Here is a 57,671-nt window from a genome sequence, read left to right as displayed (position 1 = left end):
GAAATGTTTGGCATGGATGTGTGTTTAGTTTTTCTGTTTTATTAGTCTGTTCTGTTCCCCAATGTGCAAAATTAAAGAAAAAAGGTGGCTTCGACAAGCTCCCTCTGGCTCCTTAAAAATCAGGCACTATTTTTGTTAAATATAGTTTCAAAAATCTTCAACCTTATCAAAAACTCAAAATATGTATTACTTTAGATGGGTAATTAGCCTCTTTTTCCTTTTTTTTCTGACATTAAACTGTAATTACTCCTATGCCGCTGGCCTTAAAGGGCGCATTGTTGATCTTGACGGAAATGCTGTTCCTGGTGCCTCTGTGTTTGTGAAGGAGACTCATATGGGAGTAACCTCCAATAATGAAGGGGATTACGAACTCCGGTTGGGCGTTGGGTCATACACTGTAGTTTTTCAGGCAATGGGTTATGCCAGGCAGGAGTTTAAGATAAATATCCGTGAAGACCGATGGCTTGAACTTGATATTGACTTTTATCCCGTGCAGTTTCAGTTGCAGGAAGTTCGTATCTATTCCGGGGGCGAAGACCCGGCCTACGGGATGATGCGGCGAGCAATTGGTCTTGCACCTTATTATCTGCGACAGGCAAGTGAATATGAGGCTGAAGTTTATTTGCGAGGTTCATTGGAAATGAAACGCATTCCAAGATTGTTGAGAAACAGATTGAGTATAAACGATATTCAGGTTCAGCCGGATGATCTGTTTGTTGATGAATCTCTCAATTCAATCAAATTTTCTGCGCCTGATACGTTTCACCATACTGTTTTACATTCGCGAAGTACTTTTCCCATAGGAGAAGAATCTACCCCAATTGGATATATAAATACGAGTTTCTATAATCCCGAAAATGAGATGTATGTTTCTCCTTTATCGCCTCAGGCAATGCGTCATTATCGTTTCAGGTACGATGGCTATATCAACGATGGAGAACATATCGTAAACCGCATCCGGGTAATTCCCCGCAGAAAAAGCCAACAGTTGGTGGAAGGTTATCTTTATCTGGTTGAGGATTTGTGGAATATTCATTCTCTGGACTTAACCCTTGAAACGTTTTATGGCGAAGTTAGGATGCGGCAGGTTTACGCTCCTGTTCAACACGGGATATGGCTTCCCATCAGCCATCACTTTGATATGGATTTGGGTATGATGGGAGTGGAGGCAAAGGTGAACTATGTTGGTTCTGTAAAATATCTTGATGTACAATTAAATCAACATCTGGCAGTGCCTGAATTATTAGCTTCCCGGCAAACTGGAGATAATCAAGAAGTTTTGGAGGGTCTGAATAGCAGTATTGAAGAGTCAGAACCTGTTGAGCTTACCCGAAATCAGCAGCGGATAGAAGCCTTAATGGAAAAGGAAGATTTGTCAAACCGAGACATGATGCGCCTGGCATCACTGGTGGAGAGGGAGAGTCGGGAACAAAAACGTGATGAAGTTTTGGAATTGAGGAGGACTTATCATGTGAGAGTGGAAAGTGATAGTGCAAGAAGGGATACCGTCAGATGGGATCATATTCGTCCTGTTCCGCTCACGCAATCGGAAGCGCGCTCTTTTGCCGTGAGCGATAGTTTAAAGGCTTTGGCAGATACCACCAGAAGCGATTCCATCCCTGAAAGCAGCACATTCATGAAAGTGCGTAGAGCATTGTTGAGCGGCACTGTTGTGCCGCGGGAGGGTGATTTTAGGGTTCGTTATGGAGGGTTGATTGGGCTGAGAAATATTGATTTTAATGCTGTGGATGGCTGGAAGTATCAGCAACGGCTCAACATAAACTGGCAACAAGATTCGGTAAAAAGGATGCAGATAAGTGCCACTGGTGGATATGCATTTAATCGTGAAGCATTTTTTGGTGAAGCGGGCTTACATCAAACATACTCTCCACTTCGAAGAGGCTTGTTTTCCATGGCCTCGGGAGTTGGAGCTTATGATTATAAGCGCGACATCGGAGTGGCTCCGTTGTTGAATATGGCATCGTCGTTGTTTTTCAAGGAAAATTATTTACGCCTGTATGAAAACAGGTTTCTGATGATGCGAAATGAAATTGACCTGGCCAACGGATTAAGAATGACAACCGGTATTGCCTGGCAGGAATATAACCCGTTAGAGAATAATACCAATTACTCTTTTTTTAGACGAAACGACGACTACAACCCCAATGAAGTGGTGAACTCGTCTGCCGGAGAAATCCATTTTGAAAGCCAAAGGGCTTTCATATCACTTTTCGAGTTGGAGTACACTCCCAGATATTATTACAGAATTCAACGTGGTCGCAAAATTATGTCCCATTCCGATTATCCCACCTTTAAACTAAGAATGGAGCACGGATCGGGGCTTTTAGGCAGCCATTCCGATTACTTTTTGGTTGAAAGCAGCATTCGAAAAGAAGCGGAGTTTTCATTTATGCCGGTATTTTCCTGGGAGTTGTCAGGCGGGAAGTTTTTTAGGAATGAGCGAATGCATTTTTCAAGGTTTAAGCATTTTGAAGGCTCAACAATTCCTCTGATTTTCAGTGAACCGGGTAATGCTTTTCTGTTATTGGATGATTACTCCACATCTACTAACGAATGGTATTTAAGAGCAAATACCACTTACTCCTCGCCATGGTTAATGCTTAAAAACCTACCGGTTTTAAGTAACCGCATGTGGAATGAAAACCTGCATTTTAGTTATCTTCATACACCTGCGGTTTCTCATTATACACAGGTTGGTTACAGTATCAGCCGCATATTTATGGCAGGCACCATTGGGGCTTTTGCCGGATTTTCCGAAGGAAAATACCAGCACTGGGGTGTAAGAGTGGTGATAGCGGGGTGGTAGGATATTACTGTTTTCTGTTTCTAATTATATATACATCATTACTTCCTTAAATTTTCCTATTTTTGCACTTTAATTCACAACTGATTCATTTTATTTCAGTTGTCAGATGTAATTATTTTAAGAAACAGCATAACAATCAATCAATGGAGATAGCAAGCAAGTACGATCCTTCAAAAACCGAGGAGAAATGGTATGCATACTGGATGGAGAACGGATTCTTCAAATCCGTTCCCGATGAACGTGAACCTTATACAATAGTGATTCCACCGCCCAATGTGACAGGTGTTTTGCACATGGGACACATGCTCAATAATACCATTCAGGACATTCTGGTACGAAGGGCTCGAATGCTTGGAAAAAATGCTTGCTGGGTTCCGGGCACCGACCACGCATCCATTGCCACTGAGGCTAAGGTGGTTAATAAGTTGCGCGAAGGGGGAATTGATAAACATTCGCTTACGCGCGATGGCTTTTTGGAGCACGCCTGGGAGTGGACCGATAAGCACGGTTGCATCATCCTTGAGCAGCTGAAAAAACTGGGCGCCTCGTGCGATTGGGATCGCACTTGTTTTACCATGGATGAAGTTCGCAGCGAGGGCGTAATCAAATCCTTTGTGGATTTGTATAAAAAAGGACACATCTACCGTGGCATCCGCATGGTGAACTGGGATCCTAAAGCCAAAACCGCTGTTTCCGACGAGGAGGTGATTTATAAAGAGGTACAATCTAAGCTGTATTATATTCGTTACCAGGTTGACGGAGAACCCGATCAGTACGTGACCATTGCCACCACCCGGCCTGAAACCATATTGGGAGATACTGCCGTTTGTGTAAACCCCAACGATGACCGCTTTAAACATCTTGCAGGGAAAAGGGTTTTAGTTCCGTTAATTAACCGCTCCATACCGGTTATTCAGGACGAATATGTGGACATGGAGTTTGGAACCGGATGCCTAAAAATTACTCCGGCTCATGATATCAACGACTACGAAATTGGAATGCGTCATAATCTGGAGTCCATCGACATTTTAAATGACGATGGCACCCTGAGCGAAAAGGCTGAAATATTTATTGGCGAAGATCGTTTTGATGTTCGCAAAAAAATCGAAAAATCACTTGACGAATCCGGAAACCTGGCTAAGGTTGAGGATTATACCAATAAGGTTGGTTACTCGGAGCGAACCGATGAGGTAATTGAACCAAAACTGAGCACTCAGTGGTTTTTGCGCATGAGTGAGTTGGCCAAACCTGCTCTGGATGCGGTAATGACCGATGAGGTGAAATTCCATCCGGCTAAATTCAAAAATCTTTACCGCCATTGGATGGAGAATGTAAAGGATTGGTGTATTTCGCGTCAGTTGTGGTGGGGACACCGCATCCCGGTTTATTATCTGGCCGATGGCACTTTTGTTGTGGCCGAAACCGATGAGGTAGCATTAACTGAGGCTCGTAAAGTTTCCGGAAATGAGGCTCTATCCATGAACGACCTGAAGCAGGATGAAGATGTATTGGATACCTGGGCTTCATCATGGCTATGGCCAATCACTGTTTTCGATGGCTTTAATCCCGACAAGAACGAAATTGATTACTATTATCCTACCAACGATTTGGTAACAGGACACGATATTATTTTCTTCTGGGTTGCACGGATGATTATGGCCGGATATGAGTTCAAGGGAACGTATCCGTTTAAAAACGTCTATTTCACCGGTATGGTGCGAGATAAGGTTGGTCGCAAAATGTCCAAATCATTAGGCAATAGTCCTGAACCTTTGGATCTGATCAAGAATTTTGGTGCCGATGGTGTTCGTGTGGGTATGTTACTTTGCTCTCCTGCTGGTGGCGACTTGCGGTTCGATGAGAGCTTACCTGAGCAGGGGCGTAATTTTGCCAACAAAATGTGGAATGCATTTCGTTTGGTGAAAAGTTGGGAAATAGACCACTCAATTGAGCAACCCGAAAGTGCAGCTCTAGCCATCGAGTGGTTTGGGGATAGATTGCAGAAGGAGATGGCAGTCATTGCAGACCATTTTGACAAGTACCGGGTTTCTGATGCTTTGATGTCGGTTTATACCCTGTTTTGGGATGAGTTCTCAAGCTGGTTCCTGGAGATGGTAAAACCGGCTTACCAAAAGCCGGTGGATGGAAAAACCTACCAGGCAGCCATTGGCTTCCTGGATGATTTGATGCATCTGATTCATCCTTTTATGCCATTCATCACCGAAGAGGTTTGGCATCACTTAAAAGAACGCAAAGAAGGGGAGAGCTTGATGGTGAGTCCCATGCCGGCTCTGAAATCATTTGATGAATCTCTGCTTAAACAATTTGAATTGGTTAAAGAAGCCATTGTAAATGTACGCACAGTGCGTAAGGAACGAAATGTGGCCATGCGCGATACATTGGAATTAAAAGTTCTGAAAGGTGATGATGGATATGTTGAGCGCTTCAATCCTGTTGTCCAGAAATTGGTAAATCTCGAAGATGTTAGTTCCGTAGAAGAAAAAGTGGAGGGTGCTGTTTCATTCTTCGTTAAATCATCGGAATTCTTTGTGCCGATGGAGTCGGCCATCGACGTTGAGGAGGAACTGGAAAAGCTGGAAAAGGAACTACAATATACCGAAGGGTTCTTAAACGGGGTGATGAAAAAACTGAGTAACGAACGGTTTGTTGCAGGAGCTCCTGAGCAGGTAGTTGCTGTTGAAAGACAGAAACAAGCTGATGCTGAAGCAAAAATTGCAGCTCTTAAGGAGAGCATTGCCCGTTTGAAATAAATAGTACTTTAATACACATCTGACAAGGGTCGCCTCGCAGGGCGACCTTTGTCATTTACATATGGTCTGATTGTTGTGAATCAATACAATGAACAATCAATATAATTGTTAGTTTTATATTTGTAATCCCTTAACTTTTGGAATCATTTTGAATATTCAATTGAAAAGAATATATTTGAAAATCTATATATGAATAATATTTAATGTGTTTGCTGTTTAATTTATTTGTTGAATAATCAAAAGCTTGTTTTTTTCTATTAACGAGTAATAGTTCGCTAATCTTTTTACATTTACTTAATTATTAAACGTTTATGTGGTTGTGGCTGTGTGATTCAATCAGCTGATAATAAGAAGGTTAGCTGTTTCGTAATCTTGCATCTATTAATCTAACAATCTTACATCTAATAATCTATTTTCTTAAATTATAACAATTTATTTATATGAGAAAGTTATTGTTTCTATTTTCCCTTTTGCTTGCAGGTTCTTTGCATATAAGTGCCCAGGTTCTGCAACCTGTTAAGTGGGAGTTTTCTGCAAACCGAATTGATGATAGTCGTGTGGAAGTGATAGCAGAAGCCACCATCGAAGATAATTGGTATTTGTATTCCATCAGAATTCCGGAGGGAGGACCTATTCCAACCTCTTTAAATATTGAAGAGTCAGGTCAATACCGTTTGAGTGGCGAGTTGCGTCAGGAGCCTGAACCGGTGCCAACTTTTGATGAAGCTTTTCAAATGGAACTTGGTTACCTGGCAGGTAGTGCAAGAATTTTACAGACCATAGAACTGCAATCTGCTGATGATGTAATCATTAGCGGATATGTGGAGTTTATGGTTTGTGACGATCACCGTTGTTTACCACCCGACCAGATTGATTTTGAGTTAACAGTGCCCGGGATATCTTCTAAAGCGGAAGTCGCTGAGGTAGTCATTTCTGATGACACCTATGAGGAAACGATAGAAGATTCAGAAGATTCAGAAACTTCTGAGGTTGTTGAAGTGCTAGAGGCTAAAGGTGACGAGAAGGAGAAGGACGGCTCATGGGGAATATTTTGGCTTTCATTTCTCGGGGGACTTGCTGCATTGCTGACACCTTGTGTTTTTCCTATGATCCCTTTAACGGTTAGCTTCTTTTTAAGGAATGCAAACAATAGAGCAAAGGCATTGCGAGATGGCGTTTTTTATGGTCTAACCATCATTTTTGCGTACGTTGTATTGGGTTTGGCCATCTCTATTATTTTTGGTGCAAACGCACTGAATGCTATGGCTACAAGTCCTGCATTTAATGTCATCTTTTTTGCAATACTTCTCTTTTTTGCTGCATCATTTTTTGGCGCATTTGAACTCACCATGCCTGCAAAATGGTCCAACGCATTGGATCAGAAAGCTGATCAAACCGGCGGATTGATGGGTGTTATCCTGATGGGGCTTGTTTTTGTCTTGGTATCGTTCTCATGCACAGGCCCAATTGTTGGAACACTTCTGGTTGAAGCAGCATTGGGAGGCGGAGTGTATGCCCCTGCGGTTGGTATGTTTGGTTTTGGATTGGCATTGGCCATTCCATTCGCACTTTTTGCCATATTTCCAACTGCCATGAAGTCGCTTCCAAAGAGTGGCGGATGGATGAATTCTGTAAAAGTTGTTCTTGGATTCATAGTGGTCGCTTTTTCATTAAAATTCTTATCCGTTGCCGATGCAGTTGGTCAGTGGGGTATACTTGACCGCGAAGTGTTTTTGGCCATTTGGATTTCAATATTTGCTTTAATGGGGCTTTACCTCATTGGTAAGATTAAATTTGCCCACGACAGCGATTTGCCCTATCTGAGTGTTCCAAGGCTGATCTTGGCTATAGCCACGTTTTCTTTTGTAATTTATCTTATTCCAGGTTTATGGGGAGCTCCGTTAAGAGCGGTCAGCTCATTTTTGCCCTCGCCTGTAACACAAGATTTTGACCTGTCAAGGGCTCAGTTTGGTGCCGCACAATCAGGATCGGCAATTGAAATAACCGGAGAGAGCGTTGTAGAAGGGCCTCACGGATTAATGAAATATACCGATTATGAAGAGGGATTAGCAGCTGCACGAGAGGATGGGAAGCCTGTTTTTCTGGATTTTACAGGTTTGGGATGTGCCAACTGTAGGAAGATGGAAAGCCTCGTATGGTCAGATAATACTGTTCGGAATATGTTGGCAAATGATTACATCATCATTTCATTATATGTTGATAAACGAGAGCCGCTACCGGAAAACGAACAGTATGTTTCGGAGGTGACTGGTCGTAGAATTCGCACGGTTGGTAATAAATGGAGCGATTTTCAGATAGAAAGATATAATATTAACAGCCAACCTTATTATGTGTTATTGAATCATGATGAAGAGTCGTTAACAGAGCCAAGAGGATATAATTCAGATGTGCAGGAGTATATAATCTGGCTGAGAGAAGGATTGGAACAGTTCTCTAATTAGAATTCACAGGTTTAACTTTTTGAACCGGCTTGCTCGTCGTACGAGCAAGCCGGTTTTTTATTATGTTTTTTAGTTTTTTTCTGGTATCCTGTGTTCTGCGATCGGTTAAATAGTCTTATATTCGGATTCATTTATCTATAAAAACCGTTAGTTTATAAAAATGATCAACATTATAGTAGCATCTGTTATCGATATGTTTTAGTTTTGCTGTTATAATGATGTTAGAAATTTAGATATGAAAAGAATTTTACTATTTATCATAACACTTGTTGTAATAAAATCCGGTGCATATTCTCAAATTGACTTTGGCAATTTGGAGGAGTATCAGTTGTACCGACCCGACAGTACTTATAATGTATGGTCGGTTACAGTAGGTTATGGCCCGGTTATCTATTACACTGATGTAATAGATCACACAATATTCCCGCAAAGTAATTTGAAATTTGGACCTACAGTGCAGGTTGCAAGACAATTTGGTCGTTCATGGGCAATCGAAGGGCAGTTTCTGATGGCCGATATGTATGGTCAAAAATATCAACGATATTTTAAAGGGGACTTCAGAGAGGCTTCACTGAACGTAAAGGCCTATCTGAATCAGTTGATCATGGGTGGCCCCATGAGAGACAAGTGGAATATTTATGGAAAATTGGGATTGGGAATGAATTTCTTTCGCTCTGCACAGTTCAGTCAAATTGATGACCTTCCATTATTTGTTTCCGATGTATATACCATTCCATCTGGCTATCCTACCAGCTATGCCGATTGGGATTGGGATAACGACCTTTTGGTAAAAGGGTACGACAGGCAAACTTTTGAAAAAACAAGCAGACAACGGGAGCTTGTTCTTCCCATTGGGTTAGGGGTTCGATATCGCCTGAATAACAGTTTCGATTTAGGGGTGGAAACTTCCATGAGAAATTTGCTAGCCGATAATCTTGATGTTGACATGACCGGGGCAGACAATGATAGTTATATGTATACATCATTCTCTGTTACATATAAAATTGGAAGAAGAAACAGACGCCACTCTTCATGGACGTATAAAGATTTTAATCTCGATTATCAGCGTCAGAGAGCAAGAGATCCAATGATTGCACGCCTTGATTCGTTACGCCAACAGCTTGATCATTTAGCGGCATCCGATAGCGTGGTGAGTGATACCACTACCATTCATTCCGAAAAAGTTATCAGACGGGAAACGTTTACAGCATCAGTCTTTTTTGGATTTGATCGAAGCGATATTACCCAACGAAGCCACCGTACCATTGCCGGAGTAGCCCGATACATGAAAGACAATCCCGATGTTAAAATCCTGATTCGAGGATATACCGACGACAGAGGAAGTTATGAGTACAACCTGGGATTAAGTGAAAGACGTTGTCAAGCTGTCGTGGATGTGTTGGTTAAGGACTACGGAATTGATGAATCCAGATTTGTGGTAGAGCCAAAAGGGAAAGAGATTCTGCTATCCGACACCAGGCGACTGGCTCCAAGAGGGGTTCATCTTGTAAACAGAAGAGTAGATATTATTCAGATTTTTGAATAAAACAGCGACTAAATGAGAATTATTATAGCAACGATAGTATGCCTGCTCTCTTTAGGTAATTTATTTGGACAGTTTCGTCAAACGGATCAAAGGGTTATCGAAGAACATATGCGGTATTCCTTTGAGAAACCATTTAATACCTGGGCATTAACCATGGCCTATGGCCCCGTAATCATGTACACCGACATCATCGATTACTCCTTTTTACCAACCGACAGGGTTGATTTTGGATCTTCGATTATTCTCAGTAAACAGCTGGCTCCGGTTGTGGCCTTAGATTTGCAGTTTTATACCGGGAAGATGTATGGGCAGAATGAAGAGTTTTATTTTACGGGAAACGTTCATGATGTAAGTTTAAACGGAGTTTTGTTTATTAATCAGTTAGGACCAAATCCGGGACCTGTAAATGACAGGTGGAATTTCTACCTGAAGGCTGGTGCCGGACTTAACTTTTTCCGCAGCAGACTTCATTTCCGTGAAAATGATGAAATTGTAATGGAAGCTGATTTTGGTGTTGGTTCTTCAAGATTTATGGTTCATGGTTACGATCCCTACGAACCCGAAGAGAAAACAGATCGTCAGATGGAGGTAATCATCCCAGTTTCCGCTGGTTTTCAATATCGTTTAAACCGAAATTTTGATGTGGGGATGGAAACATCCATGCGTTTTACCAATTCTGATAATCTGGACAACATCTTAACCGGTTCAACCAACGATCGTTATTGGTTTACAGGTGTTACACTCAGCTATAAAATTGGAAGAAAAGATAAAAGGCATATGCGTTGGACTTACCGAGGTCATGGCTTTGATCTGTTTGGCCGACCAGTTCGTGATCCAGTTAGTGATGAACTGAGCCGACTGGAGGAGGATATTGCAAGATATGCAGAAAACCGACCTGTAAAACGGGATTCAATTACCATAATGGAGACGCTAACCCGGATTTATGAAACTGTAGAGGTGAGAAGTATATTCTTTGATGCAGGCGGCGAAATCCAGTTTGATGAAGAGGATCTGGTTCTTATGGCAGAAACGGTTGTTCTTTTAAAGCAGAACGAAGGAAGTTTTGTACAGCTTTACGGATATGTTGATCCTTCAGATCGGGGTGACCATAAAGAATTGTCGCTCAAAAAGTGCGAAACAATCAAAGAGTTCATGGTGACTCAATTAGGCGCTGATGCTGAAACCATTGAGATAATACCCCGAGGAAGCAGTGATAACCTGTCCGAGAGGGGGATTTCTTCTCCTGAAATTCGAAAAATGGCAAACAGAAGGGTTGATATTGTATTCAGAATGAGATAAAAGAAGTTTCTTATCGCCATAGTACCATCCCGCTATACGTTTCACGTATAGCGGGTTTTTTTTGTAAATATTTACATAGTTCTTTCAGGATTATCATTTCCTTTTATAATTTTACCATCCTGTTTAATTAATTCCGAACGAGTCCACTTTTTTGGCGTGGTTGTTGATGCAATATTAATAGTTGGAAATGTGAAATTAATAGCAGACTTGAGTGCTATATGCCGAAGTTGATCAATATAAATTATATAATACATTAGAATCAAATTACATACAGGATGAAAAGAGTTATTATAATCGCAGTAATAGGAGTTGCATTTGCAATCATTGCGAAAGCTTCACAGCCTGAAGGTCCGGAGCTTACATTTGAAGAGTCTGGATTGAATTATGGTACTGTTACCACCGACAACATTCCGGGAGGGAAAGTTACCATAGTGTTCACTAATACTGGAGATGAGCCATTGGTTTTATCTAATGTGCGTGCTTGTTGCGGAACCCGTGTTGAAAGATATCCTCGTCAACCCATTGCACCAGGGGTGAAGGATAGCATCAATGTTTCATTTAATCTGGCTCAGCGACCACAGAGAATAAACCGTGTTGTAACTGTAAATTCCAACTGCCGCAATAATTTCGCACATACATGGAGAATCACTGGTCAGGTGGTGGCAAATGAGGAGTAAGTTATTCTTCTTGCATACTCATTGTGGAAGAACTCTGAAATAATGGCAGGTCATTATTTGACCAGCCACGTAAGCCGTCTGATATTAAGTAAACTTTACCCTGATAGAAGGTTGATAATATTTTAACCATATCACTACTGCGCCTGTTGGTTGTGCAATACACCACAACGACAGGCGTTGTTGCTTCTTGCTTTAATCGTTCTGATGCATTACACAAATCCACATCAATATTTATAGCACCGTAAATATGCTGAATCTGGTACATGCTATCGGTTCTGCCATCCAAAATCTTTACTTTTTCATTCGTAAGCAGGTTTGCATGGTTTTTGTAAAAGTCTGCTGAGTTGATTTCTGTTACCTTAAGATTTTGAGATTTTATACCTGCGGATAAACACAAAATGTAAACCAGAACAATATAGGATTTCATCGCCATCATGCTTTTTGTTTTTTACAAAAAAACAAAATTCAAAATTAAGCTACAACAGTTTGAACTCTTACTTCATGATGTCTGTTTTTTTAAAAACCACATCCGTATGAATCGATACAAAGTATTTTTTGATGGTTATTGTGTTTTGTGTACCCGTTTTGCAGCAATATTGTTAAAGCGCATTGGTGCATCTGTCTGTCTGATTGCCATGCAATCAGACAGAGGAAAAGAAGAAATGGGAAAATTGGGTGTTAAAAGTGACCCTGATGAGATTATTCTGCTTGATGATGAAGAGGTCTATCGCGGAGCCAAAGCTGTTTTGTTTTTAATGCGTGAAGCAGGAGGCTTTTATAAATTGGGATCCGGTCTGATTCGGATAATGCCTGAATGGCTCGTCAACCGGGGGTATCGGGTAGTGGCTAGAAACAGGTACGGATGGTTTGGTAAAAGAGATACGTGTTACCTTCCCCTGCAAAAGGAGACCCCCGATTGACCCCTATTCAGATTGTCCAGAAAAGAAAGAGGATCTCATCAGTTATCGTTATTTAAGGTTCCGTCTTGTTCATGTCTGTATTTTTTTGAAAGGTGTGCCAATATTGCGGCAAAACTTTTAACTGCATTGTTAGTGGCATCGCTTATTTTTTCACCCTTAAGTTTTAATAGAAAAGTGTTGTAAAGTGCGCTCAGCATCAGTTCAATGTCATTGGATGGTTTAGGCTCAGTTTTATGTTCCAGCTCTTTTAAAAGTGGGATGATTCCTTCAAACTGAATTTTGTAGTTTAAATGTCTTGGATCGTTCAGCATTTCGCCATGAAGGGTGTTTAGCTCATTAACAGTGTTAATGAGAATTTGTAAATGACCGGCACTCTCTTTTTTCTCTATCTTCATCATTTCGGTAAGATTATCCCACCAATCTTCCACCTCCTTGAGCTGCTCCAATGGCAAATCATATTTCTTTATAATGCTCTCCCGGACATTGTTCATGTCGCATTTGTTGGCTCTGATGAGATCTTCAACCTGCCACATATATAGAATGTATTCAGCAATATTGTCCCGCTTTTTTTGTCTGGCTGTAAACATGGTTTTTAAAAATTTTAATTGTCTTTGTGTGGATTAACTGAAGATCAATCTTCCCCTTCGAAGAAGGAATCTAAGTCACGGCGCTCTTTTTTTGTTGGACGGCCTGTCCCTTTATTTCGGTTCATTTTGTTGGCCAACCGGGTTAGTTCCATCACTTCAAGCTCTTCATTGGAGGTTACCTCTTTGATATATTCGGGAGTAAGTTTGGCGCCCATCCGTTTTTCTGCCACATCAAGGACTTTATATTTCCTGATAATTGGAGGGTCTTTTATCTCCACTATGTCACCAGGTTTTAATGTTCTGGATGATTTAACCGTGACACCGTCCATCATGACCTTCCCTTTCTTGCATGCCTCGGTAGCAATGCTTCGGGTTTTAAATAGCCTTACAGCCCATAAATATTTGTCGATGCGTACCATGATGTATTGTTTTTTATCTCTTATTATAAAGATTCATGGTTCTGGTAATGCCCAATGTTCCAAAACTTTTGATTATCTCAATGGCTGAGTCAAAGAATTGGGGTAACTCTGCTGCTTCGTTTGGAGTCCACTTACCAAGCACATAATCAACCTGATGTCCCTTTCTGAAATTGTCTCCAATTCCAAACCTGAGCCTTGCATATTGATTATGACCAAAAGTGTCCTGAATGTTTCTTAAACCATTGTGACCGGCATCACTGCCTTTGGCTTTAAGTCTGAGTTTACCAAAAGGAAGAGCTAGATCGTCAACCACTACCAATAGATTTTCTGGTTGTATGTTCTCTTTTTTCATCCAGTAATTAACCGCTCTGCCACTTAAATTGACATAGGTGGATGGTTTTAGAAGGATGTAAATCCGTCCTTTGTGTTTGAACTGAGTCAACATCCCATAGCGTTTGTCGTCAAAACTAACGTTTTCGGCATGTGCAAGAGCATCTAAAATATCAAAACCTATGTTGTGGCGGGTATTTGCATAATCTGAACCGATGTTTCCCAGTCCAACTATTAAATATTTCATTTCAGAAGGTGTGGTTTCTTTTTCGGTTTTTTTACCAAATATATTGATTAACAACCTTTTTATCATGGTTGAGATGTTTTGTTTTTTATTAAAAGGGTTCATCTTTAAGCACAAAAACCTCCATATTCAGGAATATGGAGGTTTTTAAAGATCTTAATTTTTTTATCCTTTTTGCTGCTGTGCAGCGGCACGTGCAGCTCTGGTAAGTTTAACGGCCACAACAACAGAGTTTTTAGCGTTAAGCAGTTCCAGTTCAGGAAATGAAAGCGAACCAACCTGAATGCCTTTTCCAAGACCAAGTTTTGAAATGTTGATTTCCAACTCATCCGGCAGGTTTTTCATCAATCCTTTTACGCGAAGCTTACGCTGCTCTAAGGTTAATTTACCACCCGCCTTAACACCTTCTGCCAAACCTTTAAGTTTAACAGGAACTTCAATGGTAATTGGTTTGTCTTCAAATACCTGAAGGAAGTCGATGTGAATTAGCTCGTCGCTTACAGGATGGTACTGTAAATCTTTGATGATTGCTTCGTAAACGGTTCCTTCAATGTTTAATTTTACAATGTAAACTTTTGGGGTGAAGAGCAATTTTCTGAACTCATTGGCTTCAGCCTGAAAGTGAACAACTTCTTTCCCTCCGTATAATACTCCGGGAACCTGGCCGCTCTGACGCAGCTCTTTGGTTGCAGTTTTTCCAAGATTATCTCTCTTTACTGCTTTTACTTCAATAGTTTGCATGTTAAATAAATTAGTTTGTGCTACTCAAAATTAAGTTCGGATGATGTAAACCTTAATTTCCCATCACACGATTCCCCGTTTTTGGGGTTGCAAAGATATAAATTAAATTACAAATTGTGTGCTTATTGACTGATAATTATATACTCTGTCGATGGTCTCAGAGAAGAGTTGCGCAACACTGAGGGTTTTTATTTTGGCTGAACTCTTTTTTAAAGGAATCGAGTCGGTAACATAAACCTCGGTTAAAGCGGAATTTTCAATTCTATCATAAGCCGGACCCGACAAAACAGCGTGAGTGGCGTAAGCCCGAACGCTTCTGGCACCTTCTTCCATCATCATTCCGGCAGCCTTGGTCATCGTGCCGGCCGTATCTATCATATCATCCAAAATTATAACATTCTTATCCTTTACATCTCCAATGATGCGCATCTCATCTATTACATTGGCCTTTGATCGGTACTTGTGACAAATAACCATTGGTGTTTCCAGAAATTTTGCATAAGTATTGGCACGTTTGGTACCTCCCACATCGGGTGATGCTATCACCAGATTTTCAAGATTCAACTGGCGGATATGTGGGACAAAGATACTGGATGCGTAAAGATGATCAACCGGAATGTCAAAGAATCCCTGAATTTGATCGGCATGCAAGTCCATGGTTATTATGCGATCCACCCCTGCCGTGCTTAACATGTCGGCCACCAGTTTTGCCCCTATTGAAACACGCGGCTGATCTTTTCTGTCCTGACGTGCAAATCCAAAATATGGAATAACAGCAACTATTTTATAGGCCGAGGCTCTTTTCGCTGCATCAATCATCATTAATAACTCAAAAAAGTTATCGGACGGCGGAAAGGTTGACTGAATCAGGAATACGTGGGAACCACGAACAGTCTCTTCATAGGCTGTTGCGAATTCGCCATCGCTGAAGTTAACCAGCTTGATGTTACCTAATTCCCTTCCTGCGCAAAGGCTTATTTTTTCGGCCAAATAGCGGGTCTGAGTTCCTGAGAAAATCTTTATAGGTGCTTTGGGTGGCATTTAATTAGCTGTTTATCAGTTATCTATAAGAAGTTGCTTGTGTGTGCAAAGATAGGAAAAATCATCCAACCAGCACGTCCTTATTTTCAATTAATTATAAAATAGAACTTTGGAATGCTAGAGTTTAAGAGTGTTTGAGTGGGGTAATGTGTTGATTGCCAAAGATTAATTCTTAGTTTGTTTTTAAAATCTCAAATTAAATTATGAAATCCAGAACAAATTTATTGCTTATTTTACAACTTTAGATTTCAGCAATGCTATTTGTTCCAGGTTGAATTTATCTGCTCAATAAATTGCAAAATCTCATCTCTTCCAGTGCCTTTCTCTGCTGATGATATGAAATATTGTGGCAACTCTTCCCAGTCCTCGGTTAAACTTTGCATATATTTCTCAATTAACTGAAGAGAACCTTGTTTTTTAAGTTTGTCCACTTTGGTGAAAATAAGGCAAAACGGTATTTGAGCCTCGCCCATTTTCCTCATGAATTCCAAATCAATTGTCTGCGGTTCGATCCGCGAGTCAACCAGAATAAATAGGCACATGAGGTTTTCACGTGTTGCCAAATAGTCCATGATCATCCTACCAAACTTCGCCCTTTGGGTTTTGGCAACCTTGGCATAGCCATATCCAGGCAAATCAACCAGATACCAAGACTGGTTTATTATGAAATGATTGATTAATTGAGTTTTCCCAGGTGTAGATGAAGTTTTAGCCAGCTTTTTTGAATTGCATAACATGTTAATCAATGATGATTTTCCCACGTTTGACCTTCCAATGAAAGCATATTCAGGCATTTTGGGAGGCGGACATTTATCAGCCTTTTGATTACTTACTAAAAACCTGGCTTCTTTGATTAACATTTTTTATTGGCAAAAATAGTAATTGGCAGGCAGAAAGTGATAAATTTTCTTTATTATCTTTGTCAATCATTTAAGAATGGTGCAAGTTCCCAATTGCTTTTTAGTTGATTTTTCTTCATGAGGATAGCAGTGGATACCCGGATTTTTGGCTTTCCTGTGGCACTTTTATTAATTTTGCCTATTATTCCGCATCATTTTTCATATTCTTAATTGGTCGTATTGGCCTGCCTTCAATTTTGGCCCGGAATGCTTAAAATCACGTTAGTTCTTAAAATCTTATTTGTAAATGGATAATAAATTATACCCGATAAAATTTACACCACTCCTAAAAGAGAGAATATGGGGGGGGGGAAAACTTGGTAGTGTTTTAAACAAGCCACTAAATGGCCGAGCCCGAATTGGAGAAAGTTGGGAAATATCCGGTGTACAAGGAGATGTCTCTGTTGTTTCGAATGGTTTTTTGGCAGGGAATAGTTTACCGGAACTCATTGAGATATATATGGGTGATTTGGTTGGAGATAAAGTTTTTCAAAAATTCGGAGAGGAGTTTCCTCTGTTGATTAAGTTTATTGATGCCAGAGAAGCTCTTTCTATTCAGGTTCATCCTGATGATAATTTGGCCGCTAAGCGTCACAACTCATTTGGCAAAACCGAAATGTGGTATGTTATGCAGGCAGATGAGGGAGCCGAACTCATCAGTGGGTTTTCAAAAAAGATCACATCGGTTCAGTATCAGGAAGCGGTTAAAAACAATGCCCTTGAAGAGTTGCTAGCACAGCATCCAGTAAAATCAGGTGATGTGTTTTATATGCCTGCCGGAAGGGTTCACGCCATTGGTGCAGGCATTATGATAGCCGAAATTCAACAAACTTCTGATGTTACCTACCGAATATATGATTTTAACCGAAAGGACGAAAGCGGAAACTTCAGAGAACTTCATACAGATCTGGCTGTTGATGCCATTGATTATGAAGTTCCACAAGATTATAGAACCAAATTCGAAGATAAGTTGAACGGAGCAGCGGAGATGGTTCGTTCGCCATATTTTGTTGCCGCAAAACTAAGTATTGATCAACCCTTTGGCCGGGATTATTACGCTTTGGACTCTTTCGTCATTCTGATTTGTATGGAAGGCCATGGAAAAATCGCCTATGGAGATGGAAAGTATGAGACCTACTTAAAAGGTGATACCATTCTGATTCCCGCAGAGTTGAGGCAGATTTCCCTTGTTCCTTCAGAAACTTCTGAATTGCTTGAGGTTTACGTGCCCTGATGTGACGAATTGCTTTTAATTTATAATTAAATTACGGATATTTTTGATTATATATATGCAAAATAGTGAAGATTGCTTTAATTTTGCAACGTAATTTTTTCAGACACAAACAAAAAAGAATATATACTATGAAGGTTATGAAATTTGGAGGAACCTCTGTAGGTTCCGCCGATAGAATGAAAGAAGTAGCTAACCTGGTTTCTGATGGTGAGAAAAACATCGTTGTACTATCTGCCATGTCGGGAACAACCAACAACCTGGTTGAAATCTCCAATTACTTACATAAGAAGAACCACGATGGAGCTAATCGCCTCATTAACCAACTTGAGAAAAAATATCACGAAGAAATTGATCTATTATATAAAAACGCTAAAATTAAGGAGGAAGCCATTGAAGTGGTAAAATCGCGATTTGACTTCATCAAATCGCTCGTGAAAGATGAATTTTCTGAGGTGGAGGAGAAGGAGATTCTCGCCCAGGGAGAGTTGATGTCCACCGCAATGGTTAATTTTTATCTCAACGAACAGGGTAAAGATTCGGTTCTGATACCTGCGCTTGAATTTATGAAAACCAACAGCGATGGTGAGCCGGATATTACCTTTATTAAAGAGAACATCAAAAAATATCTGGACAATCATAAGGACAATAAAATTTTGATTACCCAGGGGTATATTTGTCGCAATGTTAATGATGAGATTGACAATCTTCAACGCGGCGGAAGTGATTACACAGCGTCTCTTATTGGTGCAGCAGTAAACGCAGATGAAATTCAGATATGGACAGACATTGACGGAATGCACAACAACGATCCCCGATATGTTGAGAATACAAAATCCATAGCTGAGTTATCCTTCGATGAAGCTGCGGAGTTGGCCTATTTTGGAGCTAAAATTTTGCATCCAACCAGCGTTTTGCCGGCTAAGGTGGCAAATGTACCGGTAAGATTGTTAAATACAATGGAGCCCAAAGCTCCCGGAACTACCATATCAGGAAAAGATACCAAAAACAGAATCACAGCTGTTGCTGCCAAGGACGGCATTACAGCCATTCGCATACACTCCGGACGAATGCTTATGGCGTATGGATTTCTGAGAAAGGTGTTTGAGATCTTCGAAAATCACAAAACACCAATTGATATGATTACAACTTCTGAAGTTGGAGTTTCGGTAACCATAGATAAGCTGAAACATCTGGATGAGATTGTGGATGAACTCAAGACTTTTGGTTCTGTGGAAGTTGATTCAGATCTGGTTATTATTTGCATCGTTGGCGATTTGGTTCGTGAAAACAAAGGTTATGCTAACCGCATTTTTGATGCATTAAAAGATATTCCTTTACGTATGATTTCATACGGAGGCAGCGATCACAATATTTCTGTGCTGGTTAGTTCAGAGAATAAAAAAGAGGCTCTCAGAGCATTAAGTGCAAAACTTTTTTAAAGTAGCACGGTTTTAATATTAATTGTAAACAATAAAACATAAGGAATGAGTAATTATTTTCCCGCAGAAAAATTCAAATCGATACCAACACCTTTTTATTTTTATGATATGGGTTTGCTTGAGCAAACCCTTCAAAAAGTAAAGTCTGAATCCGATAAATATAATTTTGTAGTTCATTATGCCATTAAAGCCAATGCCAATGACCGGATATTGGAACGCATCCGTGAATGCGGTATGGGGGTGGATTGCGTTAGTGGTTACGAAGTTAAGAAGGCTCTGGATATGGGATTCCCCGCTCAGGGAATTGTTTTTGCCGGGGTTGGAAAAGCCGATTGGGAAATTGAAATGGGTATAGATAAAAACATTGCTTGTTTCAATGTTGAGTCAACTGCTGAGTTAGATGTAATCAATGAAATTGCCACGCGTAAGAACCAAAAAGTGAATGTGGCCATCCGGATTAATCCAAACGTTAAAGCCAATACTCATAAGTATATTACCACTGGTCTGGACGAGAATAAATTTGGGATTCACCAAATGGATGTTGAAAAGACAGTGGATGCCATTGCGAAAATGGATTTCATCAATTTGGAAGGCATTCACTTTCATATTGGTTCTCAAATTATGGATCTTTCTTCCTTCAGCACATTGTGCGACAGGGTAAATGAAATTCAGGATTGGTTTGAGGAGAAAGGAATTTCTCTGAAAACCATTAACGTAGGAGGTGGATTGGGTATTGATTACAAAAAACCGGCTGAAAATCCAATACCTGATTTTGAGAATTACTTTAAAATTTTCAATGATGGAATAAAGTTGCGCCCAGGTCAGCAAATTCATTTTGAGTTAGGCCGCTCTGTTGTGGGACAATGTGGTAACCTCATTTCAAAAGTTCTTTATGTTAAAGAGGGTGTAAAAACCAATTTCGCCATCATCGATGGGGGAATGACTGATCTTATTCGCCCTGCGCTATACCAGGCTTATCATAAAATTGAGAACATCACCAGTAATGGTTCTGAGGAGAAATATGATGTGGTAGGTCCCATCTGCGAGTCTTCAGACAGTTTTGGAAAAGATATAGAGCTACCTAAAACCTCAAGGGGGGATCTGATGGCTATTCGTTCAGCAGGTGCCTACGGAGAAGTAATGGTTTCGAGATATAATCTCAGGGAAGAACCCAAAGCTTATTATTCCGATCAATTATAGATAAACAAAATTATATAGGAAACCGAACTGGAAACAGTTCGGTTTTCTTTTATACTTCATAATCCACACAGGCCCGTTCTTCCAAAATCTCACGGATAATTACCGCTACTTTTTGATGCTCCGGGTGGATCACATAGGTCTTTAATTCATCCCATCCCTTAAATTCGCTGATGAGCGAAAGGTCGTAACTCTCCTGTGGGTTGGCATTGATGCCGGTTTCAATGGAGATGAGCTCCGGAATGTGTTTTTTTAAGTCATCAAGCGCTTGTTTAAGCTCAGACAGTTTTTCGGCACGAGCGCTCTCTTCCAGATCTTTTTTAAATTTAAATAAAACTACGTGTTTAATCATTGATAGATTTGTTTGAGTTTGATATTATTGAAGCGTTATTTTTTGCTTGATATTTCTTATTTTGCGGTGTGGAATTCTACACACTCGTTCAATTTTGAGTAAAATTACAAAAAAAAGCGGATTTTTTTATGCTGATAATCGGGATTGCCGGTGGAACCGGTTCGGGTAAAACAACGGTAGTAAAAAAAATACTAAATCAATTACCTTGCAATGAGGTGGCAGTATTGCCACAAGATTCTTATTATCGCGATAGTGGCCATTTGCCGCCTGAAGAGCGGCAAAAGATCAATTTCGATCATCCCGACGCCATCGAATTTGAACTTTTAACAAGGCATATTGCTCGTTTAAAGGCAGGTAAACCTGTGGAGCAGCCTGTTTACTCCTACCTTACCTGTACACGGCAGGAAGAAACCATAAAGGTAAATCCTTGTGAAGTGATCATTGTGGAAGGTATTTTAATCCTGTCGAATCCTGCCTTGCGGGAATTGATGGATTTAAAGGTATTTGTGGATGCAGAGCCCGATGATCGGTTGATGCGTGTAATTCAGCGCGACATTGAGGAGCGGGGACGAACTGTGCAAAAGGTTTTAACCCGGTATGAGGATACCGTTAAACCAATGCACCTTCAATTTATTGAACCAACAAAACGATATGCCGATCTGATTGTGCCACAGGGTGGCAACAATCATGTGGCCATAGATATTTTAACGCAATACATTCTCAGAAACTTAACCAGAATAGAGCAATAAATATTCAAAAAAATGCTTGATCAGTATAAAGTAGAAAACGTCCTTTTTATCGATATTGAAACCGTACCTCAACATGCAGGTTTTCAAGATCTAGATGTCGATTTTCAACAGTTGTGGGAGAAAAAATCATCCTACTTTCGAAAAGAGGATCAAACGCCTGCCGATGTTTATGAAAGAGCCGGTATTTATGCCGAGTTTGGAAAAATCGTCTGCATCTCGGGGGGTATTGTGTTCAGTAAAAATGGGGAACGGTTTTTTAAAGCAAAGTCCTTTGCCGGCCACGATGAAAAACTGCTTCTTACTGAATTTGGTCAAATGCTGACGGCATTTACCTCCGAAAAGGACAGGAATATTTGTGGTCATAATGTCAAGGAATTTGATATTCCATTCATTGCCCGTAGAATGATTATTAACGGTGTTAGTTTGCCGGCGGAGCTTGATGTGGCCGGGAAAAAGCCTTGGGAGGTTAAGTTTATAGATACCTTGGATTTATGGAAGTTCGGAGATTATAAGCATTATACTTCATTGGCTTTGCTCACCAAAATACTGAACATCCCAACTCCCAAGGATGACATTGACGGAAGTCAGGTGGCTTCTGTCTATTATGAGGAGAATAATCTTGAGCGCATTGCTGTTTATTGCGAAAAAGATGTGTTTGCAACAGCTCAGCTTTTTCTTCGTTTTAAAGGAGAGTCATTAATAAAACAGGAGAACTTTATTCGTGCTGAATAAGGTTCCTAGATTCATCTGATGAGGTGAACAGGTCCCGATAATTTGTATTTTTCATTGGCATTGTAGCCTTCAGCTTCAATGTGGTAGAAATAGACTCCCGGTGCAGCACGTTTGCCTCCAATGGTTCCATCCCATCCTTCGGACGGGTTGGAAGAACTGTAAACCCTGCGCCCCCAACGGTTGTATATCACCATGTTGAATTTTCTTATCGAACGAAATGCAACTCTGAACTCGTCGTTAATTCCGTCGTCATTTGGTGTAAAGGTGTTTGGAACTTCCAATAGAGATTCCATAACATTAACCGTATTGGGATCAGGAGTGCGGTGCCAGCATTCAGATATGCCTTCCAGAAACACATGATCATTATAGACGGTCAGGTACACTTTGTATTCCCCTGCCCTCTGAAATACATAAAAAGGATTACGATCCCGAAAGGCGATGGTGTCAGATGGACCGGCAATTTGCCATGCCCATCGGCTTACCGGTCCACTGCTTTTTTCTTCAAACCGAATTTCTATAGGTGCAGAACCTTCGGCAATTGAGGTATCCTCTCCCCGGTGCATTTCGTTGCTTTTTTCATCGTCACTTGTCCTGGGACGCATTACGTCCCAGTCATAATGAGCTCTCACAGCAATGGCATGATAGTCCAGGTATTCAGAGACACTCTTTCCTGTAACATCTGAAATTGTCACTGTGATTTGAGTATCTTCCACCGGGGCATTCATTTCAATGGAGGCTCCAAACTGTGTGAATTCGATGGAAGGATTTACACTCCATTGATAGGTTTTCTCAATACTAACTGTACCCGGGTTTCCTGTTGATGGATCATAGTAGGTCAGCGGAATGGATTCACTGGTTGCTGAAAGTTCAAGTGAAAAGCAATCCTGGAAATCGATGACGATTTCAGGGTTTGCAATTTCAGTTTCAAATACCCAACAGCGATATTCCTCTACCATGTTGCCGTTTTGGTTTACTCGCAACAAATATCCCCCCGGTTGATTTACGATTATAACAGTAAAAGCACCTGTTTGGGTTTGTAGCAGCTGATCCCACGTATTTGTGTCCGAATTATGCCTGTACCATTCAAATTCGTAGCTTTCTGATTGATCCGCAGCTGTATATCTTAAATTGGGGTTGAGAAGTAAATTCTCAAATATAAATACAGGATCGGATGGCGAATAGCTGGTTTGTGTGGTGTAAATTGCGTCGGTTTCAATTTGTGCCTTGATGTTGCTGTTTAGGAGCCAGGAAAACACAAAAATAAAACACCATATGTATGTCGATCTGTTAATCATCTGAATTCTTTATGATTTAATTCTCTGTTGCGAAAATACAATTTTTGTTTTGATTGTAAACTGTGTATCTTACACATATTAAACGAAGGCATGTTAAAATAATTGTGATGTCATCAGGCTGTCGAAAAAATAAAAAATTCCAATGATCTGATCATGTAACGGACTATCTTTGTTCTTTAAAATTTGAAATATCTGGACTTGTGGAGAACTATCTCGAACAATTAAATGATTCACAGCGCGAAGCCGTAGTAAATACAGAAGGCCCATCTTTAATAGTTGCAGGTGCCGGCTCCGGAAAAACGCGCGTACTTACATATCGCATTGCCCATTTGCTTGCCAACGGAGTGGCTCCCTGGAACATCATGGCGCTTACTTTTACCAATAAAGCCGCCCGGGAAATGAAGGAGAGAATTGGAACCATTGTTGGAGCCAACGTGAGCCAGCGGTTATGGATGGGGACTTTTCACTCCATTTTTGCTCGCATTTTACGAATGGAGGCAGAACGAATCAAATTTCCTTCCAGTTTTACAATTTATGATAGTGCCGACTCCAAAAGCCTTATTAAATCTATTCTCAAGGAGTTGCAGATAAAAAACAAAGAATATAAGCCCGGATTAATCCTGTCGCGCATATCTTCGGCTAAAAATGATTTGGTTTTGCCGGGTGCTTATTCTCGCGATCAGCAACGTCTCATGGCCGATCGAGCCTCCAAAGTTCCTCTGGTTTACGATATTTACCAACGCTACATGAAAGCCTGTTACAAAGCGGGTGCCATGGATTTTGATGATTTACTTCTTAATACAAATCTTCTTTTCAGGGATAACCCCGATGTGGTGGCCAGGTATCAGGATCAGTTTAAGTATATTTTGGTTGATGAGTACCAGGATACCAACAGGTCACAATATTTAATTGTGAAAAAACTGGCGGAGTTGCACAAAAATGTTTGTGTTGTTGGTGATGATGCTCAAAGTATATACAGTTTCCGGGGTGCTAAAATTGAGAATATTCTCAATTTTAGAAACGATTACCCCGGTTATCAGCTGTTTAAACTCGAGCAAAATTATCGTTCCACACAACTCATCGTCAATGCTGCCAACAGCATCATATCCAGAAATAAAGGCCAGATAAAGAAAGTGGTTTTTTCAGAAAATGAACCTGGAGAAAAAATCAGGATTTTTTCTGCTGTTTCCGATATGGAAGAAGGTTTTATTGTGGTGAATGACCTCATATCGCGCCGCCACGCGGCACGATGTGCTTTTTCAGACTTTGCCATTCTATACAGAACCAATGCCCAATCGCGTATCTTTGAGGAGGCGCTTCGCAAAAACAACATTCCATACAAAATATATGGGGGACTCTCGTTTTATCAACGTAAGGAGATAAAGGACTTGCTTGCCTATATGCGCATGGCGGTGAACCCTCGTGACGGAGAGGCGTTAAAGCGGGTCATTAATTTTCCGGCTCGGGGTATTGGGAAAACCACGCTCGATAAACTCGAGGCAGCTGCGGCGTCAAATGACCTTACCGTTTGGGATATTCTGACTCACCCAAATCTTCCGAAAGCAGGATTTAATGCCGGAACACTAAAGAAACTCAACAGTTTTGTGGCGTTGGTCAGCAGTTTTTTCAGACAGCGCGAAAGCATGGATGCCTATGAGTTAACAACCGAAATTGTTGCCCAAAGTGGCCTTTTAAAAGAGTTTCATCAGGATCAGACCATAGAAGGACAAACACGCCTCGAAAACATGGATGAATTGCTTAACGGGGTAAAAGAGTTTGCCGATAATCGGAGGGAAACCGGGGAGCCTAATTCTCTGGAGTTTTTTCTGGAGGAGGTATCTTTGTTGACCGATCAGGATAATGAATCGGAGGTGGATGTGGCCAAGGTTACTTTAATGACCATTCACTCGGCCAAAGGACTTGAATTTCCATATGTATACATCGTTGGAGTTGAAGAGGGGTTGTTTCCTTCGCAAATGTCTGCCATGGCTGAAAACGATTTGGAAGAGGAGCGCCGGTTATTTTACGTGGCCGTTACCCGTGCTGAAAAACTGGTCACGTTAAGTTTTGCGCGCAACCGTTTTAAATACGGAGAATCAACATTTGCCAGCCCCAGTCGTTTTTTGCGGGAGATGGATGCAGAATATATATCAGAGGATTCACAACAAGTTACAGGTACTCTTAAGTCGTCAGCGTCGTTTGAACGTCGTGAGCCAAGAAAAAAATATGATTTTTCCGGCTCTTCAACATCCAGATTTAATTCCAGAGGGAAGTTTTCAAAAATTGGCTCAGAAAAAAGCTCTGAATCTGTTATGCAAAACGATGCCGGAACATCCGGTTTGGGAGCAGTTACCCGGGTTCAGGTTGGAGTGGTGGTTGAACACGAACGTTTTGGTACCGGAAAAGTAATTGGACTGGAAGGGGTTGCGCCAAATATTAAGGCCATCGTGGAATTTAAAAACGCCGGAAAGAAACAATTGTTGTTAAAGTTTGCCAAACTAAAAATATTAAATTAATTTTGAAGTCTGATATGCTTGTCAATGAATGATTCAGGCAGGCAAACCCAAACCAATCTTCGTGAGAAACTCCCCCGCTTGGGAATGAGTATGATTACCAAAGGATTCTGTTTTATTCGGCTGTAACCCATAAGGTAAACAGATTCTTCAGACATGTTATCAATAGATAATTTTCTTTAGCATACCAATTACAATTTATATTATTAAATATCAGGAAAGTACTTTCCAACAGATAAATTATTCATGGATTATAATTCAACACGAAAACCACTGGTGCTGCCCGAATATGGTCGGCACATTCATAAAATGGTTGATCATGCAAAAACCATTGAAGACAGAGAAGAGCGCACACGCTGCGCTCAGGCCATAGTTAATGTGATGGGAAACCTGTTTCCCCATTTGCGCGATGTAAGTGATTTTAAACATAAACTTTGGGATCATTTGGCAATTATGTCCGATTTTCAATTGGACATCGATTTTCCTTATGAGTTTCCCGAAGCGGTAAACTTTTCAAGCAAGCCTGATAATGTTCCGTATAACGATTTCAATATGCGGTTTCGTCATTACGGAAGATTGATTGAGCAGATGGTTGCAAAAGCGATTGAGATGGAAGATGGTGATTTGAAAAATCACCTGATTGGCCTGCTCTCAAATCATATGCGTAAATCCCTGATGAACTGGAATAAGGATCATGCAACTGACGATCGAATCATCAATGACATCAGGATTCTATCCAACGGAAAACTGGAGGTGACTCCTCAACAAATGAGATTACCTGATACTGGGAGAGATAATCAGAATCGCGGTCAGAGAAAAAAGCATTTTCAACGTAATAAAGGAAGAGATTAGATCCATTTGTAATGAACAGTTTTGAGATTAGCGGCCCCTGTCGAATGGCGGGATCCATCGTGCCACAGGGAGCAAAAAACGAGGCGTTACAGGTAATATGCGCCACTCTTTTAACTTCCGAAACAGTTTTTATTGATAACATACCCGATATTCTGGATGTTAATAACCTTATTCAGTTGTTGGGTGAAATGGGGGTGGAGATAGACCGGAAATCTCCCAATTCATGTTCATTTAAGGCTGCCAACGTAAATTTGGAGTATCTGCAATCTACCGATTTTCGAAAAAGAGCATCTTCGCTTCGGGGGTCTATTATGATTATGGGGCCGCTGTTGGCTCGTTATGGTAAAGCATATTTCCCAAAGCCTGGTGGCGATAAAATCGGACGTCGCAGAATGGATACCCATTTCTATGGATTCGAAAAGTTGGGAGCTACTTTTGAGTTTAATCCCAATGAGATTTTTTATACCGTTCATGCTGAATCCTTAAAGGGACGATATATTTTATTGGATGAAGCCTCTGTAACCGGAACTGCAAACGTGATTATGGCAGCTGTGCTGACTCCCGGTGTTACAACCATTTACAATGCGGCCTGTGAGCCATATATCCAGCAACTCTGCATCATGCTCACCCGAATGGGGGCATCCATCAGCGGCATTGGGTCTAACCTGCTTACAATCGATGGCGTTAAAGAACTTGGTGGTTGTAATCATCGGATTCTGCCCGATATGATAGAAGTGGGAAGTTTTATTGGGATGGCAGCCATGACCAAAAGCGAAATCACCATAAAAGATGCAGAACCTGAACATCTGGGAATTATTCCGCTTGCTTTTAAACGAATGGGGATTCAGATGGAGATCAGGGGTAACGATATCTACATCCCATCACAGGATAACTACACGATTGAAACCTTCATTGATGGCTCTATTATGACCATTGCAGACGCTCCATGGCCCGGATTAACACCCGATTTGCTGAGTGTTTTTCTGGTTGTTGCCACACAAGCCAAAGGGAGCGTACTCATTCATCAGAAAATGTTTGAAAGCCGTTTGTTTTTTGTGGACAAACTCATCGATATGGGAGCCAGCATTATTCTGTGTGATCCGCACAGAGCAACCGTTATCGGCCATAATCATGAGAATTTGCTGAGAGGCAGCGTGATGACTTCACCTGATATTCGTGCAGGAGTGGCTTTGCTGATTGCGGCTTTATCTGCTCAGGGTAAGAGTGTTATTCATAATATTGAGCAGATTGATCGCGGATATCAAAACATAGAAAAGAGGCTTAATCAACTGGGAGCGTCTATTCGTCGTGTTTAATCAATCATTCGTAAATAAAAAATGACTGTTAGTCATTTTTGTTTCTTTTTAACTAATCCTTATGTTGCTGATAATTAGCAGTATAAGGATTTTTCATTATAATATAATGATATTATTTAACAAACGCAAACATTTGAGTTTGGATTGTATATGTTTTAAAGCATAATTTTGGAGCATAATTTACATCGGTCAACGTTTATTGTCAGTTCATGTAAAAAATGAAAAAGTTAGCAATTAATGACAGAACTTTGTACTGGTTATTATTCACCAAAACAATTGTTTATGAGAATTAGAGCATTGATCATGTTGGCTGTGGCAGGATTGGTTTTTATATCCTTCATCAGTGGTTCCACCGAACCGGATATGGGATTAAAGATTGGAGACAGAGCCCCAAAAATCGTTGCTTCTCTTCCTGATGGAACCTCTTTTGATTCAGACTCTTTAAAAGGTAAAATGGTTCTTGTGGATTTCTGGGCATCTTATGATGCACCTTCCCGCATTGATAACCATAGAAAAACCATGTTGTTGGAACGATTTGCCAACAGTGAGTTTCTAAATAGTGAAGGGTTTGTGATTGTTAGTATCTCTTTAGATCGATTTAAAACACCATTTTATAAAACCATTGAAAGAGATAATCTTTTTGATTTTTATCACATTTGTGATTTTGAAGGAAGAGAATCAAAATTGGCGAGAAAATTTGAAATCAGCAATCAGATGACCAATTTCCTAATTGATGGAGATGGTCGGATTGTAGAAACCAGCAATGATCTGGATCGAATCGAATCCACGCTACACAGAATGGAGTCTGTTGACAGAACCCGTTTTGCAGCCTATCGCAGATAGTCTGCTTTCAATTATTGTATATGAACTTAAAGGCAGTGTCAGGTTTCTGATGCTGTCTTTGTCATTATTGCAGAAGTTGTAACAGGGAATGTATCAAATTATGCCATTTTGTCCCGGTATGTAGAATTGGCAAAAAAATTGACTACTTTTGCAGCGGAATTAGATGATTCAATCATCGTAAAATTTAAACAGTTACAAAAAAATAATAGTTACTACAGATATGACTAAAAAAAGTTCTGCAAAGAAGGAAAAAGAGGAAGTTGTAAAGGAAACCGAAGAGCTTGGGCAATCAACAAAATCTGAAAAGGAGAAGGTTGATGCCAAAAGCAATGGTCAGACAAATGAAACTGAAGATCAGGTGCAGGAAGAGGTGGATGAGAAGGATGAAAAGATTGAGAAATTGCAGCAGCAAATATCTGATCTCAACGACAAGCACATTCGGTTAATCGCTGAGTATGATAATTACAGGAAGCGTACGTTAAAAGAGAAAATTGATCTTTCCCGCCAGGCAGGAGAAAAAATATTTGTAGATATACTGTCTGTGGTTGACGATTTTGAAAGAGCCATTCAACATTTGGGAAGTGCCAGCGATTTGGATGCCGTTAAGGATGGTATTGATCTTATTTATAACAAATTTACCGGTTACCTGTCGCGTCAGGGAGTAAAAGTCATTGAAACGGAAAATCAGGGGTTTGATGCCGATTTGCATGAGGCGGTAACTAAAATTCCTGCTCCATCTGAAGAGATGAAGGGGAAAATAGTGGATTGTGTGCAAAAGGGATATATGCTTGATGACAAAGTGATCAGGTACCCAAAAGTTGTGGTTGGCGAATAATTATAAAAGGAAACCTGTCATGTCAAAAAGAGATTACTACGAAATACTTGAGGTAAGCAAAAATGCTTCGGCTGAAGAGATAAAAAAGGCTTACAGAAAAAAGGCCATACAGTTTCACCCGGATAAAAATCCGGGTAATAAGGAAGCTGAGGAGAAGTTCAAAGAAGCGGCAGAAGCATACGAAGTGCTTAGTAATCAGGAAAAGCGCAAAAGGTACGATCAGTTTGGACATGCAGGCGTTGGTGGAGCTGCCGGTGGTGGCTTTGGTGGCGGCGGCATGAGTATGGATGATATCTTCTCTCACTTTGGAGACATCTTTGGTGGAGGCTTTGGTGGTTTCGGTGGTTTTGGCGGCTTTGGTTCGTCAGGCTCACAACGGGTTAATAAAGGCTCTAATTTGAGGGTGAAGGTGAAACTGACCTTGCAGGAAATTGCCAATGGTGTTGAGAAAAAAATCAAAGTAAAAAAATATGTAAGCTGTCAGCATTGTAATGGCACCGGAGCCGATAAAGGATCCGCTTACAGCGATTGTAGTACCTGTCGTGGAACCGGACAGGTTACACGTATTTCAAATACCATTTTGGGGCAAATGCAAACTCGGTCAACCTGTCCAACCTGTCATGGAGAAGGCCGAATCATTACCCATAAATGTGCGCAATGTAACGGAGAAGGACTTTTGAGGCAGGACGAAATTGTTACCATTAACATTCCTGCAGGAGTTGAGGAAGGCATGCAGCTTTCTGTTTCAGGTAAAGGTAATGCCGCTCGAAGAGGCGGCATTAACGGCGATTTGCTGGTTCTTATTCAGGAAGAGCAACACCCGGAACTCATTCGCGATGGAAGTGATTTAATTTATAATCTTACCATGAGCATTCCTGATGCTATTTTAGGTGCTCCTGTGGAAATCCCTACTGTTGAAGGACGAGTTAAAGTAAAAATAGAGCCGGGGACACAACCAGGAAAAATTTTACGGTTGAAGGGTAAAGGATTGCCTGAGGTAAACGGCTATCACAGGGGTGATTTATTGGTCAGAATCAATGTGTTTATTCCGAAAGATATTTCCCGGGAGGATGCTAAAATGGTTGAAAAGCTTAAGGAGTCTGAGGCATTTTTACCCGGTCAGGGTGATGAGCAGAGTTTTTTCAGCAGAATGAAAAACATGTTTTAGTCTTGAAAATTAATGGTATTTTCATGTAGTAGGAGTTTTTCCGCCTCAGGAAAAAAGCGTTTGAAAAATTTAAGTTTTTTTCGTTAAGAAAACCGTGTTGTTTGAGCGTAGCGAGTTCACGGTTTTTAGAAAAACACTTAAATTTTTAGCTTTTTTCATGCAGCGGCGGCATTTTTTGCTTCCTTTTTGGGGCTGTAGCCAAAAAGGAAGAGCCCGTGCGGCTTGAGCACTTATAAATAAAGAAGTTGTTTTTAGGAATCAATTTGTTTTATTGAACTAATTATGAACATTCAACAACTGGAGTACATTGTGGCGCTGGATGAGCACCGGCATTTTGTAACGGCAGCAGAGCATTGCCATGTTACCCAGCCAACTCTTACCATGCAGTTAAAAAAGCTTGAAGAGGAGTTAGGCATCCAGTTGTTCGACCGCACAAAAAAACCATTAAAACCAACTCCCGGTGGCGAAGTATTTATAGCCAAAGCGCGAAGGATTTTGATGGATATTAACGACCTACATGCCTCTGTTGCAGGAGAAAAATCAAGCATTAAAGGGGAGTTCCGGTTGGGAATTATTCCAACGCTCGCACCACATCTGTTGCCGCTTTTTTTAGGTCACTTTGTTGAAAACAATCCCGAAACCGTCCTTCGAATAGAGGAGATGGAATCGGAACAGATCATAAAGGCACTTCACGAGAATCGTTTGGATGTGGCCATTATGGCCACACCCACCGACGAGAGAAATTTCAATGAGACTGTGTTGTTTAATGAAGCATTTCTGTTTTATGCTCCGGATGGACATCCTTTGCTCTCTTCAGAAGAAGTAGAGGCTGAGAAACTGGATGTCTCAGGCATGCTTTTGCTATCCGATGGACACTGTTTCCGTAATCAGGCCTTGAAAATCTGTAATAAAAGTGCGCACGAAAGTCACTTCCCGTTTCATTACGAGAGCGGCTCCATAGAAACATTGAAAGGATTGGTTCGAAAAGGAATTGGTTACACACTGGTTCCTGAGTTGGCCGTTAACGGAATAGATAAAGAACACATGCGCCGGTTTAAAAGTCCACAGCCGGTTCGCGAAGTGAGCCTGGTTACCCATTCAAGTTTTTCCCGTACTTTACTCATCGAAAAACTAAAAACATCTATCAGAGAGACACTCCCCAAACACATCGAAGCACCCAAGGAATTTGTTAAGATTAAGTGGAGGTAAGAATATTATTGATTTAACTTAATTTTTATTTGCCGCTTTATCTTTTTTTTTTTCTTTGCAGAACGAAAAATTGAAACCGGATGCTAAGCACCTGGTTCAAAACAACGTTCAACCTTAATTTATTAATGATGAGCCTTAATCTGTATCCTAACAGTCAAATTATTCTGCATTTCAACGCTTTACCACAAATCTTCGCTTTCGGCAGATTTACTTCATTTTATGTTTGCTACAACGATTCCTGATTAGATTATAACTTCTTTTTATTATACTTGTTTATAGATAGCTCTTGCGCAGGGCATCTGTTCAACTCCTTTGGGGGTTTCATCTTAACGGCAAGATCCCTTTCTATAGACAACACATAACAGGTTTTAGGAAATAGAACAATTTAGTTTTTGCTTGCGTGAAAGTTATTCATTCAATCATTAAAATCAGAAAATCCATGTTTCTAAAGATCTAATATCTAAAATCTACCATCTATAAAAAGGTCGAAGCACAGTACGCCTTTTTGTACGGGGTAAAAAGAGCGTCCGACCCCGAAATCGAGACCGGACGCCAAACACAATCTATTAACGGGGTTACCGCCCCGCTAACGTTGTAAAATTATGAAAAAATTTAATTTATTGATTTTATTGGGAGTATTTCTTTTTGTTAGTTGTAGTGATGATCTGGAAGTTGTTAAAGTATCAGAAGAGAGCGAACTTTCAGAATCCATTGATCTTGATAATGTGATGCGGTTTTCTTCTTTTGAAGAATATGTTGAAATGAGAAATGCTGTTCCTGAATTTGGTGCTGAGGAGAGAATTGCTTTCGAGAATGAACATGGTTTCATCTCTATGGGTCGAATTAGTGATGAATTTTATGATAGAATTGATGATGAGGCGTTTGAAACCAAGGAAGAGTTTGTTGCTTTTATTAACGAGAATGACCGCTATTTGGTCTTAAAAGAGGATGAGGATGGCCTGAGTGTGTACTCAAGATTCTATTCAAATGCCGATCGATTTTTTGCTAATGAAGATGGTTATTTTGTTGTTGATAGTTTAGTTTTTAGGGTTTTTGAAAATGGAACTATTTATTCCCATATAAAAAATGGAGATGAGCTAATTCGGGTATGTGAGGATAATTTGTCTAACATAGTTCAAGATAATGATAAATTATTTTATTATTATGAAGCGTTGGATATTAATCTCCTAAAGTCGTCTTCGCTTGTTTGTACAGATCTTAGAGCTCGGAAGACTCATTCAAGACGTCGTGTCAGATTGAATGTTCATGGGGGGAATGTTTATAGTTTTGTTAACGGTTTGCCAGCGACATATTTTCGGTATGGCATTGAGGTCTCTTCATGGCGGAGATCGTCAGGAGTATGGAAAAGAGTTAATAGAACCACGTATGCTGATGCCAGACTAATAGGTCGTTGCGCAATAAACGACGTGCAGGTCGAACGTCGATATCAAATTAACGGGGTTAGAGGTAACAGGATTTGGCGTGTAGAAGAGGATTTACTTGCTATCGGAGGACACTGGAATACGCATGATATTCAATTTCTTGCAGTTGAGGGATGGGCGATTAATTCTAGTTTAATTGAGCGTTCAAGTGAGCCGGCAAGATTGCAGTCTTGTAATACCCATCTGTTTACTAGTATAACCAATGGTTATAGTGATTGGTCTAATTAGAGATGATATTCCATGGGCATGCTACTAAATTATAGCATGTCCACCTTTTACTGTATTGAACGTTATTTACAGTAATGCATAGAAGCACATGACCTCAATTGATTTTTTTTAATCAAAAAAAAGGATAACTCTCTACATTGAGTTATGAAATGTTATGTGAATTGATTGTCTGTATAGAAAACCTTGGGATTAGAATATCAGAGCTGAGTACAGGGAAAGCCCGTCTTGCAGGAATAGACAAAAGTAAGTCCTTGATTCTATCAATATTGAATGTTTTGCGATCTGTATTTATAGTAATAGTTCGTTAAAATTTTTTATCATCTTGATTAATAGGTGCATAAGGACGCGCCTGTGGTGAAGGCAATATTTTTATGATCCAGAGTTTACTCTTGTCTAATATCTATAGTTCTAACGATCTATTCTATAGATCAGGTAACTAAAAAAAGATTAAGAACCATTAATACATATAAGGAGCCTTTTATTATGCTGTCAATAGATTTAAAAATTACGGAGAAGAGATGGGTAGAATTAAAATTTTGAAACCACCTTTAACCATACTATTATTTTTTTTCTTAGCCTCATGTGCCAAGGAAATACCTATGCCCGATTACGGTTTTGTGACTCAGCCTTCAATGAATGCTGTGATTAAAGGCGGGGAGCTCATAACGGTTTACTTGTTTGAAAATGGAAAAATAGGCGGTGGCGAAATCAAAGCCGTTAACAACGGGTTGGTTGAGGTTTTCACTGACGGAATCATGATTGATTCCGTTCGCAATGGCGATGAAGGCGAGTATGAAACGGAGATTGAAGCTGAGTTCGACACGGATTATGAAATTAGGGTGACAATAGATGGTCAAACAATGTCTGCATCTTTCCGTGTTCCTTCTCCACCAGTTTTAATAGAGGCTACACATATTGCTTTTGGCGGGGTTGATGATGAAGGAGCTATATATCCCGGAGTAGAGGTTGTTCTTGAAAGAAGCATGTTGAATGATGCCTACTATGAGGTGGTTATTTGGCTCGACACTTATGACAACTTACGGCCGGCAGAGTTCTATTTTCTGAGAGACCCTTTTATTGTTCGTGAAGGTTTGCCACTTGCATTGTTTAGTGATGAGGGTGTCAGCGAAGAGAGTTTTTCGGTTTTCATTACATATACTACAAACTCCCATTCCGGTGATGCCATTAAAACGTATCCCTTTTTTGTTGAATTAAGATCAGTAACCGAAGATTATTACCACTACCGTAGAAGCTTTTATCTTAACATGAACTCGCAGGAGGAACTGGAGCCAGGTCTTGAAAACAGCCCTGCTGATCTTTTCTCCAATGTTAAAGGTGGTTCTGGACGAGTTGTCTCTTATAGTTCCGTAGTTTCTGATTTACTTAATGTTGATTGAAGTTGAGATATGAAGTTTATATTTTTGGTGTTATTGGTTTTTAGTTTTTGTTATCAGGCAGGATTATCGCAACATCGAGCATCTGGGTTTGTGAGAGACTCTTTGTCCTCTGAACCGCTTATTGGAGCTTATGTTATAAAATCGGCCGACGGGCGAGGATCTGTAACCGATGTCAATGGATTTTTTTCCATAGATGTGCCGAAGGAGAATTCGGAATTAACGTTCTCTTATGTGGGTTATTCCTCGCAAACTGTTAATTTTAAATTAAATAGTGATACTGTTATAACGGTACGAATGACAGTAGATAATATGATTTCTGAAGTTGTCGTCAGTTCGCGCGAAGCTCCCATGACAAACATTCACACTTTAAGCATGGATGTAATCAATACACTTCCTGTTATTAGCAGCAAGCCCGATGTAGGAAAAGCACTACAGATATTGCCTGGAATTGAAGCCCCAAGAGAAGCTTCATCAGAGTTGGTTGTACGCGGGGGAGGAGTTGGTGAAAATCTCTATTTGCTGGATGGAGTACCCATTACCCATGTTCACCACATAGGCGGGTTTTATTCCGTGTTTAACAGCGACATCATCAACGATGTATCGGTTTACAAATCTGCATTTCCCGGTCGTTATGGCGGCAAACTCTCTTCGGTTGTGAGCATTTCCCAACGCGAAGGAAATAAAAATCACTACAGCGGGAGCTTTGATATTGGCATTACGGATGCCTCCTTTACGATTGAAGGCCCCATATTGAAGAATAGATTGAGTTTTATATTGTGCGCCCGTAAAACAATGATTGATCCGTTAATGGCTTATGCAACCAAGTCCTCAGAAATGGGGTATTCCATGTATTACGGCTTTTACGATTTCAATGGCAAAGTAGCTTGGGATTTGTCTGACAAAAGCAAGATCACCTTTTTTTCATACCAGGGCGACGATTACATAAAAATTAAATCGGACAAAACGAGTCGATACGACGATTTGGATTTTAATCGACGTTACGCCTGGGGTAATAATTTGTCCGGCATTAGGTGGCAGCAGGTTTTAAACTCCGGTGGTTTTATATCAAGTTCCCTCGCTTATTCCAGGTATCGTGTGGTTGACGAGTCCGATACGGAAACAATCGATTTAAGTTATAGGGAGAGAGCCCTGTCATCGTTGGAGAATTATCTGTTTCAGACCGATTATAAGCAGCGCATAACCCCATTTTGGGATTTTCGGGCAGGAGGCAGCCTCTCATATTATCTTTTTAACAGAGAGTTTAAACAGGAGCAGGATGCGATCTCCAATGAGTTAAAATCTTCAGAGATGGCTCTTTTTGCTGAAAACTATTTTTCTCTGCCCTTAAATCTGTTTTTACAGTCTGATTTACGATTTGTTCACTATCGTAATACACCATATACTTTTAATTCTTGGGAGCCGCGCCTCTCATTTGGGTATATTCTTAATAATAATCATCGGTTTAGTGTGGATTATTCGAGAATGAGACAATTTAATCATTTAGTAACTTCACGTTCCGGGATTTATAGCAATGAACTTTGGCTGCCTTCCAATGAGATTATGATTCCGGCTTTGTCCGATCAGGTTTCATTGGGTTGGGCCGGGAATTTCTCCGGAGGAATGTTCAATGCAGGCGCTTCAATATACTATAGACAATTAAGTAATCTGGTCACCTTTAAAGATGGGCATGAGTCTTTTCTCAACAGCGTTCATTCTGCTGATCTACTGCACCATGATGGCGCCGGAGTTGTTAAGGGCTTTGAGTTTTATTTGAATAAAACCAGGGGTAACTACACCGGCTCATTAAGTTACTCGTATTGTAACAGCAACAGAAAGTTTGAAGAGGTTAATCAATCTTTCTCCTATCCTTATGAGTATAATTCCAGACATAATGTCTCGTTATTTCTGCATCGCCAGTTGTCTGAAAAGTGGAGTGTAGGCGCTTCATGGACTTTCCATTCGGGGTTGCCATATACCCCGGTAACGTCAAAAGAAGCTGCCATAGATCCTGTCACCGGTTTTTACGATGATGCTATAATTGAAGAAGGGTTTGTTTTCGGGAAACGCAATTCTGCAAGAATGGCCAACTATCACAGAATGGATTTAGCATTTAAACATACAAGCTATACTTCCCGACGAGGGCATAAACAGGAGTGGCGACTTGGCGTTTATAATCTTTATAACAGACACAATCCAGCCTATTACAGTTATAGCAGGTTTTTTGATGACAAGGACTTTGTTTGGACTGGAGAGTATAGACCCTACAAGCTTTACAGCATCAGTTATTTTCCAATTATTCCAACCATATCCTATAAAATTTACTTTGGTCAGAATAGTTTTCAAAGACGCAGCAGCGAAGCCTCTATCCTGAAAAGAGTAAGAAATTGGCTCTTTTATGAGGACTAGGGTATGGGGATAGAAGAGCGATTAGTAAATATTTAGTTTAACAATTATCTTATAAAACTATGAAACGAGTAGGTGTTCTTTTTCTTTTTTTTATTTCTTTATTGACTAAAGTAGTTAACTGTAATGCACAAGACTTGGCATTCTCTAATAGGTTAAGTGTAGGTGCTTATATTTCCGATTGTCCCCTGGAAAGGTATTCGTTTAATTCAAGCAGGGATGATCATAGTAATATAATTGGCGTTTTTGTAGATTATAAGTTTACGCCAACTTTAAGTGGAGGGGTTTATGGAGGATATAATAATATGTTTCGATGGGAATCAGTTTGGACTGGAAGCAATTTTCGTTCTTGGGGTGGGACATCACCAACTTATCACTTTGGTTTGCAATACAAAGTGCACTTGATGCCTCTAATTGTTCCCGTACGGCAATCAAGAATTGATTTATATAGCAAAGCTAAACTGGGCAGGGTTGTGTCAGATGGGGATCGTAATGTTGTTTCTACCCCACCTAGAACCTTTACAGATTATGGAGTATATGCAGGTATGGCTTTTTATCTGTTTGGCAATTTTGGTCTGTTTGCTGAATATGGATTCGGGGTTGTCTCGGAGAAAACATTTGGATTGACTAAGCGGTTTTAAACCGAACTTATTATCTACGTGTGTACTATGCCTACAAATGACTTTATCCAAGCAGCTATTTATTATACGAACAAAACCAGAGAGGTTATTTTTGTCAATTGTGCATACTTCCCTATTATTCCTTCGGCAAGTTATACCTTAAGGTTTTAGGATGATGCTGGCACCATCAAGTTGTTGACTATAATTTTTATTTGCCGCTTTATTTTTTTTTTTTTTTTCTTTGCAGAACGAAAAATTGAAACCGGATGCTAAGCACCTGGTTCAAAACAACGTTCAACCTTAATTTATTAATGATGAGCCTTAATCTGTATCCTAACAGTCAAATTATTCTGCATTTCAACGCTTTACCACAAATCTTCGCTTTCGGCAGATTTACTTCATTTTATGTTTGCTACAACGATTCCTGATTAGATTATAACTTCTTTTTATTATACTTGTTTATAGATAGCTCTTGTGCAGGGCATCTGTTCAACTCCTTTGGAGGTTTCATCTTAACGGCAAGATCCCTTTCTATAGACAACACATAACAGGTTTTAGGAAATAGAACAATTTAGTTTTTGCTTGCGTGAAAGTTATTCATTCAATCATTAAAATCAGAAAATCCATGTTTCTAAAGATCTAATATCTACCATCTATAAAAAGGTCGAAGCACAGTACGCCTTTTTATGCGGGGTAAAGAAAAGAGCGTCCGACCCCGAAGCCGAGACCGGACGCCAGACTATAATTATTAACGGGGTTGCCGCCCCACTAACGTTGTAAAATTATGAAAAATATTAGTTTATTGTTTTTATTGGGAGTGTTTATTTTTGTTGGGTGTAGTGATAATGAGCTGGATAATAATTTTTATCAAGAGAATCCTAATTTTGAAGAGGTAGTTGATACAGAAAAACATTTGGTGGAATTTGCCAAAGTATTATCGAAAGCAGTGCATGAAAGAAAAGATGTTCGTGAGTTTTTGAAAAATGAAGCTCTAAAGCAGTTTGATTGTAACTACAATGTGTTGTATTATTTGGTGAGTGATGAATTAATCGGGGATGAGTCTTTTAGAGACATTTTAATTTCTTATTCTTCGAAAGAAGTTATTAATCAAGTTGAGAGAAATGTGCCGTTATTGAATATTTTAATTCCTGAACTTCATTTTTTTGATGTTTTTCCGGAAGAATTGGATGTGGATGATGATGAAATTCCTGTTGCTGTACCCATAGAGACAAAAACAATACTGTATTTTAACGGTGAAGAAGAGTTTAGTTTGGATAATAGGGAGATTCCGGGTTTTCATGTCTTTGTGGTTAATGAAAATCGGCAGGTGATTATTCCTCAAAACAATCTTAAAAGTGGAGCAGCCAAAACCATTGAGTTTAAATCTCCGAATTATGATGGACGAAGAGTGATTTCTGAACATTATTCTCTGAAGTCATTAACCGATAACACTAGCATCGTTGGGACAAGAGCTATTGCAGCCTCTCATTTTTTCAATCGAAATGATGGAAGCATTCATCAAAAGGCTTTTCAAAGGGATTACATATATTATGGAATCACTCCCAATCAAAGGTCTGGAAGTTTTAATCACTCGATTGATGAATATATAAGTTACATTGAGGTAGATCCAGTGTTATACTATGAGATAGCAGATGACAAACGTGGGAATGATGGTGATCCTTATGTTGAAAACCCAACAGTATCTCAAGAGAAGAATCCAATGACAGCGGACGAAATCTATAAGAAAATGTGGACACAAGGTGCTTTTAATTTTCGATTTGAAATTATTAAATCAAATAGCTCAACACCGATAAGGAAGCGTGTTACCATTAAACCTAAAGATTTATGGGATTTTGACATAACTTATACACGGCGACATAAGACATGGTTTCGCAGACCTAAACACACGTATACTATAGACCTATCTAAAATGAAACCTAAGAAGGTTTTTTTAAGAAACTTAGAAAACCCTCAAGAAGTTGCCATGGGTAAATGGAACATACAGGAGGAGTCTTTAAAGAGACATATTATGGTTTATGAAGAAGATTTAACCATGGAGACCAAATTAACTAAGGAAATTGAATCTATTCATGTACACAAAGCAAATTTTAAAGGCAACGTAAAAGTTAATATTGGTATAGCAGAAACTGGTTGGGAGGCTGGTTATAATTATGAAAATACAACCAGAGAAAAACAAACAGTAGAAGTTAAGTACCAAACAGGTGATGATCATTTAGGCGATTTTGAATTATATTTTTATGATCCAGTAATTACAAATATAATTGGTAGTAATTTGTATGAAATCAAAACATATAGTTCAGGTGGATTTAAATTTGGTGTTACAGTGAAGTAACTCTGATGTAGATTGATGAAAACCAGTTAATTAATATTGGTTGGTTTTATGATGATTATAATAAATTTAGTTTTAACAATTAAAATTGTATTTATGAAAGCAAATAGTATTTCTACCCTACTATTATCGGTAGTTTTTTTCATAACCCTATTCTCCTGTTCAAAAGATGATAATGGGACAAATGAAGTGACGCTCAAAGTATTCAGCAATACTGCCGACGTGCCAATAATTTTGATGGGAGGCTTTCCAAAAGAACAGTTGACAATTAAAGATTATTATGAGGAATGTTGGCATACAGACTGGGGACAGACTTATGTTAAGGCTCGCTGTGATGATGAAACTGTTTTAATTACTATTGAAGTTTATATAAATGGAAAATTAAAGGAAAGAGGAGTTGGCAACGGTTTTCTTAGAGTTGATTTTAATATTAAGTAACTTGATATACTTTAAATAGATGATGATTCTAAGAAGTAGCCAACGATCAAAAGTTGGCAGCTTTTTGAAGTGGCAAGCCGTTGTATATCAGTTGGGTTGAAATCAGAGAGCTGCTAATTCACTAAAATCATTAACAATTGTCATTCATATAATTATCGATTTTATCAATACATATTTTATGAAAAAGTTTTTGCCGTTATTTACAGTGATTGTTTTTTTGTTAGGCTGCCAAAAGCAAGATAAGGAGGTGAGCATCAGACCCGTTTTGCGCGAAAAGTTTCATGGAAAATATGAAATAGTTTCCTGTGTTTCGAATATTCCAGTTGACTTAAACAACGATGGAGTTGAGTCATGCAACTTGTTCGAAGAGAATTCTTTAATTCCTTTCGCAGCAAAAATTGAAATTATGATTCCGTTTCAAAATGATACTTATTTTAAGTACAATGAGTTTACCTATAGAGATTGGTGGCCCACCGAGAATGAACGTAGGCTCTCTGCGACTGAAATTGTTCCAACACACACCACTTATACGACCGTTTCTTTTTTCTATGATTATCGCCCTTCTGATTTGAGGGGTGTTTTTGCCGATGATTTAAAAAGTGCCACTTTTACCATAATTGGTGTTGAAGATACTTTACTTGACATTAAGCTTGATATATTGTTTGACGATCATATAAAAGTTACTTCGACCCGAAAATTATACACAAGAACAGGCTGGGTTACTGTAGAAATAGAATCTGTATATAGAAGATACTATAAAGGCTTATAAAGAAAAGCGCACCTTAATAAAAGCACATTAGATTTTAATAAGTATGGCCTCATACTGTCCGCATTTACGGGTTGTTTTTTAATGCTTCCTAAAAAGGGCGATTTTTCCCAAAAATGTAAAGATTCTAAATATCGTAAACTTTCAAAAGAACACAAGTAATATAAATGTTAAGAAAAATAGTAATCCTCTTCTCCCTAATCATTTTTTCTGCAAATGTTTTTGGGAACAGATACACCATCTCCGGTATTGTTAAAGATGCCAATAGTGGAGAAAGCCTCCCTTCGGCCAATATATATGAAACAACTATGGCTGTTGGCATAAACAGCAATTCCTTTGGTTATTTCAGCATGACATTGCCGTCAGGTGAGATTGAACTTATGATATCATTTCTTGGTTATGAAACCCAATTAGTATCATTGGTTTTATTAAAAGATACCGTTATAAATGTGCTGATGACACCACAGGTTGAGCAGTTAGATGAAGTTGCTGTTTACGGAAACCGAAACAACAAAGTGAAATCAACTCAAATGAGTATGATTGATTTGCCCATGGAGAAGTTTCAGCGTGTGCCTGTAATAATGGGAGAACCCGATGTGTTAAAGGTTTTGCAGTTGTTGCCGGGTGTTCAGTCGGGAACCGAGGCCAGTAGCGGCATACATGTACGCGGAGGCAGTGCCGATCAGAATCTTTTTTTGCTGGATGGCGTCCCGGTTTACAATGCAAGTCATTTGTTTGGTTTCTTTTCAGTTTTTCACCCAAGTTCCATAAAATCTGTAAAACTGTATAAGGCCGGATTTCCGGCACGATACGCCGGTCGTCTGTCATCGGTTGTAGATATCAGTATGAAAGAGGGTAACATGATAAAAACGGCGGGAGAGGCCTCAGTTGGGCTAATCGCCTCTTCATTTTGCGTAGAAGGGCCAATAAAAACTGACAAAACCTCTTTTCTAATTGCAGGCCGCAGAACCTACTTAGATGTATTAACTGCACCTTTTATTGCAATGTCCAATAAAGGCAAGGATTCCAAATTTAGCGGTGGTTATTATTTCTACGATTTTAATGCAAAGTTAAATCATATATTTTCTAATAGGAGCCGATTGTATCTGAGTGGCTATTTTGGAGATGATGGATTTAGGGTTAAAGATGACTGGGATCCCTCTACAAATTATCGTTCGTTGCAGAAAGATCGCTTTGGATGGGGCAATAAAATTTCGGCATTAAGATGGAATTATGTGATAAATAATAAACTTTTTAGCAATACAACCTTAACATACAGCAACTATCATTTTTATTCCAAAAACAAAGAAACCAACAGTTTCTTTGCCTATGATTATGTTGCAAGAAAAGATATGTGGCAGACTCATACGACTTCTTTTAACTATTTTTCCGATATAACTGACTTGTCGGCTAAGGTTGATTTTGATTATTTCTTAAGTCCCGGTCACACCTTGAAATTTGGCGCCAATTATACACGCCATCGTTTTAAACCCGGGGTGAACTTGTTTAGCTCTGAAGCTACTAATCAGGTCTCAATAAACAATCGTATTGGGAATAAGTCTCTATATTCCAATGAGTACAATTTTTATTTAGAGGATGATTTTGAGTTGCTCAATTTTATTGGAATAAATGCAGGACTAAATCTTGCACTCTATAATGTGGACACTAAGACTTATTTCTCACCGCAGCCTCGCGTATCATGTAAATTTCAAATTACGGACGATATGTCTGTAAAAGGCTCATATGCTCGAATGGCTCAATTTGTTCATTTACTCACATCTGCAAACATCAGTTTACCAACAGACATCTGGGTGCCGGTTACTGAGAGGTTTGCACCGCCCACTTCTGATCAGTATGCTGTTGGCTGGGCCTATAATCTTAATCGCATACTTGTTTTAACCATTGAGGGATATTATAAGGAAATGCATAATCTGCTTGAATATAAAGATGGAGCTTCGTTTGCTTCCGTTGGCCAAGGCTGGGAAGATTTGGTTGAGCAAGGAACAGGAACTTCCATAGGGGGAGAAGTGCTTTTGGAAAAGAACGTTGGCAAAACAACCGGCTGGGTTAGTTACACACTATCTAAAACCGACCGTCAGTTCGAAAATTTGAACTTTGGCAAGTCCTTTCCTTATAAATTTGATCGCCGGCATGATTTCAGTCTGGTCATGACTCATGAACGCAGTAAACGTTTTGATTGGGGAGCCACGTTGGTCTATTCTACCGGCAATGCAATTACCTTAGGTGTTGCTGAGTACGATGCCATTCAAATTCCTTATAAGTCTGATTATGAATATGATTCACAGTATTCAAAAATTATTGATTACAATGGACGCAATAGTTACAGGGCCCCCGGTTATATGCGGGCAGATGTTGGCGCAAACTTTAGAAAACAAAAGAAATATGGGGTGCGCACATGGAATATTTCGGTTTATAACATCACTAACCGTAAAAATCCCCTCTTTTTACGTTGGATTGATAAGGATGTGGTGCATAGTACAACAGATAATAATGGGATGCTTGTAACGGTAAGAGAGCCCAAAAGGGTTTTAACAAAATACTCTTTTTTCCCAATAATACCGTCGGTATCGTATAGCTATAAATTTTAATTCGCAATGCAAATGATTAGGTTGTTGATTGGTCTCATTATTAGTTTATTGTTTACTGTTTCTTGTAAAGAAGAGATCGTTTTTAAAGGTTCAGAATTGACCCCAAGGCTGGTTGTCAACTGTTTAATATCTCCCGATAGTATAATTGTTGCTCAGGTTAAACAAAGCAATCCCATACAAAAGCCGACCTATGGCAACAATACTGTTGCCAATGCGGTTGTTAGGCTGTACGAAAACTCAAAGTTTATTGGTTTTTTAACTTTAAACACCGAAGAAATCGAAATAGGCAATACGGCCTACTCAATTGGCGAAGTGTATAGCTTATCGGGGTTAAATTTAAAAGAGGGCAATTTGTATCGGCTTGAGGTTGAGGCTTCCGGTTTTGAACCGGTTTCGGCAGAAGTGACCATCCCGCACCCGGTTCAAATTTCTACCGTTGACACCTCTTATATTACCATCAGAGATGTCAGAAATGACGATGCCAGAGTTATTAGTTTTCATGTCAAGTTTTCCGACCCCACTTCGGAACGCAATTATTATCGCTTGGTTGTTAGAGAAACCAATGGCTTTACCGGAAGTTGGGGCTACGGAGGTCATGAGGGTACCTTTTATCGGGTACGTATTGACCATGCCATAAGTTTATTGGGTTCAAATGATGTGGCAATTAATCCGCAGGGCAGTAATTATGAAGATTCATTTCTCTCACCTGCCTATAATAGATTTTTTGTGTTTAGCGACGATTTGTTCAATGGAACAGATGCTACCGTTTCAGTTTATATTAAAAGATATACACATCCTTGGATTGATATTAAAGAGTTTAATCTTTACGAAATAGAATTACATTCTATTTCAAAAGAGTATTATTTATATGAGAAGTCATTTCGGCAGTTCGATCACAAATATGACGACCCCTTTGCCGAGCCGGTGCAGGTTTTCTCTAATATAGAAAATGGATATGGTATTTTTGCAGCCTACAGTATTGATAAATTCATTGTTTTAGAAGGGGTTTATCCTGACTACTCTGATGAATATACGGTTGAATATTATACTTTAAGCAACTCAGATTGATGGTTGGGTGAGTTCTGCATTTTGCATACGATGAAAACAGGTTGGTGACTGTTTAATTTGTTTGAAGAGAGGTGATTAGTATTTTATGTGTTTTCTTATTTCTTATGTTTGCCTTAAAAAAAATAAGCAAAGAGGAATTGTCAACTATCCGTTGCCAATTTTTAAACTTTCTATTAAAACTTACAACATGTACAAAACATTTTTCTCAGCATTATTGGTGCTGTTTTTCATTCCGGTCACTGGGCAAGGTAAAATTGTGACCAACGGCCAACGTGAAATGAAGGTCAAAATAGTTGAACAAACACCGAGCCGCGTTACTTACAAATGGCTAAACGTTGATGAGAGGCCTCAGAAGCAACCTTAAAGCAAATATATTCCAAATGAGAAAATTCCCATTTCTATTCATTCTCTTTGCTCCATTTATCTCTGTGCAGTCTCAATTGGCTTATCATGTAGGATTGCAAGGAGGCTCTATTGAAGATGAGGTAGAGCTTTTTTGGGGTTTAGGGGGAGGTGTTGGCTATATTTTGAAGGATAATTTGCATCTTTTTACGGGTATCGGCTTGGATTTTATCTATGTGGTTCCCCCAAGCGAGTCCCGAAATATGAAAGATGATAGTTGGTCAACAACAACAGTTTTGCAGCCCGGTTTCTATGCGGGCATACAATACAACATAAATATTCGCTACAATGAGGAGCTCCGGCGAAGGTGGGGTTTTTATCCCGATTTAAGGTTTTATTATCTTCCATATTTGCCACGCAGAGCACAGTGGGTTGAGAGTGAGGTTATTTGGGAAGAACCTGTGGCTCCACCAATACCGGGGTATGAACCGCGATTCCCGTTTGGCCCTGTTGTGGAGGTTAATTATTATTATCGCAAGGCCACAGGCAGGTCTGCCTCTGATCTGGGATACGGAATAGGTGGAGGCTTCTTTATTGGAAATTGGGCCAATTATCTTCAAATTCATTTTGAATACAACACCCTCAATCCGCTTAAAGTAATCAGCGGATTGGAGGATTATCCCCGAACGGTTTCCGGTAAAAGAGGACAGTTTATTTTGAGGGTGTCGGCAGTGGGGTTGCTTTGATTATGTGCAATAATTACCTCATGGCTCGTTTCACTACGTTCAAACTACGCTGTGCTCAGTATCTTACATCTAATAATCTATCCCGAGTGAGTCGGGACTAACGATCTATTGTAAATGAAACTCTCGATCTCTTTGTTTTTAGTAATGATTCTGTCGCCATTTTTTGGAGGGAAGATTTTTGCTCAGTCAAAATTGTTGTTGAATCCCGGAATTTCTTACAATGGCACTTTTTTGGAACACAAAGCGAGTGGAGTTGGACTTTTAATGGGAGTTGAGTATAAACCGCTTGAGCAGGTTGGTCTAGAATTTCGTGCCAGATATGCATTTTATTCTTTTCACAGGAGGCCTTCTCCAAGACCTAACGAGTTTGGAGAGTTTTACTATCCTAATGATGGAAAAAGTATTTTTGAGTATAGATTTAATTGTCCACAAATAGCAATTGTACCTAAGTTTTATCAGGATCTTGATATCTTTTACGATGGACTCTTCCTGTACCTGGAGACAGAATTTGCAGTTGGCTACATGAGTGGAGAGTTTGAGTACAATGGAGAGCCATCGGCAGTAAAACGGTTTACAGAACCAATCTCATTTTATGCAATAAGTATAGGTCTTGAGCATAGAATCGACAACAGCCACCTTAAGAAACGTAACTGGATATTTTTCGGTTCATTTGGCTACTCATCTCTCAACTTTAGAGAGAACATTAGAAAACACCAACCGGAAAACTATCAGGGAAGAATTCCCAATCAAGATGCCGGTTTTATGCTTAATTTTGGGGTAAAACTACCCCTCTGGTCAAAAAAATAATCTCAAAAATCTTGTATTTTTAAAAATCATTCCCTAAACTTGCAGTACAATAATGACAAAAATCATGACACAGAGTTTTCGCAATAACAATTGGTGGTGGCACATTTCATTTTCTACATCGGGAGGTGAAACGATGCCCTTATGACCATTTGCGAAACAAATGATATAAACAGAAAAGGCTTGTCGGACTCCCGACAAGCCTTTTTGCTTTTTATGCATATTACTTATTGAAGATTGACTCTTTTTATTGTGCGTTTGACATCCCCTTCAGGGGATTGAGGAGTGAGCGAGGGGAAGATGAATATTGAAACCAATAGTTCGTTAAGTTTTTTATATACTTGATTTACAGGCATATAAAAACTTGCCTAAAATAAGTGCAAGATACTTAAAGTCAATAGATTACTGTTGTCTGATATCTTATATCTAAAATTCTAACGATCTATTGTTGAAACGCTAGGAATATAAAATACAAAGAATCCTGAAATAGAAAATTATGAAGAATTACAAAATGAATGTCCTCTGCAACCGAATTCCCCCTCACATTGGGGATGTTGTGACACCGGTTAGCATATACCTTACACTGCGCGATATGTTCCCAAACACCATATTGCTTGAAAGTTCCGATTATCACAGTAATAACAATTCGTTGTCGTTCATCTGTTTCGACCCCATAGCCGATTTTATGGTAAGCAGTAATGTGGTCACCTGCAAGTTTCCTGATGGAACTGTGGAGCAAACCGCATTGCCTGCAAAGGAGCCCTTGGCAGATATTATCAAAGCATTTTCTGACAGAATTATTGCCGATGATTCAAAATGCCCGGTTAAGGCTTCCGGATTATACGGGTACACAACCTATGACTCCGTTCGATATTTTGAAGATGTTAAACTGGATGTCGATTCATCAGTTGCACATGCCATTCCCGATATGCGATACCATTTGTATCGCGGAGTTATTGCCTTTAACCATTTTACAAACCAGTTGTATCTGGTTGAACACTTGGCCGAAGGAGAGGAGAGCCGTAAAGACCAACTTCTGAATGTTCTTAAAAACCGGACTGTTCCATCTTTCAGATTTGAACCAACCGGTACGGAAATCTCACCTTTAACCGACGACCAATACAAGCAGATGGTAAATAAGGGAAAGGAACACTGCTTTCGTGGTGATGTTTTCCAGATTGTGTTGTCACGTCAATTTTCTCAGTCGTTTAAAGGCGATGAGTTCAATGTTTATCGGGCGCTTCGCAACATCAACCCCTCACCATATCTGTTTTTCTTCGATTATGGCGACTATCGTTTGTTCGGTTCATCCCCTGAAAGTCAGTTGGTGGTGGAGAATAACGTGGCTACCATCAATCCCATTGCAGGAACCTTCCGGCGTACAGGCGACGATATGAAGGACTTAAAACTGGCCGAGGAACTGGCAGCCGATCCTAAAGAGAATGCAGAACACGTGATGTTGGTTGATTTGGCTCGCAACGATTTGGGGCGCAACTGCACCGATGTAAAGGTGAAAACCTACAAAGAGATTCAATATTACAGCCATGTGTTGCATTTGGTGTCGGAGGTAAATGGTAAACTAAAGCCCGGTTCCTCAGTTCCCCGTGTTATGGGCGATACCTTTCCGGCAGGAACCCTTTCAGGTGCGCCTAAATTTCGTGCCATGGAACTCATTAACAAATACGAGCCACATCAAAGAGGTTTTTATGGTGGCTGCATTGGTAAACTTGGGTTAGATGGTAGTTTTAATCAGGCCATCGCCATCCGTAGCTTTTTGAGTAAAGGAAACATCCTGTTCTATCAGGCCGGAGCAGGTGTTGTATCCGAATCCAGCGATGTGAGCGAACTCAACGAAGTAAATAATAAGCTGGGCGCATTAAAAAGTGCCATTGAACTGGCTAAGGAGTTTTAGTTGGTGATTTTTAACAATAACTCTTTATTAATAGTTCGTTATTCTTTTTTATTCGCCTAATTATCAGATATATATGAACCTGCATGCGTAAAATTTAATTATCTGATAATAAGATTCTTACTTATATCTTAAATCTAATATCTGAAAGTCTAACGATCTATTGTTTATCATAATTAAGTAAAAACGAAAATTGCTCAAAGAATGAAAATACTAGTATTAGATAATTACGACTCATTCACCTACAATCTGGTTCATTACCTCGAAGAGTTAACCGATGCGCCGGTGGATGTTTTTCGCAACGACCAAATAACCATCGAAGAGGCAGCAAAGTACGATAAAATCGTACTTTCTCCCGGTCCCGGAATACCCGATGAGGCTGGAATTCTTAAACCTCTTATCAAAGCATTGGGATCCACGCACAGTATTTTTGGTGTCTGTTTGGGATGTCAGGCCATTGCTGAGGTTTTCGGAGGTTCTATTCTGAATCTTTCAAAGGTGTATCATGGCATTGCAACTCCGGTTATGGTTACCGATAAGGAAGAGATTCTTTACAAGGGTTTGCCGGACACATTCCCGGCAGGGCGTTACCACTCATGGGTTGTAAGAAAGGATGATTTACCCAACGATTTAACCATTACTTCTGTGGATGAAGAGGGACAAATCATGGGTTTACGTCACAAAACCCACGATGTACGGGGAGTGCAGTTTCATCCCGAGTCCATCCTCACAGAACATGGAAAAGCCATGATAAAAAACTGGCTTTTGTCTTAAACGCAACGATTCCACCTCTGCCCATGCTGCTTTTGTTAAGGGAGTTAGAGGGGAGTGTAGTCAGAAGGGAAAGCGTGGGGATTCTAAAATTATTTAGATGACAGGGCTACGCCCCTTATGTTTTACCAAATAATTGTTTTCTACGAAGATTGCAGGGCTAGCGCCCCTTAGTGATTTTAATACAAATAAATAGGGGCGTAGCCCTGATATCTTCGTAGAAGTAGATATTGCTAATGGTTTTAGGGGCGTAGCCCTGACATCTTAGAATTATTAATTGATACACACAACTGAATTTTAACAGATATTTAACTTTATCTCTTTAATTGAAAATTTTTGTTGTGTTCTCTGAGTGTTATTTTAATTATGTTCTATTTATTAAGAAATAGTTTTCCTGGATTTTCTTTTTGCCTCAGAAAAAAAGCGTTTTCTGTTGTTAATAGTATTTCAAACATCTAATCATTATGTTACAACCAACTTTAAAAACCCTATTCGACTATCAGACGCTGTCGCGCGAGGAAGCACGCCAAATACTTGTTAATATTGCCGGCGAGGTCTATTCTAAATCTGAAGTAGTCGCTTTCCTTTCAGTATTTATGATGCGCCCCGTCACGGTTGAGGAACTTTCCGGTTTCAGGGATGCGCTATTGGAACTGCGTTTGCCTGTTGACCTGTCCGGTTTTGATACCATTGACCTTTGCGGTACAGGTGGGGATGGCAAAAATACCTTTAACATATCAACGCTGGCATCGTTTGTCACTGCCGGTGCAGGCGTTAAAGTGGCCAAGCACGGTAATTATGGAGTAAGTTCCGGATGTGGGTCATCCAATATGTTGGAGTATCTGGGCTACAAATTTACTACCGACAACGATTTACTCAAGCGGCAGTTGGACGAGGCAGGCATCTGTTTTTTGCATGCCCCATTGTTTCACCCGGCCATGAAAGCCGTGGCTCCCATTAGGCGGGAGTTGGGTATAAAAACTTTCTTCAACATGCTGGGTCCCATGGTAAATCCATCTAATCCCGGCAGCCAGTTGATTGGGGTGTTCGATTTGGAGCTGGCTCGCATTTACCAGTATATTTATCAGCAGGGAGATAAGCGTTTTGCCATCATTCACAGCATCGACGGCTACGATGAGGTGTCGTTAACTGCACCGTTTAAAGTCATTACCCAAAACGGAGAAAGATTGATGACACATGCAGACCTAAAGATGAAACCCAACACACCCGAATCCATCTCGGGAGGGCACGAAGTGGATGAAGCCGCCAAAATATTTACCAAAGTATTGTCAGGACAAGGCACCGAACCGCAAAACAATGTAGTTATTGCCAATGCCGGATTGGCCATTCACTGTATGTACCCCGAAAAAGAGCTGGATGTTTGCCTGGATATGGCCAAAGAGTCACTCCTGTCGGGAAGTGCTGAAAAGGTGTTGAAGAGATTGTTGGAGGTAAATTAGTTTTTTTATTTGTAAATCAGAAGAAATGAACATTCTCGATAAAATTGTTGCCAGAAAAAAAGAGGAAGTCGCAGCGGCTCAGGAGATGGTTTCTGTGAAGGAACTTAAGTACTATCGCCATTACAATGAGCAGGTGCCGCTTTTTACTGAGCACCTGTTGGCAGAAAATTCCACAGGGATTATTTCTGAGTTCAAGCGTAAATCGCCTTCTAAAGGCGATATCAATGGAAAGGCCGTTGTTGATGACATCATTCCGGGGTATGCCGCAGCAGGCGTTTCAGGTATCTCCATCTTAACCGACCATGATTTTTTCGGTGGCTGCAATGAGGACCTGACCCGCGGTCGGGAATTGTGTAAACTGCCCATCATCCGCAAAGAGTTCATCATCGACCCATACCAGGTTTATGAGGCCAAAGCCATTGGAGCAAGTGCCATTTTACTGATTGGTGCCATACTGGATAAAACGCTGGCATTGGAACTGGCGGCTTTGGCCAATGCATTAGGTATGCAAGTACTTTTCGAAATACATGATGAAAATGAGTTGGAACTGCTAAACAGTTACGTACAGATGGTTGGCATCAATAACCGCAATCTGAAAACTTTTGAGGTAGATTTGGAACAGTCCATGCGTCTGGCAGCACAACTTCCGGAGGAGATGATTCCCATTGCCGAAAGCGGTATTGGTTCGGTGGACGATTATCTGAAACTTAAAAATGCCGGCTTTAAGGGATTCTTGATGGGTGAATATTTCATGAAGCAATCCGACCCGGCAGGCGCATGTTTGGAGTTCAGCCAAGAGGTTAAACAACGGACAACAAAATCTGTATAGTAAAATCTGCCATGAAATGGCGTGGGGTTGAGTCTCCCCTTGGGGGTTAGGGGTGGAGTGGTGGCAAATTTGGATGTATATTTATAACATAAATAGCCTATGTTGATAAAGGTTTGTGGCATGAAACATGCCAAAAACATAGAAGAGGTTTGTGAACTTAATCCCGATTTTATGGGGTTCATCTTCTATCCTCCATCACCACGTTACGTGGTTGGAACGCTTTTGCCCGAAACCATTAAAGAGATTCCTGCCCACATTGTTAAAACCGGGGTATTTGTAAATGCAGACAAGAATGAAATATTGAAGTTGGCTGAACTATATCACTTGGATGCCGTTCAGTTACATGGACATGAATCACCCCAATTGTGCCTGGATTTGAAAAATGAAGGTTTGAAAGTCCTGAAAGCTTTGCGTCCCGATGGCGACCTGACATCGTTGGCGCACGAATATACCGATGTATGCGATTTGTTGTTGTTTGATACCCCTTCGGTAAATCATGGAGGAACCGGGCAAAAGTTCGATTGGCATTTGCTCGAAAAATATAATGGAGAGTTGCCATACCTTTTAAGTGGTGGAATTGGAGTTGATGATGCAGAAACATTACTTAATCTAAAAAACATCCACCCACACGGGGTGGATATAAACAGCAAGTTTGAGATAGAGCCGGGATTAAAGGATGTTGCTGTATTAGAAGAATTCATTAATATAATCAGATGATGTGTATGATATTTCTATCCTCCCATCAAACATGTTAAAATGGTGGATAGTCCCCTTTGGGCTTCTGCATGAGTGTTCGACTGAGCTCACACCGAAGTCTCACACGGAAGTCTCAGTCGAACGGGAATTTAGGGTGAAAGTGGAGATGAAACGATTCCCGAGTCTTCGGGAATTAATGAAAACAAATTATAGACAAATGAAAGTTTCATGAGTGAGAAACACACAACAAGAGCATGTATATAACTTCTCATGAAACTTCCATGAGTCCAATAAATTAACTTAATTATATACGAATGAATTATATGAAGATATTTTCAAGGAAGGGTAATTCTATTTCAAACCCTGAAGGGCGCAAGCATTTTATCAGCCTAAACTTTTTACCAATTAAACAAATCAAAAAATAGTAATATCAATGATAGAACCAAACAACAAAGGCTTTTACGGAGAGTACGGGGGAGCTTACATCCCCGAAATGCTCATACCCAATATAGAAGAGTTACGGGCGAAATATCTGGATATTCTCAATTCAGAATCGTTCCGCAAGGAGTACCATCTTCTGTTGTGTGATTATGCCGGGCGACCATCGCCTCTTTTTAAGGCAGAACGGTTATCGGCCAAGTATAACGCTAATATATGGCTTAAACGCGAAGACCTGAATCATACCGGTTCGCACAAATTGAACAACACCATTGGACAGATTTTGCTGGCACGTGAGATGGGGCGTAAACGCATCATTGCCGAAACCGGTGCCGGTCAGCATGGTGTGGCTACAGCCACTGTATGCGCTCTCATGGGATTGGATTGCGTGGTTTATATGGGTGCCACCGATATAGAACGTCAGGCGCCTAACGTGGCTCGCATGCGAATGCTGGGAGCAGAGGTGAGGCCAGCAACTTCGGGCAATAAAACGCTGAAAGATGCTACCAATGAAGCTTTGCGTGATTGGATTGCCAATCCGCTTGACACTTTTTATCTCATAGGCTCAGTGGTTGGACCACATCCATATCCCGATATGGTGGCTCGCTTGCAAGCGATTATCAGCTCAGAAATTAAGGAGCAGTTAAAGAGTAAAATTGGCACCAATCTTCCCGATTACGTTATTGCATGCGTGGGTGGAGGTTCCAACGCTGCCGGAAGCTTTTACCATTTCTTGGAGGATGAATCGGTGAAATTAATCGGTACCGAAGCAGCAGGTTTGGGTGTGAATAGTGGAGAAACCGCTGCCTCCATGGCATGCGGCGATAAAGGCATCATCCACGGAAGCATGACCTACCTGATGCAAAGCGACGATGGCCAAATTACCGAACCTTATTCCATTTCGGCAGGACTTGATTATCCCGGAATTGGTCCCTTGCATGCATTTTTAAAGGACAGCAAGCGTGCCGATTATATGCCGATAACCGATGATGAAGCGTTGGATGCCGTGATGGAGTTAACCCGTTTGGAAGGAATCATTCCTGCACTGGAATCGGCTCATGCTTTGGCAGTATTGCCAAAACTGAAACTGAAAACATCCGATCATGTGGTGGTTACAGTTTCGGGGCGTGGCGACAAGGATATGAAAACCTATATGGAGCGCTTTAACCTGTAGTAAATTATACAACTAACAAAAACAATATTTTCTAATGAATCGTTTAAATAGCCTTTTCGCAAATAAAAAAGATTTGCTCTCCATATACTTTACCGCCGGTTTTCCTCGGTTGGATGATACTGTTCCGATTTTAAAAGCATTGGAAACTTCGGGTGTGGATTTCGTGGAAATTGGGATGCCTTTTTCAGACCCATTGGCCGATGGGCCGGTTATTCAAAAGAGCAGTACCACCGCTTTGGAAAACGGGATGAGTTTAACGGTGCTTTTTAAGCAGTTGGAGAATGTTCGTCGTGAAGTCTCCATGCCCATTGTTTTGATGGGATATTTGAACCCCGTGTTGAGATTTGGCGTGGAACGATTCCTTGATAAATGCAAGGAAACGGGCGTGGACGGGGTTATTCTTCCCGATTTGCCTTTTGAGATGTACCGTGAACAGTACAGTCATCTATTTGAAGAACGGGGCATCAGCAACACTTTTTTAATCACTCCACAAACGCCACCTGATAGGGTGCGGCTTTTGGATGAAAACACCACCGGATTTTTATACATGGTTTCATCGGCTGCCGTAACCGGTGCTAAAACCGGATTAAATCAATTCCAGATAGACTATTTTACACGAATTCGCGATATGGAACTGAAATCTCCCAAAATGGTCGGTTTTGGCATCAGCAATCAGGAGAGTTTTAGCGAAGTATGTAAATATGCAAATGGTGCAATTGTTGGAAGTGCATTTATCAGGATGATTGAAAACAGCAACAACATTGCTGAGGATATTGATGGATTTATTTGTTCGCTAAAACCACGAAATGATTAAAAGCATAGAGTTTGCTCTCAATTATTAGCAACAAAGGCCACTCGAAAGAGTGGCCTTTGTTGTTTTCGCAATATTAAAAGTTTAATCTTCGCTTTGTTCAGCTTCATAAGCAGCCAGTAGTTGCTCCTGCACTTCAGGCGGAACTTTGTCGTATTTGGCAAACTTCATGGAGTAGAATGCACGTCCTCCGGTAATGGAACTTAAGGATGTGGAGTATTTGTTCATCTCCTTCAAAGGCACTTTGGCTTTAATCACTTCAAAGCCTTTTTCGCTGCTCATGCCCTCAATGGTGGCACGGCGTCCTTGTAGGTCACTCATAACATCTCCCATGCGGTCGCCCGGAACACGAACTTCCACGTCATAAACAGGCTCCAGAATTTTGGGCCCGGCCTCTTTAAATGCTGTGCGGAACGCGTTTCGCCCTGCCAATTTAAAGGAAATTTCATTGGAGTCAACCGGGTGCATCTTTCCATCGTAAACACACACTCTTATGTCGCGCGCATACGAACCGGTCAGCGGCCCTTCTTCCATCTTTTCCATGAGCCCTTTCAGAATGGCCGGCATAAAGCGGCTGTCGATGCTGCCACCTACAATACAGTTGTGGAATACCAGTTTCCCACCCCACGGAAGCTTTATTTCATCCGTGTCGCGCACATTTACCTTAAATTCCTGTACATTAAATTTATACATGGTTGGAACAGGTGCGTTTTCGTCGTATGGCTCTATAATCATGTGAACTTCACCAAACTGTCCGGCTCCACCCGACTGTTTCTTATGGCGGTAGTCGGCTCTTGCCTGTTTGGTGATGGTTTCTCTGTAAGGGATTTTTGGATTTTTAAACTCAATCGGAAGCTTATCGTTGTTCTCGATACGCCACTTCATGGTACTCAGGTGAAACTCACCCTGTCCGTAAACAATGATTTGTTTCAGTTCTTTTGAATATTCAACAGATATGGTGGGGTCTTCTTCATGAATACGGCTTAAGATTTCACCTAATTTTTCTTCGTCACCATCATTTGCAGGCTTAATGGCCACGCGATATTTTGGTTCAGGATATTTAATAGGTTCAAAAATATAGTCACATCCTTTTACATTAAGAGTATGGTTGGTTTTGGTCTCTTTAAGTTTTACCGTAGCACCAATATCCCCTGCAACCAGTTCGCTTACTTTCTGACGCGTGCTGCCGGCTACACAATAGAGCTGAGAAAGACGCTCTTTTGCTTCGCGGTTCACATTGATGAGATCCATCCCTTCGGTGATTTTTCCTGACATTACCTTAAAGTAACTGACCTCTCCAAGGTGTGGTTCAATGCTGGTTTTAAAGACAAATATGGATGCGGGGCCGTTAACATCAGGCGTAACTTCTGTTCCACTTGTAGTTAGAGCTTTAGGCATTTCGTCAACAAAAGGAACTATGTTTCCAAGAAATTCCATCAGCCTGCGAACACCCATGTCTTTTGCAGCAGAGACACAGAATATGGGGAATAAATCGCGGGCAATCATCCCTTTTTTCATTCCCTGACGCATTTCATCCTCATTAAGCGTTCCTTGCTCAAAGAAAAGCTCCATCAGGTTTTCATCGTTCTCGGCTGCTGCCTCAACCAATGCATTGTGAAGTTCTTCTGCTTTATCTTTTTCACTGTCTGGAATTTCAGATATCTCAGGTTTTCCACCATCTGGCCCCCATTTGTAATATTTCATTTTTAATACATCTACCATGGCATCATAGCCGGGGCCTATATTTACAGGGTATTGTACGATGATGGCCTTTTTTCCGAAAGATTCGTGAAGGCTTTCAACTGTTGATTCATAATTGGCTTTTTCATGATCCAGTTGATTGACAACAAAAATTACAGGTTTGTTGTAATTG

Annotated in this window: 49 protein-coding genes (2 of these 49 cut by a window edge); 38 read left to right on the top strand and 11 right to left on the bottom strand. The window is 40.2% G+C overall.

Features of this window, described 5'->3' with window-relative positions; all coding sequences use genetic code 11:
• Window positions 1-14, bottom strand: partial view of a pyridoxal phosphate-dependent aminotransferase gene (locus EV194_RS00475; protein WP_132431000.1) — the beginning only. 1,183 nt of this gene lie to the left of the window's left edge; 14 of the gene's 1,197 nt are visible here — the first part of the coding sequence; its start codon is at window positions 12-14; the stop codon falls past the left edge of the window.
• 167 nt (window positions 15-181) lie between these two features.
• On the opposite strand from EV194_RS00475, the gene EV194_RS00470 reads away from it, so the two are divergent.
• From EV194_RS00470 to EV194_RS00445, 6 genes are all read left to right on the top strand, one after another.
• Window positions 182-2,827: a DUF5686 and carboxypeptidase regulatory-like domain-containing protein gene (locus EV194_RS00470; RefSeq protein ID WP_132430998.1), complete on the top strand. Its 2,646-nt coding sequence runs from the start codon at window positions 182-184 to the stop codon at window positions 2,825-2,827.
• Between the two features lie 143 nt (window positions 2,828-2,970).
• Window positions 2,971-5,598, top strand: coding sequence for a valine--tRNA ligase (locus EV194_RS00465; protein ID WP_132430996.1), 2,628 nt, complete (start codon window positions 2,971-2,973; stop codon window positions 5,596-5,598).
• Window positions 5,599-6,038: 440 nt separating this feature from the next.
• On the top strand, window positions 6,039-8,060 hold the full coding sequence (locus EV194_RS00460; RefSeq protein ID WP_132430994.1) for a protein-disulfide reductase DsbD family protein: 2,022 nt from the start codon (window positions 6,039-6,041) through the stop codon (window positions 8,058-8,060).
• Between the two features lie 235 nt (window positions 8,061-8,295).
• Window positions 8,296-9,606: an OmpA family protein gene (locus tag EV194_RS00455; RefSeq protein WP_132430992.1), complete on the top strand. Its 1,311-nt coding sequence runs from the start codon at window positions 8,296-8,298 to the stop codon at window positions 9,604-9,606.
• 12 nt (window positions 9,607-9,618) lie between these two features.
• The gene (locus EV194_RS00450) at window positions 9,619-10,905 is read left to right on the top strand and encodes a DUF6089 family protein (protein WP_132430990.1); all 1,287 of its coding nucleotides are present in this window, start codon (window positions 9,619-9,621) and stop codon (window positions 10,903-10,905) included.
• Between the two features lie 275 nt (window positions 10,906-11,180).
• Window positions 11,181-11,582: a DUF1573 domain-containing protein gene (locus EV194_RS00445; RefSeq protein WP_132430988.1), complete on the top strand. Its 402-nt coding sequence runs from the start codon at window positions 11,181-11,183 to the stop codon at window positions 11,580-11,582.
• Window position 11,583: 1 nt separating this feature from the next.
• Here EV194_RS00445 and EV194_RS00440 read toward each other — a convergent pair whose 3' ends face one another.
• Entirely contained in the window at window positions 11,584-12,018 is a 435-nt protein-coding gene (locus EV194_RS00440; RefSeq protein WP_132430986.1) for a rhodanese-like domain-containing protein, read from the bottom strand.
• A 97-nt stretch (window positions 12,019-12,115) separates the two neighbouring features.
• Between EV194_RS00440 and EV194_RS00435 the strand changes: the two genes are divergently transcribed.
• Window positions 12,116-12,502, top strand: coding sequence for a thiol-disulfide oxidoreductase DCC family protein (locus EV194_RS00435; RefSeq protein WP_165921762.1), 387 nt, complete (start codon window positions 12,116-12,118; stop codon window positions 12,500-12,502).
• Between the two features lie 38 nt (window positions 12,503-12,540).
• Here EV194_RS00435 and EV194_RS00430 read toward each other — a convergent pair whose 3' ends face one another.
• The 6 genes from EV194_RS00430 to yihA form a co-directional block, all read right to left on the bottom strand.
• Window positions 12,541-13,089 (bottom strand): DUF4924 family protein, encoded by a 549-nt coding sequence (locus EV194_RS00430; RefSeq protein ID WP_132430982.1) that lies wholly within the window; start codon window positions 13,087-13,089, stop codon window positions 12,541-12,543.
• Window positions 13,090-13,133: 44 nt separating this feature from the next.
• Complete coding sequence (locus EV194_RS00425; RefSeq protein ID WP_132430980.1) at window positions 13,134-13,508, bottom strand: RNA-binding S4 domain-containing protein; 375 nt, start codon at window positions 13,506-13,508, stop codon at window positions 13,134-13,136.
• Between the two features lie 13 nt (window positions 13,509-13,521).
• A complete protein-coding gene (pth, locus tag EV194_RS00420; RefSeq protein ID WP_243699284.1) occupies window positions 13,522-14,151 on the bottom strand; it encodes an aminoacyl-tRNA hydrolase in 630 nt (209 codons plus the stop codon).
• Window positions 14,152-14,247: 96 nt separating this feature from the next.
• Window positions 14,248-14,823 carry a 50S ribosomal protein L25/general stress protein Ctc gene (locus EV194_RS00415; protein WP_132430978.1) on the bottom strand — a complete coding sequence of 192 codons (576 nt, stop codon included), beginning with the start codon at window positions 14,821-14,823 and terminating at the stop codon, window positions 14,248-14,250.
• Between the two features lie 102 nt (window positions 14,824-14,925).
• Complete coding sequence (locus EV194_RS00410; protein WP_132430976.1) at window positions 14,926-15,864, bottom strand: ribose-phosphate pyrophosphokinase; 939 nt, start codon at window positions 15,862-15,864, stop codon at window positions 14,926-14,928.
• A 257-nt stretch (window positions 15,865-16,121) separates the two neighbouring features.
• A complete protein-coding gene (gene yihA / locus EV194_RS00405; RefSeq protein ID WP_132430974.1) occupies window positions 16,122-16,724 on the bottom strand; it encodes a ribosome biogenesis GTP-binding protein YihA/YsxC in 603 nt (200 codons plus the stop codon).
• A gap of 286 nt (window positions 16,725-17,010) precedes the next feature.
• On the opposite strand from yihA, the gene EV194_RS00400 reads away from it, so the two are divergent.
• The 3 genes from EV194_RS00400 to lysA all read left to right on the top strand — a co-directional run bounded on the left by EV194_RS00400 (window position 17,011) and on the right by lysA (window position 20,636).
• Window positions 17,011-17,997: a type I phosphomannose isomerase catalytic subunit gene (locus EV194_RS00400; protein ID WP_132430972.1), complete on the top strand. Its 987-nt coding sequence runs from the start codon at window positions 17,011-17,013 to the stop codon at window positions 17,995-17,997.
• A gap of 128 nt (window positions 17,998-18,125) precedes the next feature.
• Entirely contained in the window at window positions 18,126-19,436 is a 1,311-nt protein-coding gene (locus tag EV194_RS00395; protein WP_132430970.1) for an aspartate kinase, read from the top strand.
• A gap of 45 nt (window positions 19,437-19,481) precedes the next feature.
• The gene (lysA, locus tag EV194_RS00390; RefSeq protein WP_132430968.1) at window positions 19,482-20,636 is read left to right on the top strand and encodes a diaminopimelate decarboxylase; all 1,155 of its coding nucleotides are present in this window, start codon (window positions 19,482-19,484) and stop codon (window positions 20,634-20,636) included.
• A 49-nt stretch (window positions 20,637-20,685) separates the two neighbouring features.
• On the opposite strand, the gene EV194_RS00385 is transcribed toward lysA, so the two are convergent.
• A complete protein-coding gene (locus EV194_RS00385) occupies window positions 20,686-20,985 on the bottom strand; it encodes a Dabb family protein (RefSeq protein WP_132430966.1) in 300 nt (99 codons plus the stop codon).
• Window positions 20,986-21,113: 128 nt separating this feature from the next.
• Between EV194_RS00385 and udk the strand changes: the two genes are divergently transcribed.
• Together udk and EV194_RS00375 are read left to right on the top strand one after the other, a co-directional pair.
• Window positions 21,114-21,734, top strand: a complete 621-nt coding sequence (gene udk, locus EV194_RS00380; RefSeq protein WP_132430964.1) for a uridine kinase — start codon at window positions 21,114-21,116, stop codon at window positions 21,732-21,734.
• Window positions 21,735-21,746: 12 nt separating this feature from the next.
• A complete protein-coding gene (locus tag EV194_RS00375; RefSeq protein WP_132430962.1) occupies window positions 21,747-22,466 on the top strand; it encodes a 3'-5' exonuclease in 720 nt (239 codons plus the stop codon).
• Window positions 22,467-22,477: 11 nt separating this feature from the next.
• On the opposite strand, the gene EV194_RS00370 is transcribed toward EV194_RS00375, so the two are convergent.
• A complete protein-coding gene (locus EV194_RS00370; RefSeq protein WP_132430960.1) occupies window positions 22,478-23,761 on the bottom strand; it encodes a gliding motility-associated C-terminal domain-containing protein in 1,284 nt (427 codons plus the stop codon).
• A 200-nt stretch (window positions 23,762-23,961) separates the two neighbouring features.
• Between EV194_RS00370 and EV194_RS00365 the strand changes: the two genes are divergently transcribed.
• From EV194_RS00365 to trpA, 26 genes are all read left to right on the top strand, one after another.
• On the top strand, window positions 23,962-26,277 hold the full coding sequence (locus EV194_RS00365) for an ATP-dependent helicase (protein ID WP_132430958.1): 2,316 nt from the start codon (window positions 23,962-23,964) through the stop codon (window positions 26,275-26,277).
• Between the two features lie 243 nt (window positions 26,278-26,520).
• Window positions 26,521-27,126 carry a DUF4290 domain-containing protein gene (locus tag EV194_RS00360; RefSeq protein ID WP_132430956.1) on the top strand — a complete coding sequence of 202 codons (606 nt, stop codon included), beginning with the start codon at window positions 26,521-26,523 and terminating at the stop codon, window positions 27,124-27,126.
• 11 nt (window positions 27,127-27,137) lie between these two features.
• Entirely contained in the window at window positions 27,138-28,442 is a 1,305-nt protein-coding gene (gene murA, locus EV194_RS00355) for a UDP-N-acetylglucosamine 1-carboxyvinyltransferase (RefSeq protein WP_132430954.1), read from the top strand.
• A 282-nt stretch (window positions 28,443-28,724) separates the two neighbouring features.
• Entirely contained in the window at window positions 28,725-29,285 is a 561-nt protein-coding gene (locus EV194_RS00350) for a thioredoxin-like domain-containing protein (RefSeq protein WP_132430952.1), read from the top strand.
• A gap of 220 nt (window positions 29,286-29,505) precedes the next feature.
• On the top strand, window positions 29,506-30,120 hold the full coding sequence (locus tag EV194_RS00345) for a nucleotide exchange factor GrpE (RefSeq protein WP_132430950.1): 615 nt from the start codon (window positions 29,506-29,508) through the stop codon (window positions 30,118-30,120).
• Window positions 30,121-30,139: 19 nt separating this feature from the next.
• Window positions 30,140-31,288, top strand: a complete 1,149-nt coding sequence (gene dnaJ, locus EV194_RS00340; RefSeq protein WP_132430948.1) for a molecular chaperone DnaJ — start codon at window positions 30,140-30,142, stop codon at window positions 31,286-31,288.
• A 282-nt stretch (window positions 31,289-31,570) separates the two neighbouring features.
• A complete protein-coding gene (locus EV194_RS00335) occupies window positions 31,571-32,497 on the top strand; it encodes a hydrogen peroxide-inducible genes activator (RefSeq protein WP_132430946.1) in 927 nt (308 codons plus the stop codon).
• Between the two features lie 620 nt (window positions 32,498-33,117).
• The gene (locus tag EV194_RS00330; RefSeq protein ID WP_132430944.1) at window positions 33,118-34,167 is read left to right on the top strand and encodes a hypothetical protein; all 1,050 of its coding nucleotides are present in this window, start codon (window positions 33,118-33,120) and stop codon (window positions 34,165-34,167) included.
• Between the two features lie 518 nt (window positions 34,168-34,685).
• On the top strand, window positions 34,686-35,564 hold the full coding sequence (locus EV194_RS00325; protein WP_132430942.1) for a DUF4249 family protein: 879 nt from the start codon (window positions 34,686-34,688) through the stop codon (window positions 35,562-35,564).
• 9 nt (window positions 35,565-35,573) lie between these two features.
• On the top strand, window positions 35,574-37,970 hold the full coding sequence (locus tag EV194_RS00320; RefSeq protein WP_132430940.1) for a TonB-dependent receptor: 2,397 nt from the start codon (window positions 35,574-35,576) through the stop codon (window positions 37,968-37,970).
• A 59-nt stretch (window positions 37,971-38,029) separates the two neighbouring features.
• A complete protein-coding gene (locus EV194_RS00315) occupies window positions 38,030-38,608 on the top strand; it encodes an outer membrane beta-barrel protein (protein ID WP_132430938.1) in 579 nt (192 codons plus the stop codon).
• Window positions 38,609-39,371: 763 nt separating this feature from the next.
• Window positions 39,372-40,940 (top strand): hypothetical protein, encoded by a 1,569-nt coding sequence (locus EV194_RS00310; protein ID WP_132430936.1) that lies wholly within the window; start codon window positions 39,372-39,374, stop codon window positions 40,938-40,940.
• A 93-nt stretch (window positions 40,941-41,033) separates the two neighbouring features.
• Window positions 41,034-41,375 carry a hypothetical protein gene (locus EV194_RS00305; protein ID WP_132430934.1) on the top strand — a complete coding sequence of 114 codons (342 nt, stop codon included), beginning with the start codon at window positions 41,034-41,036 and terminating at the stop codon, window positions 41,373-41,375.
• A gap of 178 nt (window positions 41,376-41,553) precedes the next feature.
• Window positions 41,554-42,144, top strand: a complete 591-nt coding sequence (locus EV194_RS00300) for a hypothetical protein (RefSeq protein WP_132430932.1) — start codon at window positions 41,554-41,556, stop codon at window positions 42,142-42,144.
• A gap of 164 nt (window positions 42,145-42,308) precedes the next feature.
• Window positions 42,309-44,750 (top strand): TonB-dependent receptor, encoded by a 2,442-nt coding sequence (locus tag EV194_RS00295; RefSeq protein WP_132430930.1) that lies wholly within the window; start codon window positions 42,309-42,311, stop codon window positions 44,748-44,750.
• A 6-nt stretch (window positions 44,751-44,756) separates the two neighbouring features.
• The gene (locus EV194_RS00290; RefSeq protein WP_132430928.1) at window positions 44,757-45,818 is read left to right on the top strand and encodes a DUF4249 domain-containing protein; all 1,062 of its coding nucleotides are present in this window, start codon (window positions 44,757-44,759) and stop codon (window positions 45,816-45,818) included.
• A gap of 187 nt (window positions 45,819-46,005) precedes the next feature.
• Entirely contained in the window at window positions 46,006-46,182 is a 177-nt protein-coding gene (locus EV194_RS16845) for a hypothetical protein (protein ID WP_165921761.1), read from the top strand.
• A 16-nt stretch (window positions 46,183-46,198) separates the two neighbouring features.
• The gene (locus EV194_RS00285) at window positions 46,199-46,906 is read left to right on the top strand and encodes a hypothetical protein (RefSeq protein WP_132430926.1); all 708 of its coding nucleotides are present in this window, start codon (window positions 46,199-46,201) and stop codon (window positions 46,904-46,906) included.
• A gap of 114 nt (window positions 46,907-47,020) precedes the next feature.
• Window positions 47,021-47,713 carry a hypothetical protein gene (locus tag EV194_RS00280; protein ID WP_132430924.1) on the top strand — a complete coding sequence of 231 codons (693 nt, stop codon included), beginning with the start codon at window positions 47,021-47,023 and terminating at the stop codon, window positions 47,711-47,713.
• Between the two features lie 493 nt (window positions 47,714-48,206).
• Window positions 48,207-49,622 (top strand): anthranilate synthase component I family protein, encoded by a 1,416-nt coding sequence (locus EV194_RS00275; RefSeq protein ID WP_132430922.1) that lies wholly within the window; start codon window positions 48,207-48,209, stop codon window positions 49,620-49,622.
• Between the two features lie 201 nt (window positions 49,623-49,823).
• Window positions 49,824-50,393, top strand: coding sequence for an anthranilate synthase component II (locus EV194_RS00270; RefSeq protein ID WP_132430920.1), 570 nt, complete (start codon window positions 49,824-49,826; stop codon window positions 50,391-50,393).
• A gap of 461 nt (window positions 50,394-50,854) precedes the next feature.
• Window positions 50,855-51,850: an anthranilate phosphoribosyltransferase gene (gene trpD / locus EV194_RS00265; protein ID WP_132430918.1), complete on the top strand. Its 996-nt coding sequence runs from the start codon at window positions 50,855-50,857 to the stop codon at window positions 51,848-51,850.
• A gap of 25 nt (window positions 51,851-51,875) precedes the next feature.
• Window positions 51,876-52,679, top strand: coding sequence for an indole-3-glycerol phosphate synthase TrpC (gene trpC / locus EV194_RS00260; protein WP_132430916.1), 804 nt, complete (start codon window positions 51,876-51,878; stop codon window positions 52,677-52,679).
• Window positions 52,680-52,799: 120 nt separating this feature from the next.
• Complete coding sequence (locus EV194_RS00255; RefSeq protein ID WP_243699283.1) at window positions 52,800-53,396, top strand: phosphoribosylanthranilate isomerase; 597 nt, start codon at window positions 52,800-52,802, stop codon at window positions 53,394-53,396.
• Between the two features lie 412 nt (window positions 53,397-53,808).
• Window positions 53,809-54,987 (top strand): tryptophan synthase subunit beta, encoded by a 1,179-nt coding sequence (gene trpB / locus EV194_RS00250; RefSeq protein ID WP_132430912.1) that lies wholly within the window; start codon window positions 53,809-53,811, stop codon window positions 54,985-54,987.
• A gap of 34 nt (window positions 54,988-55,021) precedes the next feature.
• Entirely contained in the window at window positions 55,022-55,801 is a 780-nt protein-coding gene (gene trpA, locus EV194_RS00245; RefSeq protein ID WP_132430910.1) for a tryptophan synthase subunit alpha, read from the top strand.
• Between the two features lie 81 nt (window positions 55,802-55,882).
• Here trpA and EV194_RS00240 read toward each other — a convergent pair whose 3' ends face one another.
• Window positions 55,883-57,671 carry the 3' portion of an elongation factor G gene (locus EV194_RS00240; protein ID WP_132430908.1) on the bottom strand. The gene runs 368 nt beyond the window's last position, so only the last 1,789 of its 2,157 coding nucleotides appear in the window; the start codon falls outside the window, past its right edge; its stop codon occupies window positions 55,883-55,885.

It is taken from the genome of Natronoflexus pectinivorans (assembly GCF_004345615.1).
GTDB lineage: Bacteria > Bacteroidota > Bacteroidia > Bacteroidales > Marinilabiliaceae > Natronoflexus > Natronoflexus pectinivorans.
Note: the sequence above shows the minus strand (reverse complement) of the source record. Positions and strands in the feature narration are given on the sequence as shown.

Coding starts and splice junctions, on each gene's coding strand:
- EV194_RS00470 (WP_132430998.1), top strand. CDS start 182: ATGTATTACTTTAGATGGGTAATTAGCCTCTTTTTCCTTTTTTTTCTG.
- EV194_RS00465 (WP_132430996.1), top strand. CDS start 2,971: ATGGAGATAGCAAGCAAGTACGATCCTTCAAAAACCGAGGAGAAATGG.
- EV194_RS00460 (WP_132430994.1), top strand. CDS start 6,039: ATGAGAAAGTTATTGTTTCTATTTTCCCTTTTGCTTGCAGGTTCTTTG.
- EV194_RS00455 (WP_132430992.1), top strand. CDS start 8,296: ATGAAAAGAATTTTACTATTTATCATAACACTTGTTGTAATAAAATCC.
- EV194_RS00450 (WP_132430990.1), top strand. CDS start 9,619: ATGAGAATTATTATAGCAACGATAGTATGCCTGCTCTCTTTAGGTAAT.
- EV194_RS00445 (WP_132430988.1), top strand. CDS start 11,181: ATGAAAAGAGTTATTATAATCGCAGTAATAGGAGTTGCATTTGCAATC.
- EV194_RS00440 (WP_132430986.1), bottom strand. CDS start 12,018: ATGATGGCGATGAAATCCTATATTGTTCTGGTTTACATTTTGTGTTTA.
- EV194_RS00435 (WP_165921762.1), top strand. CDS start 12,116: ATGAATCGATACAAAGTATTTTTTGATGGTTATTGTGTTTTGTGTACC.
- EV194_RS00430 (WP_132430982.1), bottom strand. CDS start 13,089: ATGTTTACAGCCAGACAAAAAAAGCGGGACAATATTGCTGAATACATT.
- EV194_RS00425 (WP_132430980.1), bottom strand. CDS start 13,508: ATGGTACGCATCGACAAATATTTATGGGCTGTAAGGCTATTTAAAACC.
- pth (WP_243699284.1), bottom strand. CDS start 14,151: ATGATAAAAAGGTTGTTAATCAATATATTTGGTAAAAAAACCGAAAAA.
- EV194_RS00415 (WP_132430978.1), bottom strand. CDS start 14,823: ATGCAAACTATTGAAGTAAAAGCAGTAAAGAGAGATAATCTTGGAAAA.
- EV194_RS00410 (WP_132430976.1), bottom strand. CDS start 15,864: ATGCCACCCAAAGCACCTATAAAGATTTTCTCAGGAACTCAGACCCGC.
- yihA (WP_132430974.1), bottom strand. CDS start 16,724: ATGTTAATCAAAGAAGCCAGGTTTTTAGTAAGTAATCAAAAGGCTGAT.
- EV194_RS00400 (WP_132430972.1), top strand. CDS start 17,011: ATGGATAATAAATTATACCCGATAAAATTTACACCACTCCTAAAAGAG.
- EV194_RS00395 (WP_132430970.1), top strand. CDS start 18,126: ATGAAGGTTATGAAATTTGGAGGAACCTCTGTAGGTTCCGCCGATAGA.
- lysA (WP_132430968.1), top strand. CDS start 19,482: ATGAGTAATTATTTTCCCGCAGAAAAATTCAAATCGATACCAACACCT.
- EV194_RS00385 (WP_132430966.1), bottom strand. CDS start 20,985: ATGATTAAACACGTAGTTTTATTTAAATTTAAAAAAGATCTGGAAGAG.
- udk (WP_132430964.1), top strand. CDS start 21,114: ATGCTGATAATCGGGATTGCCGGTGGAACCGGTTCGGGTAAAACAACG.
- EV194_RS00375 (WP_132430962.1), top strand. CDS start 21,747: ATGCTTGATCAGTATAAAGTAGAAAACGTCCTTTTTATCGATATTGAA.
- EV194_RS00370 (WP_132430960.1), bottom strand. CDS start 23,761: ATGATTAACAGATCGACATACATATGGTGTTTTATTTTTGTGTTTTCC.
- EV194_RS00360 (WP_132430956.1), top strand. CDS start 26,521: ATGGATTATAATTCAACACGAAAACCACTGGTGCTGCCCGAATATGGT.
- murA (WP_132430954.1), top strand. CDS start 27,138: ATGAACAGTTTTGAGATTAGCGGCCCCTGTCGAATGGCGGGATCCATC.
- EV194_RS00350 (WP_132430952.1), top strand. CDS start 28,725: ATGAGAATTAGAGCATTGATCATGTTGGCTGTGGCAGGATTGGTTTTT.
- EV194_RS00345 (WP_132430950.1), top strand. CDS start 29,506: ATGACTAAAAAAAGTTCTGCAAAGAAGGAAAAAGAGGAAGTTGTAAAG.
- dnaJ (WP_132430948.1), top strand. CDS start 30,140: ATGTCAAAAAGAGATTACTACGAAATACTTGAGGTAAGCAAAAATGCT.
- EV194_RS00335 (WP_132430946.1), top strand. CDS start 31,571: ATGAACATTCAACAACTGGAGTACATTGTGGCGCTGGATGAGCACCGG.
- EV194_RS00325 (WP_132430942.1), top strand. CDS start 34,686: ATGGGTAGAATTAAAATTTTGAAACCACCTTTAACCATACTATTATTT.
- EV194_RS00320 (WP_132430940.1), top strand. CDS start 35,574: ATGAAGTTTATATTTTTGGTGTTATTGGTTTTTAGTTTTTGTTATCAG.
- EV194_RS00315 (WP_132430938.1), top strand. CDS start 38,030: ATGAAACGAGTAGGTGTTCTTTTTCTTTTTTTTATTTCTTTATTGACT.
- EV194_RS00310 (WP_132430936.1), top strand. CDS start 39,372: ATGAAAAATATTAGTTTATTGTTTTTATTGGGAGTGTTTATTTTTGTT.
- EV194_RS00305 (WP_132430934.1), top strand. CDS start 41,034: ATGAAAGCAAATAGTATTTCTACCCTACTATTATCGGTAGTTTTTTTC.
- EV194_RS00300 (WP_132430932.1), top strand. CDS start 41,554: ATGAAAAAGTTTTTGCCGTTATTTACAGTGATTGTTTTTTTGTTAGGC.
- EV194_RS00295 (WP_132430930.1), top strand. CDS start 42,309: ATGTTAAGAAAAATAGTAATCCTCTTCTCCCTAATCATTTTTTCTGCA.
- EV194_RS00290 (WP_132430928.1), top strand. CDS start 44,757: ATGCAAATGATTAGGTTGTTGATTGGTCTCATTATTAGTTTATTGTTT.
- EV194_RS16845 (WP_165921761.1), top strand. CDS start 46,006: ATGTACAAAACATTTTTCTCAGCATTATTGGTGCTGTTTTTCATTCCG.
- EV194_RS00285 (WP_132430926.1), top strand. CDS start 46,199: ATGAGAAAATTCCCATTTCTATTCATTCTCTTTGCTCCATTTATCTCT.
- EV194_RS00280 (WP_132430924.1), top strand. CDS start 47,021: ATGAAACTCTCGATCTCTTTGTTTTTAGTAATGATTCTGTCGCCATTT.
- EV194_RS00275 (WP_132430922.1), top strand. CDS start 48,207: ATGAAGAATTACAAAATGAATGTCCTCTGCAACCGAATTCCCCCTCAC.
- EV194_RS00270 (WP_132430920.1), top strand. CDS start 49,824: ATGAAAATACTAGTATTAGATAATTACGACTCATTCACCTACAATCTG.
- trpD (WP_132430918.1), top strand. CDS start 50,855: ATGTTACAACCAACTTTAAAAACCCTATTCGACTATCAGACGCTGTCG.
- trpC (WP_132430916.1), top strand. CDS start 51,876: ATGAACATTCTCGATAAAATTGTTGCCAGAAAAAAAGAGGAAGTCGCA.
- EV194_RS00255 (WP_243699283.1), top strand. CDS start 52,800: ATGAAACATGCCAAAAACATAGAAGAGGTTTGTGAACTTAATCCCGAT.
- trpB (WP_132430912.1), top strand. CDS start 53,809: ATGATAGAACCAAACAACAAAGGCTTTTACGGAGAGTACGGGGGAGCT.
- trpA (WP_132430910.1), top strand. CDS start 55,022: ATGAATCGTTTAAATAGCCTTTTCGCAAATAAAAAAGATTTGCTCTCC.